Source organism: Pantoea sp. X-Soil-ISGK-421 (assembly GCF_059730785.1).
The window spans coordinates 1378615-1436285 of the sequence record NZ_AP035979.1 but is presented as its reverse complement, the minus strand read 5'-3'; the positions used below and the strand labels follow the sequence as shown (position 1 = coordinate 1436285).

Below are 57671 nucleotides of genomic sequence, written 5' to 3'. Positions count from 1 at the left end.
AAGCCATCATCCAGTAAAGGTTTCAACAGAGAGAGCATCAGGGTATCGCCTGCCGCATTGAGTATCAGCGCCACCGCTGACACATACAGGCCAGCCTTGTGGGGCGCAATCATCGGCCAGAGTCGACGAAATGTCTGCCACGTTGAGAGATCTTTATCTTGATGCATTATTTATTCACGCTGTTTGAAATAGCCGCTCATTCTACCTGGAATCGCGTTTGACGCCAAACCACTGATGGTACCATCGAGGCATTATTTGCTCTCTCAAGCCCTTAATTTGCCAATGACCTTGTCTGATACCCACATGGATCTGCCCAGATTGGGCCGTGTCGTACCACCTATAACCCAGCTGCTGATAGCGCTGTACCACGGCAGGTGCCGGCATACGCCAGGCGTTATAACGCGCCACCGAAGCAAATGCAGCCTTGCCAGCAACATTACGTAACAGTAATGGTCCTGACGAAGTCCGGCTACCATGGTGCGGAACCTGTAAAAGTGTCGCCTTTAGCGCATCTTTTTCCAGCGCGACAATTTTCCTCTCGGCTGCCAACTCAATATCACCCGTGAGTAACAGACTGAATTGCCCATCATCGACTCGCACCACACACGAATCGTTATTTTGCCCCTGAGTGTGATTCTGCGGTGGCCATAAAGCGGTGAACTGTAATTTTCCCCACTGCCATTGCTGGCCGCGGAAGCATGGCAGGTGCCCATCTTCTGCTAAGGCACTTCGGATTTCTACCGCTGGATTCGCAATGAGCAGTGAGTGTAGCCCACCACGGTGATCAAGGTGCTTATGGCTTACTATCAGAGAATGAAGGCTTTTTCCGTGATACTGCAGCCATGGAAGGATAACGCGCGAGCCGGCATCATCCTGCTTCCAGGCGGGTCCAACGTCATACAGCACTACTTCATTGCCCTGAGTGATGGCGATTGCCAGGCCGTGCCCCACATCAATCATGTCAATTTGCCAATCATCACGCTGTGAAGTAGTGCGCCAAGCCGCGATGGCGAGCATTAAGCTACAACAAGGCATTAAGCTGTGATAGATGAGTCCGCTTCGCCATAACAACAATCCTAACCAAAGTAATAGGATCGCAGGCAACGTTTCACTCCATGCCCACCAGCCTGCGGGTAACCACTGCAGCACGAGCATCACTTTGCTAATAGAAATATCCGCTAGATACCATAATCCCTCTGCAATGGGCGGTACCGGCAACAACATTGCCAACAATATCAGCGGCACCGTGACAAATGACACAACGGGTACTGCTATTAGATTTGCCAATAAAGCACTTAGGCTTATTCCCTGAAACAGGAAGATTTGTAGCGGAGCCATGAGAATCATCATGCCTAGCTGCAGATGCAGCAATTGCAGTGGTATCCACCGGCGCTGCGTACGAAAGCGGTTTGGCATCGGGAACCATTGATACCAGGCAACCAGCATCGCGACCGCAAGTGCCGATAACCAAAAGCTTTCTGATAAAACGGTCAGTGGATCGAGTGCCAGCAATGCACCAAGACATAACGTCCAGACTTGCCAGCCACTGAGTTGCCAACCGGCAGTACGAATTCCCAGCCATAGCATGAGCGCGATAATTGCGCGCTGGGCCGGTGCGTGACTGCCAGAAACCCATGTGTATGTGGCTGCGGTTATAACGCTAATCAGCAGCGGGAATAAATGACCAATCAGATGAGCAGGTAAAATCACCTGGATAGCACGCGCTAATAGCCATCCAACGCTTGCAGCTAGTGCGATATGCATACCTGAGATGGCCATCAGGTGGGCAGTGCCTGTTTCTCGCAGGAGTTGTCGCTGCGCTTCGCTCATGTTTACACGTATACCAAATGCCAGAGCCTGCATAATCGCAGGTTGCTGGAGCGAATCGAATGCCGGTAAGTGGTGATTGATTAAGCGTGTCCGCCAATTGCAGGTTAGCGATTCGGCCTGCTGGCTGATGATGCGCCCTTGTAGCGGCGTATGATTAGACAAGGCAAAGCGCTGCAGATCGAACTCGCCTTCGTTTAATCTTCCATGCACAGCACGCAGTCGCAGTTTCATCTGCCAGCGTTGACCGGCGCAAAACGGTTGGTTCGCAGAAGCGTTATTAAGCGTGACGAATAGAGGTGGAAATTGATAACGCTGACCGACACGCAGGATTTGCGCCGTTAGCTGCTGCTTGTCTTCCCGCACTTCGGCGATTTGTAATGTCGCCTCAACAGGCGTTACAACCAATTGCTCAATGGTATTGATCATCTGACGGGCTTCAGCCAATGCCCAAACCAGCATCAAAAGAGCAATCCCTGTTATCCGCAGCAACGTTATTGGCATCAGTCCAAGCACCACCGCGAATCCAAAAATGATGAGTATTACGCTGGCTGCGGGTATGTGCGGCAATATGCCTAACGGCAACGCGGAGGCAATCATCAATCTGGCCAGAACAATCCAGTAAATATGCATTAGTACTCTCCCTGATTGGTGGAAGAGTGTGCAGTGAAGAGGAGGGATTTGCTTTAGTGAAAAGTAAGAGTGTCGCGATGGGTTCAGAGACGTTTGCAGAGATTACATAGTTGAGACTTCATTTTGGAAACCGGATCGCAATATTGCCGGCTTCAAGCAAAAAAAAACGACACCCTAAAGTGTCGTTTTTATCGTTCGGTAACGGCTTAGCCGTAAATGTTCGCACGGTCACGCAATTCTTTGCCCGGCTTAAAGTGGGGAACGTATTTACCTTCCAGATCCACTTTATCACCCGTTTTCGGGTTACGACCCGTACGTGGTGCACGGTAATGCAAAGAAAAGCTGCCGAATCCCCGGATTTCAATGCGCTCGCCCTGGGCCAACGTCGTGGCCATGTGCTCAAGCATCTCTTTGACCGCATCCTCAACGACTTTCGCCGGAATATGAGTGTGCTGGCCAGCAAGTCTTTCAATCAGTTCTGACTTGGTCATGTAACCTCCGGTTAATCCTTATTTGGAAAGGTATGACAGCTTTTACCGAAACCGGACGATTTGCATCGTCCGGTGCCTTAGGTCGATTACTCGCCTTTAGCCGCTTTGAACGCTTCAGCCATCGCGCTAGAGAAGTTGCTGCCTTCATCCTGTTTGGTGTTAACAGTGTTGATAGCTTCTTTCTCATCAGCCTGGTCTTTAGCACGAACAGACAGGCTCACAACGCGGTTCTTACGGTCAACGCCGGTGAATTTAGCTTCAACGTCGTCGCCAACACTCAGAACCAGAGTTGCGTCTTCGATGCGGTCCAGAGAAGCTTCAGAAGCGCGCAGGTAACCCTCTACGCCGTCAGCTAATTCTACTGTAGCACCTTTCGCGTCAACTGCAGTGACTTTACCAGTCACGATAGCGCCTTTCTTATTCAGGGTGATGTAGTTGTTGAATGGATCTTCAGCCAACTGCTTCACGCCCAGAGAGATGCGCTCGCGCTCTGCATCAACCTGCAGTACAACGGCAGCGATTTCGTCGCCTTTTTTGTACTCACGAACGGCTTCTTCGCCAGTCGCATTCCAGGAGATGTCAGACAGGTGAACCAGACCGTCGATGCCACCGTCCAGGCCGATGAAGATACCGAAGTCAGTGATTGACTTGATTTTACCTTCAACGCGATCGCCTTTGTTGTGGGTCTCAGCGAACAGCTGCCATGGGTTAGATTTGCACTGCTTCAGACCCAGAGAGATACGACGACGCTCTTCATCGATGTCCAGAACCATTACTTCAACCACATCGCCTACGTTTACAACTTTAGACGGATGGATGTTTTTGTTGGTCCAGTCCATTTCAGAAACGTGTACCAGACCTTCAACGCCTTCTTCGATTTCTACGAAGCAGCCGTAATCAGTCAGGTTGGTTACACGACCAGTCAGGCGGGTGCCTTCTGGATAGCGCTTAGCGATAGCTACCCAAGGATCTTCGCCCAGCTGTTTCAGGCCCAGAGATACACGGGTACGCTCGCGGTCGAACTTCAGCACTTTAACAGTGATTTCGTCGCCCACGTTGACGATTTCGCTCGGATGCTTAACGCGTTTCCAAGCCATATCGGTAATGTGCAGCAGGCCGTCAACGCCGCCCAGATCCACGAATGCACCGTAGTCAGTGAGGTTCTTAACGATACCTTTAACTTCCATGCCTTCCTGCAGGTTTTCCAGCAGCTGATCGCGCTCAGCGCTGTTTTCAGATTCGATAACCGCACGACGTGAAACCACGACGTTGTTACGTTTCTGATCAAGCTTGATTACTTTGAATTCAAGCTCTTTGCCTTCCAGGTGCAGAGTGTCGCGAACCGGACGAACGTCTACCAGTGAACCTGGCAGGAACGCACGAATACCGTTCAGCTCAACTGTGAAGCCACCTTTAACTTTGCCGTTGATAACACCGGTAACAGTTTCAGCGTCTTCGTAAGCTTTTTCCAACGTGATCCAAGCTTCGTGACGTTTAGCTTTCTCACGGGACAGCAGGGTTTCACCGAAGCCGTCTTCTACTGCGTCCAGCGCAACGTCAACTTCGTCGCCTACCTGGATTTCCAGTTCGCCGGCTGCGTTCTTGAACTGCTCTGCAGGAATTGCAGATTCAGATTTCAGACCCGCATCAACCAGAACTACGTCTTTGTCGATAGAGACAACAACGCCACGAACGATGGAACCCGGACGGGTTTCGATTTCTTTCAGGGACTCTTCAAAGAGTTGAGCAAAAGATTCAGTCATATTGATAATCTTAGGATTCTTCAATTTAACGTCCACCTGACATCATTGTCGGATGGGGTTGTTTCACATGCCCAGCACCGGGTCCTTGGTACAGGGTTACAACAATTCGGTTGCCGAAAGATTAAATGCCTAGCTTTTGCCTGGCATAATCGAGCGCCTTTTCAATCACTTGCTCAATCGACATACTGGTTGAATCCAGTACCAGAGCATCTGTGGCAGGCACTAAAGGTGCGATGGCGCGATTACGATCGCGGTCGTCGCGTTCCTTTATCTCGGATAAAAGGCGATCAAAGTTAACATTAAAGCCCTTATCCTGCAACTGTAGCATACGGCGATGCGCACGCTCTTCCGAGCTGGCATCGAGGAAAATTTTCACTGGCGCGTCTGGGAAAACAACCGTACCCATATCACGTCCATCGGCGATTAAACCCGGTTCTTCACGGAAGGCGCGTTGGCGACGAAGCAGGGCCTCACGCACCCGCGGAAAAGCGGCAACGCGCGAAGCAGTATTGCTCACCTCTTGCGTGCGGATTTCACCGGTAACGTCTTCACCTTCCAGGATCACCTGCATTTCACCGTCAACCGATAAAAAACGCACATCAAGATGCGCAGCCATCGGTACTAATGCTTCTTCAGACTCAATATCCACCTGATGGTGAAGTGCAGCCAAAGCTAAAACGCGATAAATAGCGCCAGAATCAAGTAAGTGCCACTGCAACGACTCCGCCATCGCTTTACATAAGGTCCCTTTACCCGCGCCACTTGGCCCATCGATGGTAATAACCGGGGCGATTGCCGTCATTGTTCTCTCCTGTTGCTGCGTGCTTATTGTCAGCCCTTCCAGGCCGCCTGGAATACGCGGCATTATACGCTGCCTGCGACAGGTTAGTTATCCTTTAGCGTAGACAGCGCTAGAAATATAGACAGATTCAGAAGAATTTCCGCCTGATAAGGCCAGAAGAGAGCAAAGAAACCCAGTGCATCGCACCGGGTTTGGTGACTATCAAGCGTGGCTGATTTTCGCCAACTGCTGGAAATAGCTTGGGAAGGTTTTAGCGGTACAGCCCGGATCAAGAATTGTTACTGGCGTATCAGACAGTGCCACCAGCGCAAAACACATCGCCATGCGGTGATCGTTGTAGGTGCCGATGTCCGCATGTTGCAACTGAGCCGGAGGTGTAACGCGGATAAAGTCGTGCCCTTCTTCCACTTCAGCACCGACTTTGCGCAGTTCGATCGCCATGGCTGCCAGGCGATCGGTCTCTTTTACGCGCCAGTTATAAATGTTACGCATCAGCGTGGTGCCTTGTGCAAACAATGCAGTCGTTGCAATCGTCATTGCCGCATCGGGAATATGATTCATATCCATATCGATCGCCGTCAGCGAACCGCGCGTACAAGAGATATAGTCATCGCCCCACTCAATCACTGCGCCCATTTTTTCCAGCACATCAGCAAAACGGATGTCGCCCTGCACGCTGTTGCGGCCAATACCTGTTACGCGTACGGTGCCGCCTTTAATGGCTGCCGCAGCGAGGAAATAAGAGGCGGAGGACGCATCACCTTCCACCAGGTAATCACCTGGAGACTGGTACTGTTGCTGCCCTTTAACTACAAATCGCTGATAATTTTGATTATCAACTTCCACACCGAAACAACGCATCAGGTGTAAGGTGATATCAATGTAAGGCTTGGAAACCAGATCGCCTTTAATCGTGATGGTGGTATCTTGCTGCGCCATTGGCGCGGTCATCAACAAAGCCGTCAGGAACTGACTTGAAACACTGCCATCTACACTGACTTCACCACCGACAAACCCACCATTGAGGCGCACCGGCGGATAATCAGTCTGCTCAAGGTAATCAATGCTTGCTCCGCCCTGACGCAGTGCATCAACCAGATGACCAATCGGACGCTCTTTCATACGCGGCTCGCCAGTCAGGACGATAGACTGCTGGCCCAAACACAGCGCGGCAGCCAATGGGCGCATTGCGGTGCCTGCGTTACCGAGAAACAATTCAAGCGGCTTTTCAGCGCGTAATGGGCCCGCGTTGCCCACAACTTCACATACGGTGCGATCGTCTGAGAGCGTAAAGCTGACACCCAGCGCTTTAAGCGCATTTAGCATATGTTTAACGTCATCGCTATCAAGCAAATTAGTTAGGCGGGTGGTGCCATTTGCCAGCGCGGCCAGCAAGAGTGCGCGGTTCGAGACGCTTTTTGAACCCGGTAAGTTTACCGTGCCGTCAACGCGAGCAATCGGTTGTAGAGTCAGGGAGTCCTGCATGTGAAACCAAATCTCCAGAAAATACGAGACCCCATCTTATGACGGGGTCTGATACCAGACAGGCTGGCATGAAAAAACTTTTAGCCGTGGCGACGTTCGAAATCGACCATGAATTCAGTCAACGTTTTAACGCCTTCCAGCGGCATCGCATTGTAGATCGATGCACGCATACCGCCAACCACGCGATGACCTTTCAACGCGTGCAAACCTGCCTTGAGAGATTCTTCCAGGAACACTTTGTCCAACGCAGAATCGGCTAACTGGAATGGCACGTTCATACGTGAACGGTTTTCACTTGCCACATCGTTGCGATAAAACGCGCTGTTATCAATCACGCCATACAGTAGGTCTGCTTTTGCTTGATTCAGCTTGTCCATCTCGGCCACGCCGCCCTTCTCTTTCAGCCATTTGAATACCAGGCCAGAGAGATACCATGCAAAAGTTGGCGGAGTATTAAACATTGATTCATTTTCGGCCAGCACTTTGTAATCAAGGATAGAAGGCACATAACGCTGTGCTTTACCCAGCAGATCCTCACGCACAATCACCAATGTTAAGCCTGCTGGCCCGATATTTTTTTGTGCCCCTGCATAAATAACGCCATAGCGACTCACATCGATTGGACGAGACAGAATAGTAGAAGAGAGGTCAGCAACTACGATTTTATCGCCAAATTGCGGCTCTTCATCAATGGCAATGCCATCAATAGTTTCGTTCGGGCAGAAATGGACATAAGCCGCATCATCATTTAACTGCCATTCACGCATCGGTAATAAAGCACGCTTACCCTCACGCGTGGTTTTAATATCAATCGTATTAGGCGAACAGAATTTTTCGGCTTCTTTAATTGCGCTATGAGCCCAGTAACCGCCGTCAATATAATCCGCGGTTTTAGCGTCACCCAGCAAGTTGCCGGGGATTGCAGCGAACTGTGCACGGGCACCACCGTGGCAGAATAAAACTTTGTAGTTGGATGGGATCTTCAGCAGATCGCGAAAATCTTGTTCTGCTGCTTCCGCAACAGCAATAAACTCTTTACTACGGTGACTGATCTCCATCACCGAGGTGCCTAACCCGTGCCAGTTTGTCAGTTCTTGTTCTGCGCGACGGAGCACTTCTACCGGCAGCATAGCCGGGCCAGAGCTAAAATTATAAACCTGAGTCATTTCCCCTCACCACTGTCATATCGAACGGTTATGAATACCTCACCGGTTTTATCATTGCCTCCAGATGGCTGCAATCATTAATCCGGCGGCGATCACATTTCCAGAGCCAGCCCCACCGCAGCTTATGTCATAAATGCATTAAGCCGCGGAATTTTGTGAGGCGGTTTCAGAAAGAAAAATCTGGAAGCCAAAGGGTGTAAAAACCTTAGCCAGACTGAGATAAATTTGGCGGACTGAATAGCGAAGCAAGTATAAAACCCGTATTATTGCGCGCTTTACGCCCACCCCATTGACTTAAGAGAGCGCCACCATGACGCAAACGTTTATCCCCGGAAAAGACGCCGCACTGGAAGATTCCATTGCACGCTTCCAGCAGAAACTGCAAGACCTTGGTTTCAATATTGAAGAAGCTTCCTGGCTGAATCCGGTGCCACACGTCTGGTCAGTGCACATTCGCGATCGCGACTGCCCGCTGTGCTTTACAAATGGCAAAGGTGCCAGCAAAAAGGCCGCTCTGGCTTCTGCGCTGGGTGAATATTTTGAGCGTCTCTCGACCAACTACTTCTTCGCCGATTTCTGGTTAGGTAAATCAATCGCCAATGGTGATTTTGTTCACTATCCGAATGAAAAGTGGTTCCCGCTCACAGAGGATGACAGCCTGCCGGACGGCATTCTGGATGCGCGTCTGCGCGAATTTTACGATCCCGAAGAAAGCCTGGGGGCTTCTGAGCTGATTGATCTGCAATCGGGCAATGACGAGCGCGGTATTTGTGGTTTGCCCTTTACTCGTCAATCTGACCAGCAAACGGTTTATATCCCGATGAATATCATCGGTAACTTGTACGTTTCGAACGGCATGTCTGCCGGTAACACCGCGAACGAAGCGCGTGTGCAGGGCCTGTCTGAAGTTTTTGAGCGTCATATCAAGAATCGTATCATCGCGGAATCTATTAGCCTGCCAGAAATCCCTGAAGCAGTGATGCAGCGTTACCCTGACGTGATTGAGGCGATTGAACGTTTGGAAGCGGAAGGTTTCCCAATTTTCTCTTATGACGCTTCTCTGGGCGGCAAATATCCGGTGATTTGTGTAGTACTGTTTAATCCGGCAAACGGCACCTGTTTTGCTTCCTTCGGCGCACATCCCGACTTTGGCGTGGCGCTAGAGCGTACCGTAACCGAACTGCTGCAAGGCCGTGGTTTGAAAGATCTCGACGTGTTCACTCCACCGACATTTGACGATGAAGAGGTGGCAGAGCACGCTAATCTGGAAACGCACTTCATTGATTCAAGCGGTCTGATTTCCTGGGACCTGTTTAAAGACGATGCGGATTATCCCTTCGTTGACTGGAGCTTTGCAGGTACGACTCACGAAGAGTTCGACACCCTAATGGCGATCTTCCGCGCGGAAGACAAAGAAGTATACATCGCCGATTACGAACATCTTAGCGTGTACGCCTGCCGTATAATCGTGCCGGGCATGTCGGACATTTATCCGGCAGAAGATCTGCTGCTGGCGAATAACAGCATGGGCGCACCGCTGCGCGAAACGCTGCTGGCGTTGCCAGAAAGCCAATGGGAACCCGAAGCTTATCTCGATCTGATCGTGCAGCTGGATGAGGAAGGTCATGATGACTTTACCCGCGTGCGCGAACTGTTGGGTCTTGCATCTGGTAAAGACAATGGCTGGTATACGCTGCGTATTGGTGAGCTGAAAGCGATGCTGGCTTTGGCCGGAGGCGACCTGGATCAGGCGCTTATCTGGACTGAATGGACGATGGAATTCAATCAGTCAATCTTTAGTGAAGAGCGCGCTAATTATTATCGCTGCCTGCAAACTTTGCTGTTGCTGGCGATGGAAGAGGAGCGCGATCCTCTTCAATACCATCGCGCCTTTGTTCGTATGTATGGACAAGCAGCTGTTGATGCAGCTTCCGCCGCAATCAGTGGTGAAGCGCCATTCTATGGATTGCAAGCTGTCGATCTGGACCTGAAAGCTTTCCCTGCGCATCAGTCCCTGTTAGCTGCCTATGAAAAATTGCAGACCGCTAAACGTCGTTATTGGGCATAAAAATAAACTTCACTCATTAATGATTATTGATAAAAATTAGCGGAAGCGTAAATGGCACTGATAAAATCAGTGCCATTTTTTTATAAGGGTTATGCATAGAGAGTAAAATACATTATTAAATAACAGTTCAGCTTCAATCGTTAATGAAATTTAACAGAACCAAGCCTTCACCACCATCCCCTTCAACTTATTTTGCATTAATTAAAAATTATTTATTTCATTAAATTCAGTGGTTTAATATAAAAAAAGACTAATTATCGCTTCGCTTATCGTCAACCTTCCGGGCAAATATGATCCACATCAATTTCTGACCTATACTCCTTTGTTAGTATCTTTACAGGCAATTTTTGGAGAGCGTTAGTGTGAAAGCTGACAACCCTTTTAATTCATTATTACCGGCGGCAATGGCGAAAGTTGCAGAAGAAGCCGGCATATATAAAGCTACTAAACGTCCTTTAACTACATTCTTCCTTGCCATCACTGCTGGCGTATTTATCTCAATCGCGTTTGTCTTCTATATCACTGCTACCACCGGAAGTGGAGCAATGCCCTATGGCATAGCAAAACTGATCGGCGGCATTTGTTTCTCGCTAGGTTTAATGCTGGTGGTGGTTTGCGGTGCTGATTTGTTCACCTCAACCGTGCTCATCGTAGTGGCTAAAGCCAGCGGTCGAATTACCTGGCTGCAGTTGGGTCGACATTGGTTGACCGTTTATATTGGAAACCTGTTTGGCGCGCTGTTCTTTGTCGCGCTGATCTGGTTAGCCGGAGAACACATGGTGGCGAATGGTGCCTGGGGTTTGAACGTCCTGCAAACCGCTGACCATAAAATGCATCACACCTTTATTGAAGCTGTCAGTCTCGGCACCCTCGCCAATCTGATGGTTTGCCTGGCAGTATGGATGAGTTACTCCGGTCGCAGTTTGATGGATAAGATGTTTGCGATGATCTTACCGGTAGCGATGTTTGTCGCCTGCGGTTTTGAACACAGCATCGCCAACATGTTCCTGATCCCAATGGCCATCGTTATTCGCGATTTCGCCAGCCCTGAATTTTGGCAAATGGCCGGTGCCAGTGCCGCACAGTTTCCATCACTTAGCGTTAGCGATTTTATTCTTAATAACCTTATTCCCGTGACCATCGGCAACATTATTGGCGGCGGATTATTAGTCGGTTTGACCTACTGGGTAATCTATCTGCGTGGTGATGAGCCGGTGCATTAATGAATTAGTACGGGCGTGCTGAGTCAGTGCGCCATACGTCAAAGTCTCCCTAAATAAGGCAGGTATATCATGTCCGAACTGAATGAAAAAATGGCGTCAGCCTGGGAAGGATTTAGCGCCGGCGAATGGCAGAATAGCGTCAACGTCCGTGACTTTATCCAGAAAAACTATACACCGTATGAAGGCGACGAATCCTTCCTTGCAGGCGCGACTCCAGCAACCACTAAATTGTGGGACAGCGTGCTTGAAGGCATCAAAATCGAAAACCGCACTCACGCGCCGGTTGATTTTGACACCGATCTGGCATCAACCATTACCTCTCACGATGCGGGGTACATCAGCAAGTCCCTGGAAAAAATCGTTGGCCTGCAAACTGAAGCGCCTTTAAAACGTGCCATTATCCCGTTTGGTGGCATCAAGATGGTTGAGGGCTCATGCAAAGTTTATGGCCGTGAACTCGACCCAGCGCTGAAAAAAGTCTTTACCGATTATCGTAAAACCCACAACCAAGGCGTATTCGATGTTTATACCCCAGACATCATGCGCTGCCGTAAATCAGGCGTGCTAACTGGCCTGCCCGATGCTTATGGTCGTGGCCGTATCATTGGGGATTACCGTCGCGTTGCGCTGTACGGCATCGACTATCTGATGAAAGACAAAGTCGCGCAGTTCAACTCTCTTCAGAGCGATATGGAGAACGGTGTAGATCTGGAAGCCACCATTCGTCTGCGTGAAGAGATTTCTGAGCAGCACCGCGCGCTGGGTCAGATTAAAGAGATGGCCGCTAAATATGGTTCAGATATTTCGCTGCCAGCCACCAATGCACAAGAAGCAGTTCAGTGGACTTACTACGGCTATCTCGCTGCGGTTAAATCACAGAACGGTGCAGCGATGTCCTTTGGTCGCGTATCGACCTTCCTGGATGTGTACATCGATCGTGATATTCAGGCAGGTAAACTGACTGAAGAAGATGCTCAGGAACTGATTGACCATCTGGTGATGAAACTGCGCATGGTACGCTTCCTGCGTACGCCTGAATACGATGAGCTGTTCTCTGGTGACCCAATCTGGGCAACAGAATCACTGGCCGGTATGGGCGTCGATGGCCGTACGCTGGTGACCAAAAGCACCTTCCGTTTCCTGAATACGCTTTACACCATGGGTCCATCTCCGGAACCAAACATGACCATTCTGTGGTCAGAAAAATTGCCAGTTAACTTCAAGAAATACGCGGCAAAAGTTTCTATCGATACGTCATCATTACAGTATGAGAATGATGACCTGATGCGTCCTGACTTCGACAACGATGACTATGCTATCGCCTGCTGCGTTAGCCCAATGATTGTCGGTAAGCAGATGCAGTTCTTCGGCGCGCGTGCCAACCTGGCAAAAACACTGCTGTATGCAATCAACGGTGGCGTTGATGAGAAGCTGAAAATGCAGGTGGGTCCGAAAGAAGCTCCCATCACTGACGAGATTCTTGATTTCGACATCGTGATGGAGCGCCTGGATCACTTCATGGACTGGCTGGCTAAGCAGTACGTCACCTCCCTGAATATCATTCACTACATGCACGACAAGTACAGCTACGAGGCTTCACTGATGGCGCTGCACGATCGTGACGTTTATCGCACCATGGCATGTGGTATCGCAGGCCTATCTGTTGCGGCTGACTCACTCTCTGCCATCAAATACGCCAAAGTGAAAACCATCCGTGATGAAGATGGCTTAGCGGTAGATTTTGAGATTGAAGGTGAATATCCGCAGTTTGGTAACAACGACTCGCGTGTTGATGATATGGCCTGCGATCTGGTTGAACGTTTCATGAAGAAAATTCAGAAACTTCAGACTTACCGTAATGCGGTACCAACACAATCGGTACTGACCATCACTTCAAACGTGGTTTATGGTAAGAAAACCGGTAATACCCCAGATGGTCGTCGTGCTGGTGCGCCATTCGGGCCGGGTGCTAACCCAATGCACGGCCGTGATCAGAAAGGTGCGGTAGCTTCACTGACCTCAGTAGCGAAACTGCCATTTGCTTACGCGAAAGATGGCATCTCTTATACCTTCTCCATCGTGCCAAATGCACTGGGTAAAGATGACAACGTGCGTAAAACTAACCTTGCTGGCTTGATGGATGGGTATTTCCACCATGAAGCCAACATTGAAGGTGGTCAGCATCTGAACGTTAATGTGATGAACCGTGAGATGCTGTTGGATGCCATGGAACATCCTGAGAAGTATCCGCAGTTGACCATTCGCGTCTCTGGTTATGCTGTACGCTTCAACTCGCTCACTAAAGAGCAGCAGAAGGATGTAATTACACGTACATTCACTCAGTCGTTGTAATCACACTTTAATGAGATTAATAGGCTCCTGCGGGAGCCTTTTCTCCACAAGTCTATTTTGCCAGTTTGCTAATTCTGGCGGCCTGGCAAAATCGACTTTCACTTTTAGAGCACAACAGAGATTGTGCTGCCTGATGTTCAGGCTCACCTGGAGAACCCATCGCAATGTCAACCATCGGTCGTATCCACTCTTTTGAATCCTGCGGCACCGTTGATGGCCCAGGCATCCGCTTCATTACCTTTTTTCAGGGCTGTCTTATGCGCTGTCTGTATTGCCACAACCGCGATACATGGGATACGCATGGTGGAAAAGAAGTTACTGTCGAGGAGCTGATGAAAGATGCGCTCTCTTATCGCCACTTCATGAATGCATCGGGCGGTGGCGTTACGGCATCGGGTGGTGAAGCGATCTTGCAAGCGGAGTTCGTGCGGGACTGGTTCCGCGCTTGCCAGGCAGAGGGTATTCATACCTGCCTCGATACCAATGGCTTTGTGCGCCGCTATGATCCGGTAATCGATGAGTTGCTGGATGCTACTGATTTAGTGATGCTCGACTTAAAACAGATCAATGATGATGTGCATCAGATTTTGGTGGGCGTCTCAAATCACCGCACATTGGATTTCGCACGCTACTTACAAAAGAAAGGCAAACGAACCTGGATCCGCTTCGTCGTGGTGCCGGGCTACTCAGATGATGATGATTCTGTTCACCGCTTAGGTGAATTCACTAAAGATATGGATAACATCGAGAAGATTGAGTTGTTGCCGTATCACGAGCTGGGTAAACACAAATGGATTGCGATGGGCGAAGAGTACAAGCTGGATGGAGTTAAGCCGCCGAGTAAGGAAATTATGGAGCGAGTGAAGAATATCCTCGCCAGCTACGGCCATGAAGTAATGTATTAACGCAAAAAAAGGGAGCCACTGGCTCCCTTTTTTACATTCCAAATGAATGCGTTAAGCATGCGCAACCGGCGTTGCCTGATGATCGGCTTTACGCAGTAACATCACCAGATAAACCAGTGCAACGGCAGCAATCATCACGAATAACAGACGATCAGAGTAATTTTGCATCAGCATCGCCGTCATTCCCGGCCCCACCAAACTGCCAACGGTATAGCTAAACAGCAAGGCCTGGTTCATCGCCACTAACTCATGATGCGCCACGGTTTCACACGCCCACGACATCGCTACCGGATAGAGTGTAAAACCAGCCAGACCTAACACGAACAGCGCCGGCGCCATCGCAGCATCACCTAGCATGGCGATCGCACCCAGAATAACCACGAATACTTGCACACGCAGCACCATCAGGCGACCAAAGCGATCGGCTAAACGCCCTACTGGCCATTGACCCACAATGCCTGAACTGACTAACAATGCCATCCAGTAACCTACTGTTGCATCGCTCATTCCCTGATGAGAGAGATACAGCGGCATCAAGCCATACAGCGAGCCAAGGACGATACCGGAAATAATGCAGCCATTGATACCCAGACGGGAACTGCGACGACGTAACATGACCCAAATATGCCCAGTGGATGTTTCTTCCGTCGCTGCGTTAGCATTAACGTGTACAAACACGACAGGTAAGACAGCGCAAATAATGAGTGCCGTGACCCACGGAATCACGTGCAGCAGTTCTGTGGACACTCGACTAACCAGCAACTGGCCCGCAACCGTGCCGAGATAGTAGATAATCATGTAGGCAGCAAGTAATTGCCCACGATTACGTACGGTACCGCTGCACAACAAGGCGCTCTCAACCACTACCCAAATCAGTGCGCAGCCTATGCCTGCGGTGAAGCGCAGCATCGTCCAACTGTAAAAACCCTCTAGCATCACCATGCCCATGGTCGCCACTGCAAAAAGCACGCTGGCCAGGTAGAAACAGCGATTAAAACCATAACGATTGATCAACCAGCCAGCCAGCAAGGTGCCCAGCAAGTTGCCGGTATAATACGATGAACTGGCCATACCCACTTGCCAGGTTGGCAATTGATCATGAGTGAGCCACAGCGGTACTAGCGTATTAAGCACAGCGATAGACACCGTCATGAGCATTAAGCCGCAAAGCAGCAAAACGACGGGGCGCGACCAGGTTGACATAGGGAATAAAACCAAAAGAGATGACAATAATTGCGCGCAGTTTGCCATTCACTATTTTAAAGTCAATGTGCAAAAAATCGTCGCCGCACGATTTGCTGTGGAACAATTTATTTTTTTTATCTTCAGCAGGTTAGAAGCGTATGGAACAAACCACGATGAATAGCTATCTAATTGAATTAACGATTTTTAATGCTTTACGGCCATTTGCCATCGATAACGTTTATTTCTGATTAATTCCGACTAAAAAATAATTGTTTTTTAGCTTAAGAAATAAAAAACCCGGCATTGCCGGGTTTATTTAATTGAGCGTTAATTAGCCAACGAATTCCAGGCCGCCCATGTAAGGACGCAACACTTCAGGTACTTCAATACGACCATCGGCCTGCTGATAGTTTTCAAGTACCGCAACTAAAGTACGACCCACCGCCAGACCTGAACCGTTCAGTGTGTGCACCAAACGCGGTTTCTTGTCGGTTTTGCTGCGGCAGCGCGCCTGCATACGACGCGCCTGAAAATCGCCCATGTTGGAACAAGAGGAGATTTCTCGGTAGGTGTCCTGGGCAGGCAACCAAACTTCCAGGTCATATGTTTTAGCAGAGCCAAAGCCCATGTCCCCTGTGCAAAGCAGCATTTTACGGTATGGCAGATTGAGCAACTGCAGCACTTTTTCTGCGTGACCGACTAACTCTTCCAGCGCATCCATGGACTGTTCGGGCGCGACAATCTGCACCATCTCCACTTTGTCGAACTGATGCATACGGATTAAGCCGCGCGTATCGCGCCCGTATGAACCGGCTTCGGAACGGAAGCACGGCGTGTGTGCAGTCAATTTGAGCGGCAAAGATTCCTCTTCGACGATTTCATCACGCACCAGATTGGTCAGCGGTACTTCAGCGGTAGGGATCAGCGCATAGTTGCTGCTACCCGCCTCTTCGCCCAGGGGTTTGGTATGGAACAGGTCTTCACCAAACTTCGGCAGTTGTCCGGTCCCATATAGCGTTTCCTGATTCACCAGATACGGAACATAGGTTTCAAGATAACCGTGCTGCTGCGTATGAAGGTCAAGCATAAACTGGCTCAGAGCGCGATGCAGACGTGCGATCTGGCCCTGCATCACAATGAAACGTGAACCGGTCAATTTCACCGCTGCTGCAAAATCCAGACCTTTAGCGGCTTCGCCTAGCTCAACATGATCTTTGACCGGGAAATCAAACTGGCGCGGCTGGCCCCAACGACTGATTTCCTGATTCTCGCTGTCATCTTTGCCCAACGGGACTTCGTCGACCGGGAGGTTTGGCAAAGCGAGGGCAAAATCACGAATTTCGTTCTGCAGGGCATCCAGTTCTGCTTTAGCCGCATCCAGGCGTTCGCCCAGCGCGTTCACTTCCTGACGCAGCGGCTCGATATCTTCCCCACGTGCTTTGGCCTGACCGATGGATTTGGATCGGGAGTTACGCTCAGCTTGCAGATTTTCAGTTTCCACCTGCAAGACTTTACGACGCTCTTCGAGCGAACGTAAGGTTTCCACATCCAGTTTGAATCCTCGGCGTGCCAGTTTTTCTGCGACTGCGTCTGGCTCGTTACGCAGCAGGTTGGGATCGAGCATGCTAATCCTGTGTAATAAAAGGTTGATTGAACGAATGGCGGGACTTGCATCCCTATGGAATGCAATGAAATCCTTGCTCACCTTACCGTAAGGTGTTTATCAGCGGTAGCGTTTTATCGGGCTATTTTGATCCTGCTCAGCCAGCCAGGCGAGTTTTTCGCCGATTTTTCCTTCAAGCCCGCGATGAGTCGGTTGGTAGTAGCGTGTCTGCGCCATTTCAGGCGGGAAATAGACTTCACCCGCCGCATAGGCGTTGTTCTCGTCATGTGCATAACGATACTCTTTGCCCAGCCCCATCTCCTTCATCAATTTAGTCGGCGCATTGCGTAAATGTTCCGGCACATCGTAATCAGGAAATTCGCGCGCATCGCGCATCGCGGCTTTGAAAGCAGTATAAACCGCATTACTTTTGGGAGCGCTGGCAAGGTAAACAATTGCCTGCGCAATCGCACGCTCGCCTTCGGCCGGACCAACGCGGGTAAAACAATCCCAGGCGGCAAGTGCAACCTGCATACCGCGCGGATCGGCGTTACCGACATCTTCCGAAGCGATAGCCAGTAAACGGCGTGCGACATACAGCGGATCGCCGCCCGCTGTGATGATTCTTGCATACCAGTAAAGCGCCGCATCGGGCGCTGAACCGCGCACCGATTTGTGCAAAGCAGAAATTAAATCGTAGAAACGATCGCCTTTGTTATCAAAGCGCGCAGCCCTTTCACCGGAGACTTCGTTGAGCAATTGTGGTGTTAATTCACGCTGGCCTTCCGCGTTGCTTTCCGCCATATCCGCCATCATTTCCAGCGTATTCAATGCCCGACGTGCATCGCCGTTTACCAGCTCTGCAATCATGCGACGCGTATTCTCCGGCAGCACAATATCGCTTTTGCCATAGCCGCGTTCTTCATCCTGCATTGCCTGCAGTAGCACCTGTTCAATATCGGCCGTAGTAAGGGATTTGAGTAAATATACGCGGGCGCGCGATAGCAACGCCGAGTTGAGTTCAAACGAGGGGTTTTCAGTGGTGGCACCGATAAAAGTTATAGTGCCATCTTCAATATGCGGCAGGAAAGCATCCTGCTGGCTTTTATTGAAGCGATGGACCTCATCGACAAACAGAATAGTGCGACGACCAACCTGGCGATTTTGACGCGCTCGCTCGATCGCTTCACGAATCTCTTTGACGCCGGAAGTCACCGCAGAGATGCGTTCAACGTCCGCTTTACCATAGTGAGCAATGATCTCGGCTAAGGTCGTTTTTCCTGTCCCCGGCGGCCCCCACAAAATCATCGAATGCAGATGCCCCGCTTCAATAGCGCGCGGCAGCGGTTTACCAGGCGCCAGCAAATGCTGCTGCCCAATGTAGTGTTGCAGTGTCGCTGGCCGCATACGCGCGGCCAGCGGCTGAAACTCATTCGATGGAGCAAAATCCAGAGACAGGTTACTCACCGTGACCTCACTGACGTTGATCGTCCACCGTTACCCCTTTTGGCGGCGTAAAGGTGAATTTGTCTGGGCTAATTGCGCCGTTGTTCTGACTTTTCAGCTGATAATCGCTGTGCTGACCATCTTGCTCAATCGCGCTGAACTTATTGATGGTGCCAGAAGATGTCACGTTAATGGTGAATTGCTTGAGATTGCCATCACTGCTCTTCGGCGTGAGCTCGAAGTTATCACCCTGCTGTTTGATGTTGTACTGTTTCCAGTCGCTCGGCTGGTTACGCGCAATCAGCATAAACGGCGTGTTACTGGCGGCATTTTGCAGCAGGCTAACGCTTGCTTGCTCAACGAAGGGATTATAGAACCACAGATTTTTGCCATCAGAAATAATTACGCTTTCGTCCGGCGCAGTCATATGCCAGTTAAACAAACTTGGACGCTTGACCCACAACTCGCCTTCACCATCCTGCACGTTGGCACCACTGCCATCAGTGACTTTCTGACTGAAGCTGGCGTGGAAGCTGTTCACCTTATTAAGACGCTGTTGCAAATCGCTGGAAGCATCCGCCAATACTGATGCGGAAACAAAACTGGCCAACAGGCCGCAGGCAATAACGCGTAATTTCATCTGATTCGATTCCTTATTCATTGTTTCCCGACACTTACAACATTAAACGTAGTTACCGCCCTGTCACTTCGACAGGAGAAAAAGCCGAAAGCTCCCTAAAAGATGGGGATCGACCAACAGATAAACAATGGGCCAGTGTTAACTGGCCCATAAGTGAACAATTGCACGCGAAAAATTACATTTCGTGTGGCGGCGGTGACAGGACTTCGCGGTTGCCATTATGGCCCGGTTCAGAAACGATGCCCTGCGCTTCCATCTGTTCGATGATACGTGCGGCACGGTTATAACCGATACGGAACTGGCGCTGAACCCCAGAGATTGAGGCACGGCGTTTTTCCACCACGAAAGAGACCGCTTGATCAAACAGCGGATCCAACTCTTCATCACCCATCATACCGCCAGCCGCGCTATCACTCTCTTCTCCAGCTGTGATGCTTTCGATGTATTGTGGGCGACCGCGTGCTTTCCAGTCCTGAACTACCGCGTGGACTTCCTGATCGCGGACAAATGCACCGTGCACACGCACCGGCATTGAGGAGTTTGGCGGCATATACAACATGTCACCCATCCCCAACAGTGATTCCGCGCCGCCCTGATCGAGGATGGTGCGTGAGTCAATCTTACTGGAAACAGTAAAGGCGATACGCGTTGGGATGTTGGCTTTAATCAGACCCGTGATGACATCAACCGACGGACGCTGAGTCGCCAGCACTAAGTGAATACCCGCCGCACGCGCTTTCTGTGCCAGACGTGCAATCAACTCTTCGACTTTCTTACCTACCGCCATCATCAGATCGGCAAATTCGTCGACCAGCACCACGATATAAGGCAGTTTTTCCAGCACTGGCGGAGTGGTGTCCATGCTGTCGCCCGGCTTCCAGAACGGATCGGGAATGGGTCGGCCCATCGCAGCAGCCTGCTCAATCTTTTCGTTGTAACCGGCAAGGTTACGCACACCCAGCGCGGACATTAGCTTATAACGCCGCTCCATTTCACCCACACTCCAGCGCAGCGCATTCGCAGCATCTTTCATGTCGGTAACCACTTCGGTCAGCAAGTGCGGAATACCTTCGTAGACTGACAACTCAAGCATTTTCGGGTCGATCATGATAAAGCGGACTTCTTCCGGCGTAGCCTTATACAGCATGCTAATAATCATGGTGTTAACGCCAACCGACTTACCGGAACCGGTGGTACCGGCAACCAGCAAATGAGGCATCTTCGCCAAATCAGCGACAACCGGCTGTCCTGCGATGTCTTTACCCAATACCACGGCAAGCGGAGAAGGATTTTCACGGAATTTAGGGCAATCCAGAACTTCGCGTAAATAAACGGTTTGACGGTGTTTATTGGGCAGCTCAAGGCCTACGTACGGTTTGCCAGGAATGACTTCCACCACACGCACCGCAACAGCTGACAAAGAACGCGCCAGGTCACGCGACAGGTTGGAGATACGTGAAGCTTTCACGCCAGGAGCCAGATCAAGTTCGAAGCGGGTGATAACCGGGCCAGGCGAAATACCAACAACTTCCGCCTTCACACGGTAATCAGCCAGTCGAGCCTCAACCAGTCGCGCTGTTTGCTCAAGCGCAAACATATCCACCGGCTCTTCTTCTGCCGGTGGTGACGTGAGTAAGTCCAGCGTTGGCAGCGGTGTAGTTGGTTTTTCCAGCGGCTGTTCATGGCGAACCAGGAACGGATGGAACAAGCTGTCCTGCACGGGCGCAGCGGGTTTCACTGGTGCAGGCGGCGCCGAATAAGCTTCCTGCTCCGGTGATGACCATGGGCTGGATTCAGCACTTAACGAAGGCAGTGATGCTGGCTGCGGCGCAGCTGGCTGCTGCCATTGCGGCGGCGCTTCAGTTTCCGGCTCTGGCTCTGGCGTTGCCGATAGGGTAAAGAGCGGCTCACTTGGCGTATCGTCAACCAAATCTTTCATGGGTGAGAAATCAAAAGCAGAAGAGGTGTCCAGATTAAAGACTGGCGCCTCTTTCACTTCAGGCTCGTTATAGCGTTGCTGCTGCTGATCGGCGAACTGACGTGCGAGTTGAGCTTGCTGTAGCGCCTCTTCATCTTCGGGCTCACGCGCATCCTGCCAGCTTTCACCGTAGCGATTCTGCTGCTGTGATGCGAAGGCTTCGCGCAGTTGTGCTTCCTGTAATTCAACATCATCCTCTTGTGAAGGAGCGCTGTAGGAAGCGGTTACTTCGGGTTGTTGCTGTTCAGCATCTTTGGCCTGCTCTTCCGCCATTCGTTGAGAAGGCAGTTTGATGCCGTAAGATGCCAATTCACGTCTTGTTGGCAACTTAACTTTGTTGGGACGCGGCAGCTCTGGGCCAATGCCCTGCTTCACCTGCGGGTTGTAATCACGCTCAGGCACGATATCAAAGGCAGGCGAATACGCTGTTGATGCACTCGCCGCTTTTACCGCGCCGGCGGCAAGTGATGCGGCAGCGACGGTATTAATTGTTGCTGAAGACGACGCAGCATCCTGCCAGTTGCCCATGCTCGGCCCCTCATCGTCATCAGCAGGCGAGAACGGAGAAGATGCTGGTTCATTTGGCACTTCAAAGCGATAAAGTGGCGTAGAAGATTGCGCGATCGGCTCAGGCGCGACAGCAATAGGCTGAGAATTCGGGATCGACTGAACCGTTGTCTCGGCAAAACCTGGCGTAACGGTAGGTTCCACTACTGCGCTTGCCGCAGGCTGCGCTACGGCAGGAGTCTGCTGGGCGGCTTGCGTGGTAACAGCAATCGCAGCGGCAGTGGCAGCACTGGCTTTCGCCAGCAGTGGATCGTCACCTAACGCGTGTGTAACGGGGTCACTAACCTTACGCGGTTTTGCTAACAGCACATCATCGTCTTCATTAGCCGACTGTGCAGCATGCATTGGAGGCGCGACCTTTTCAGCATGATCTTCGTCGTCGTACTCTTCTTCCTGCCAGGGTTCGTCATGCCGTGAACGGTTGCTGGCGAAGGTCAGAACACCCATCACCACGCCGCCGATCTTCTCGGCAATCGTCAGCCATGACCAACCGGTATAGAGCGTGATGCCTGCAGCCCATACGCAAAGCAGCGTCAAGGTGCCACCAGCCGAACTGAACCACGGCGCCATGGCATTGCTCACCAGGCTGCCAATCACGCCGCCTGAGGTAAAATACCAGATGTCATCAACGTTGAGTGCTGCAAGGCCACAAGTGGTCACCACCAAGGCCAGCACGCCAATCAGGCGCAAACCTACGGCAAAGTAGTCGATGTAATCCTGACGATCGCGTTGACGGAAGGTGATCCAACAGAGGCCAATAATGACGGGAGGAATGGCATAGGCCATCACGCCAAAAATGAACAACAGGGTATCTGCCAGCCATGCGCCAACGCTACCACCCAAATTATGGATAGGCTCATGCCATGCGGTTTGTGACCAGCTTGGATCTGAAGGGTTGAAACTCACCAATGACACCATCAAGTAGATGGCGAACAAGGCCACAAGAATGAGCAATGCTTCCAGCAGCCTACGTCCACTGCTCAGCGGTTGTAACGAAACGTCTTTATCTTCTGTATATTCCTGGCTCAAGAGAACTCTCCAGGTGCCTGTAAAATAAGAAGGCAACAACGTCGGGCATGCCCGACGTTGGTCCTGTATGAATTCACAGGAGTGTACCTAAATCCTGCAAGCTTTGCACCTGCCCTGCACTAACGGGTTTTGATCACCAGACGATTGCTCTGTTTGACCTCTTCCATCACCACATAAGTGCGGGTGTCATTAACGCCCGGCAGACGTAGCAAGGTTTCCCCCAGCAGTTTACGATAGGCGGACATATCCGGTACACGGGTTTTCAGCAGGTAGTCAAAGTCACCGGAAACGAGGTGACATTCTTGAGTTTCCTCAAGTTTTTGCACTGCGGCGTTAAATTGCTCAAACACATCCGGCGCACCACGATTCAGAGTAATCTCAACAAATACCAGCAGTGAAGCATCCAGATAGTGGGGATTGAGTTGCGCGGTGTAACCCAGAATGAAGCCTTGACGCTCAAGGCGACGCACGCGCTCAAGACAAGGTGTTGGCGATAATCCAACACGCTTTGAAAGCTCGACATTGGAAATACGACCGTCTTTCTGCAATTCATTCAGAATGTTTCTGTCGATACGATCTAAATCTTTTCCGGGGCGTTTCTTATTGTCTACCATTATTATTGTCTCTCTTAATTCCTTCCCTTTACCTGCCACACCCTGAAAACGCTCATTGTTCAGGGCCTTACTGAAGTGAAGACCATAAGCCTGTGCAGTAACGCTACCATCCGTATGACGCATGTTGTCTGTCCACATCATGCGTCATTACCAATGTCAGGCTGAGTTTATTCGGCTAAAAAGCCCAAAACAGAAATGAAATTCTGTTTTGAATCGCTAAATATTCTCTGCTTCTCCCAATGTTTTCGCAAAAGCGCAGGCGATTGTCAAAGTAAAACATCCAAATTCAGTACAAGATGCCAGATAGAGTTCTGGGTTGCTGTTTTTAAATGAGAATTTTAGTGCTGCTGCACCACTATTTGCCGAGCTTTGCCCCCTTTTGGCGCACACCGCGTGCAAAATCTGCACTCATCGTCTACGCCGCTTGCAGCGATTGTTAACAAAATTGCTGAAGCCTTTTTTTGCGGCGTTAATTTCCCTACAATCAAAAACTATGTTGTCAGAAAAAAATTGAGGAACGCATGAGTACGGCCAAACACAGTAAGCTGCTCATTCTGGGCTCCGGCCCTGCCGGTTACACTGCTGCAGTTTATGCAGCGCGCGCCAACCTGAATCCGGTGCTGATTACCGGACTGGAGAAAGGCGGTCAACTTACCACAACCACAGAAGTGGAGAACTGGCCAGGCGATGCCAATGATTTAACCGGTCCCGCGTTAATGGAACGCATGCAGGAGCATGCTGAGAAATTCAACACCGAGATCATTTTTGACCACATTCATACTGTCGATTTGCAGAACCGTCCGTTCCGTTTAATCGGCGACAGCAGTGAATACACTGCCGATGCTTTGATTATTGCAACAGGCGCTTCAGCGCGTTACCTCGGTCTGCCATCAGAAGACGCTTTCAAAGGCAAAGGTGTGTCCGCTTGCGCTACCTGCGACGGTTTCTTCTACCGCAACCAGAAAGTTGCCGTCATTGGTGGCGGTAACACCGCTGTTGAGGAAGCGCTTTATCTGGCGAACATTGCCGCTGAAGTGCATTTGATTCACCGCCGCGACAGCTTCCGCGCTGAAAAAATTCTCATCGACCGTTTGATGGAAAAAGTGCGCAATGGCAACATCGTGCTCCACACCGATCGCACGCTGGACGAAGTGGTGGGCGATCAGATGGGCGTAACGGGTTTAAAACTGCTGTCTACCAAAGGTGAAGCAGCTGAATCACTTGACGTCGCTGGCCTGTTTGTCGCCATCGGTCACAGCCCAAATACCGCCATTTTTGATGGCCAGCTGGATTTAGAAAATGGCTACATCAAAGTGCAGTCCGGTTTGCATGGTAACGCTACGCAAACCAGCATCCCAGGCGTGTTCGCTGCCGGTGATGTAATGGACCACATCTATCGTCAGGCGATTACCTCTGCAGGAACCGGTTGTATGGCTGCATTGGATGCTGAGCGTTTCCTTGATGGACTGGTTAAAAACGATAAGTAAGTTGTTAATAACCTGATCATAATCGTCTAAAGGCGGCCAGTTTTGGTCGCCTTTTTTGTTACCTGCATGCTACAGTTCAGGCGCCCGACATTGCTGGGTTTTCATCCGGGATTGACATCTCTTTTGAGTTACCAAACGGCATCGCATGAACAAATCACGGCAACAAGAACTTCTCCGCTGGCTCCGTCAGCAACGTCATCACGGTGCGCGTAACTTACGTGCTGCCTCACTGTTCGGTTTTGCTGGCGCTCTGGTCATTATTGCTCAAGCCTGGTTAATGGCTTCGCTGCTGCAAAATTTGATTGTGGCGCAGCAACCGCGCGCAACACTTCTCACCGATTTTCTGCTACTGCTCCTGTGCTTTGTTCTGCGCGCCGGCTTGCATTATGCTCGCGAAATGGCCGGGCATCGCGCTGGCGTCGCCATTCGAAGAGCGTTACGCCAACAGGTGCTGAACCGACTCAATGAATTAGGTCCGGCATGGATTCAGGGCAAACCCGCAGGCAGTTGGGCTACGTTGCTGCTCGAACAAATCGAAGAGATGCAGGAATACTACGCGCGTTATCTGCCTCAGATGTCGCTAGCGGTATTTATTCCGTTAGCTATTTTGATCGCCATTTTCCCGATTAACTGGGCTGCGGGATTGATTCTGCTGGTAACCGCACCATTGATTCCGCTGTTTATGGCCATGGTAGGCATGGGCGCTGCAGATGCCAACCGCCGCAACTTTGTTGCTCTCGCCCGCCTTAGCGGTGATTTTTATGATCGTCTACGCGGCCGTGAAACGCTGCGCCTGTTCAATCGCGGCGCGGCAGAGCAACAGGCAATTGCCGCTAGTACCACGGATTTCCGCCAACGCACCATGGACGTTTTGCGCCTGGCGTTTCTCTCTTCCGCCGTGCTGGAGTTTTTTGCTTCACTGGCGATCGCTGTCGTCGCAGTCTATTTCGGTTTCTCTTACCTCGGCGAACTGAATTTCGGTCATTACAGCACCGGCGTAACACTGTTTGCCGGTTTTCTGGCACTAATTTTGGCCCCGGAATTTTTCCAGCCATTACGCGATTTGGGCACCTTCTATCACGCCAAAGCGCAGGCGATTGGTGGAGCTGATGCGCTGGACCAGTTTCTATGTGAAAGTCCCGATCCTGCCGTAGAGCAAGCTTCACCTGCGTTTACTCTCACTGGACCGCTTAACATCCAGGCACAGAATTTAGTGGTGATGACCGCGAGCGGTGAAGCGCTGTCGCAGCCACTCAGTTTCACTCTCGACGCTGGCAAGCGTGTAGCATTAGTCGGGCAAAGCGGCGCGGGGAAAACCGTGCTAATGAATGTGATGCTTGGCTTCCTGCCTTATCAAGGTTCGCTGCAGGTGAATGGACAGGAACTGCGAGATATCAGTCGTGATAGCTGGCAAAAACATCTCGCCTGGGTAGGCCAAAATCCTCATTTACCCGCTCAAACGCTGCGTGAAAATCTGCTGTTCAATCATGACATTGATGATGCCACGCTCACTGCGGTACTGCAGCGTGCGGGAGTTAGCGAATTTCTGGCCCGTTTGCCGCAAGGATTAGATACCTTTTTAGGCGATGGCGGCGTTGGTCTTTCCGTCGGCCAGGCACAGCGTATTGCCGTGGCGCGTGCACTGCTTAAACCTGCGCAATTACTGCTGCTTGATGAGCCTGGTTCTGGGCTGGATAGCCAGAGCGAGCAACATGTTATCAGCGCTTTGCAACAGGCTGCCACCCAGCAAACCACGCTGATGATAACGCACCAACTGAACGAGCTCGTAAGCTGGGATGAAGTTTGGGTAATGCAGGCGGGGCAACTGGTTCAACAAGGTCATTGGCAGCAGCTGATTGAACAAGATGGACCGCTGCGCGAAATGGTGCAACATCGTCGAAAGGAGATCGCATGATGAATCATTTACTGCCTTTCCTGCGTCTGTTTAACCGTCATCCATGGCGTTTAGGGCTAGGCATAATTCTTGCGATCGTCACCCTACTTGCCAGCATTGGGCTGTTAACGTTATCCGGGTGGTTCCTCGCCGCCTCTTCGCTAGCGGGTATGACGGGACTTTACACGTTCAACTACATGTTGCCCGCTGCTGGAGTGCGTGGTGCGGCGATCACGCGCACAGCAGCGCGTTATTTCGAACGCCTGGTGAGCCACGATGCTACCTTCCGTGTGCTGCAACATTTGCGCGTTTTCACCTTCAGTAAACTCATCGCCCTCGCACCTGAACAGTTGGGACGTTTTCGTCAAGGTGAGTTGCTCAACCGTTTCGTCAGCGACGTGGATACGCTCGACCATCTTTACTTGCGTGTGATTTCGCCGTTAATCGGCGCTGTAATTGTGATTGTGGTGGTCACCTGCGGTTTAGCGCTATTGGATGTGCCGTTAGCTTTGCTGCTCGGCGGCATTATGTTATTGACGCTGTTGCTCATGCCGCCGCTGTTTTGGCGGCTTGGCACTTCAGTCGGACAACAGTTAGTCCAGCATCAGGCCAGTTGGCGCCTGCAGTTAACGCATTGGATTACCGGCCTGTCTGAGCTGAAAATCTATGGCGCTGCGCAACTGTGGCGTGACCAGCTTGATACGGAAGAACTTAAGTGGCAACAGGCGCAACGTAGACAACATCGCCTACAGGCGTTGGCACAAAGTCTGCTGCTGGTCATCAGCGGTGTGACGGTTACGCTGCTGTTGTGGATTTCCGCTACTAGCGTAGGTGGAAATAGTGCGCCGGGCGCGTTAATCGCGCTGTTTGTGTTCTGCGGACTGGCGGCGTTTGAAGCATTGGCGCCGGTTGCCGGTGCATTTTTGCCGCTGTCGCAAGTGACCAGCGCAGCGAAGCGGGTACAGGAAATCATTGATCAACCTGCAGCAATACGTTTTCCCGACACTAAAATTGCTAGCGCATCAGGTATCAGCCTGAAGCTGGAAAATATCTGTTTTAGCTATCCACAGCGCCCTGAACCGGTGCTGCAGCATTTCTCACTATCGTTAGGGGCTGGTGAACATCTGGCGCTGCTCGGCCCCACCGGCTGCGGGAAGTCCAGCCTGCTGACACTCATTACCCGCGGCTGGGAAGCGCAACAAGGTTCGATTAGCCTGAACGATATCGACCTCGCCGCCTGGGACGAAGCTTCGCTACGCAGCCGCATCAGTGTGGTGACACAGCGTGTACATCTATTTAGCCAAACGCTGCGCGACAATCTGCTACTGGCAAAACCGGATGCTAGCGATGAACAGTTGATTAATGCCTTACATCAGGTTGGTCTAACGCATCTCGCCGAGCACAATGAAGGATTAAATGCGTGGATGGGCGATGGCGGTCGACCGTTATCTGGCGGTGAATTGCGTCGTCTGGCAATTGCACGTGCCCTGTTGCACGATGGCGATTTATGGTTGCTTGATGAACCCACTGAAGGTTTGGATGCCAGCACCGAGCAACAGATCCTGACACTATTGCAGCACGTCACCCACGCTAAAACACTAATCATGGTGACGCATCGCTTAAGTGGTTTGGAGTCCATGGACCGCATTTGTGTTATGGATCAGGGAAAGATTATTGAATCCGGCACGCACGCCGAATTAATCTCAAAAGCAGGCCGCTACTGGCGTTTCCATCAGCGCTTTACGCTATAGTCTTAGCCAACAGCCCTGAGTGTGATTGACGCAATGAGACTGATACAGCTTTCACGGGATTCATTAAATTTCCCACCCCCTGAAATGGCGCTGCGCGAGCCCAACGGATTATTGGCGATGGGCGGCGATCTCTCCCCTGCCCGCCTGATGAATGCTTATCAGCGGGGAATTTTCCCGTGGTTTTCTCCAGGCGATCCGATTCTTTGGTGGTCGCCGGATCCCCGCGCGGTCATGCTGCCAGAATCTTTCCATCTGAGTCGCAGTATGGCGCGCTTCCATAAGCGTTCGCCCTATCGCGTTACCATGAATCACGCGTTTCCACAGGTGCTGGAAGGCTGTGCCAGCGGCCGACAAGAGGGAACGTGGATCACCTTTGAAGTGAAACGTGCGTGGTTACGTTTATACGAATTAGGCCATGCGCATTCGATTGAAGTCTGGTGCGGTCAGCAACTGGTGGGCGGCATGTATGGATTGGCACTGGGGCAAATTTTTTGCGGTGAATCGATGTTTAGCCGTCAGGAAAATGCCTCGAAAACTGCGCTGTGGGTGTTCTCACAACACTTTGTGGCGCATCAGGGTCGACTGATTGATTGCCAGGTGCTGAACCCGCATACCGCCTCATTGGGTGCAGTTGAAATCCCGCGCGTCGATTATTTACAGTATGTGCAAACCCTGGCGTGGCAACCGGTTTCTGACAGCTGCTGGCAAACACAAACCCTTTTTTGACATGGCTCACCGATGTTTTGCACACAATTCCCGACAAAAGTGATACAATAAGCGAGTTTGGTATGTCGTCCGCGCTTCGCTGTGGCGAGCCGGAATTGCCAGGTTGGGGATCTCACACATTTCCCGAAGCTGTTTTGATTGTGCAACTGATGCCGATTGCTACAGATTCTTAGCCCGCTAATCCCCCGCAGACGTCAAAAAACACCCTAATTTATCCGTACTGCACGCGCAACGGCGCGACGCACGGCGAAGCGTTGGCAAAATCATCAACGGTTCTTTACATAAATCATGGAATTCGGCATTATCTTGCCGGTTCAACAGTTTGGTAGTACACCCAGAGGATTCGATGGCCAAAGAAGACAATATTGAAATGCAAGGTACCGTACTGGATACGTTACCGAACACCATGTTCCGCGTAGAGCTTGAAAACGGGCACGTGGTTACCGCTCATATCTCCGGTAAAATGCGCAAAAACTATATCCGCATCCTGACGGGCGACAAAGTGACTGTCGAGTTGACCCCGTACGACCTGAGCAAAGGCCGCATTGTCTTCCGTAGTCGCTAAGTAGAGATTCATATCTCGCGCTGATCGCACGAACTTAGCGCAAAAAAAAGGCCGGATTTGCATCCGGCCTTTTTCATATCTGCATCACGCTTAGTGAACTGTACCTTCGGTTTTACGTTTTTCCGCACTCAGGAAGTGGTAAGTAAGCTGGTTTTTATCTTTATCCAGCGCTACTGATACCGATCCACCATCAACCAGCGAACCAAACAGCAGTTCATTCGCCAACGGTTTCTTCAGGTTTTCCTGCACGGCACGTGCCATCGGACGCGCACCCATCGCTTTGTCGTAACCCTTATCAGCCAGCCAATCGCGCGCATCATCGCTCACTTCCAACGATACGCCCTTCGCATCCAGCTGCGCTTGCAACTCAACGATAAATTTATCTACTACCTGATGAATCACTTCCTGAGACAGGTGACGGAACCAGATGATGTTATCGAGACGGTTACGGAACTCTGGCGTAAAGATTTTTTTGATCTCTTCCATCGCGTCAGTACTGTTGTCCTGATGAATCAGGCCAATCGACTTACGTTCAGTTTCGCGTACGCCGGCGTTGGTGGTCATTACCAGCACCACGTTACGGAAGTCTGCTTTACGTCCATTGTTATCGGTCAGCATACCGTTATCCATCACCTGCAGCAGCAGATTGAAGACATCCGGGTGTGCTTTCTCGATTTCATCCAGCAGTACAACAGCGTGCGGATGCTTGATGACCGCATCCGTCAACAAACCGCCCTGATCGAAGCCGACATAACCGGGAGGCGCACCGATCAAACGGCTAACGGTGTGGCGCTCCATATACTCGGACATGTCGAAACGCAGCAGTTCGATACCCAGCGCTTTAGCCAACTGGACGGTAACTTCTGTTTTACCAACGCCAGTTGGGCCCGCAAACAGGAAGGATCCGACCGGTTTACGATCCTGGCCCAAACCAGCGCGGCTCATCTTGATTGCTTCAGTCAGTGCTTCAATCGCATTATCCTGACCAAACACCAGCATTTTCAAACGGTCACCGAGGTTTTTCAACGTATCGCGATCGGTTTGTGACACGCTCTGCTCTGGAATACGTGCAATACGCGCCACCACGGTTTCGATATCCGAAACATTAACCGTTTTCTTACGCTTGCTGACCGGCACCAGACGCGCACGCGCCCCGGCTTCGTCAATTACGTCAATCGCCTTATCCGGCAAATGACGATCGTTGATATACTTGACCGCCAGCTCTACCGCCGCACGTACCGCTTTCGCGGTATAACGCACGTCATGATGCGCTTCGTACTTCGGCTTCAGGCCGTTGAGAATCTGCACGGTTTCTTCCACAGAAGGCTCAGTAATATCAATCTTCTGGAAACGGCGCGCCAGCGCACGATCCTTCTCAAAGATATTGCTGAATTCCTGATAAGTGGTTGAACCCATCACGCGAATTTTGCCGCTTGAAAGCAGCGGCTTAATCAGGTTTGCCGCATCCACCTGGCCACCTGATGCCGCACCCGCACCAATAATGGTATGGATTTCGTCAATAAACAGGATGCTATTACTGTCCTGCTCCAGCTGTTTCAACAAGGCTTTAAAGCGTTTTTCAAAATCACCGCGGTATTTGGTTCCGGCCAGCAGCGAACCGATGTCGAGTGAATAGATGGTGCACTCTTTCATCACTTCCGGCACGTCGCCCTGCACAATGCGCCAGGCAAGCCCCTCAGCAATCGCTGTTTTACCCACGCCCGATTCACCCACCAGCAGCGGGTTATTCTTGCGACGACGGCACAATACCTGAACAGTACGCTCCAGCTCTTTATCGCGGCCGATCAGCGGATCGATTCCGCCGACGCGAGCAAGCTGATTAAGATTGGTGGTGAAGTTTTCCATACGATCCTCCCCGCCTGCTTGCTCTTCGTTAACCGGATTTTCCGCATTGTTCTGCGGCTGGCCGGGTTCGTCTTTACGCGTACCATGGGAGATGAAGTTCACCACATCGAGACGGCTCACTTCATGTTTGCGCAGCAGATAGGCCGCTTGCGACTCCTGCTCGCTGAAAATAGCGACCAGCACGTTGGCACCAGCGACTTCGCTGCGACCGGAGGACTGGACATGGAATACCGCACGTTGCAGCACGCGCTGGAAGCTGAGCGTAGGTTGGGTATCGCGCTCCTCTTCGCTGGCAGGCAACACCGGCGTGGTTTGTTCGATGAAGGCTTCGAGTTCCTGACGCAGAGCCACGATATCCACCGAACAGGCTTCCAGTGCCTCTCTGGCCGACGGGTTACTGAGCAATGCCAGCAACAGATGCTCGACGGTCATAAACTCGTGACGGTGCTCACGCGCTCTGGCGAAAGCCATGTTTAAACTGAGTTCCAGTTCTTGATTGAGCATTTGGCACCTCCCCCAATTATCGCTCTGACAACCTATCTCCTATATGGAGATGGCTTCAGGCTTTTTCTAGCGTACACAGCAACGGATGTTCATTATCTCGTGCGTAATTGTTCACCTGGGCTACTTTGGTCTCCGCCACTTCTGCAGTGAATACACCACAGATTGCTTTTCCATGGTAGTGAACTTTCAACATCAGCTGCGTTGCACGTTCAATATCATAAGAAAAGAACTTTTGCAGAACGTCAATAACAAATTCCATAGGTGTATAATCGTCATTGTTCAGAATGACTTTATACATTGAAGGCGGCTTTAACCCTTCGCGTACTTTATCTTCGGCTAGATGTTCAAAATTAAGCCAGTCGTTTGTGTTTGCCATAATGTTCCGTCGAAATTCTGCGTTACGATTGTGCGCATTTCTGCGCCCATTCCTAAAGTTTAACATGCCTGTCAAGCCGGCTTTGACTTGCTAAAAAGTGGCCCTAAAAGCACATGCGCGACCTGTATCACAAAATTTGCAATAGCGTTAACTGCCTCAAATTTTGATGAATTTATCCCCATCCGCCAGGACCGTTTGCTTGACGATAAGGTCCGTTTCTCTACATTCTACTAACACAAGCTGATTGAGTTTTAAACAAGCTCGACTCACAGCTTCAATGACCTCACCTACTTATCAAAATGTCTTGCGAGGGAAGTAAAAGCATGGAGACGGGTACTGTAAAATGGTTCAACAACGCCAAAGGCTTCGGGTTTATCTGTCCGATTAGCGGCGGCGACGATATCTTCGCACACTACTCCACGATCCAGATGGAGGGATACAGAACGCTGAAAGCTGGCCAACAGGTTCAGTTTGATGTCCATGAAGGACCAAAGGGCAATCACGCCAGCCTAATTGTGCCCTGTGAAGCCACGCAAGCTGCGGTCGCTTAACGCGCAGGCTGTTTCACGTATTCTGACCACTCCCGAAAAAAAATGCCAGCCGCAGACGCTGGCATTTTTATTTGCCGAATCGACCCTAACTTCAATCCGCCCGGCCGCGCGCCAACCACATCACGTGAGCGAACAGCTGATCCAGCAGCGACGGAATGGCCTCTGGCCCGCGTTCCGCCGCCGCCATCGCAACAGCAATTGCCAGCTCAGGTTTCGAACTGTGATGAATGGCTTGACTAATAATACGCCGCATATTCATAGGCGCGTTTAACGGCAGGTGCGCCATCTGATGATAAACATCGCTAAAGCCTTGCTTGTAGAGAAAATGCTCGATGTCAGGTGCCGGGAATTGGGTGAGATGATCGCTTTCCCGTGCATGCGACGGTAGCTGGCTGCGCGCGGTGGCGGCATATTTGCTACCCGCCTGGTCGCCGTCGGTCAGTACATGCCAGGCGATGCCCATGCGTTGGGCGAATTTTAGCAATGGCTTCAGGCCAGATTGCGCAAACTCAATTACTTTCACCCCTTCCGCCGCGAAGTGATAGCCGCGCTGTCGTGCCAGTTCATTAATAATCCACACTTCGGTTTCGCCTTCCACCAATAGCCAGCAGCGGGCAAACAGCGCCGATGGGCGGTTCACTCGGATGTGAAAACCAATGCGGCGGCTCTCTTCAGCACTCAACCCTTCCGGCCCAATGCGCCAGGCTGCCACGCGCGCGGGTTCACGCACCAGACGGCAAATATTCTCCAGCGGCACCTGCGACAGTAATTCGCCCGAGTTGGTCGTGGCAATTTTTTGCAGCGGCATCAGTTCCAGTAAATTCCACGCCACCGATAGCATGATGGGATGCAAGCGCGTCTCCGGATCTTCCACCAGCAGCAGCGGATGCGCACCCGCGGGCAATGGTTCGTTGCCGTGCGCCTGAATCAACAGCGAGAACATGCGCAGCAGAATCACCTGACGACTGCGTGATTCAGTGCCGGCAATCAGATGATTAAGTTTATCCAGCGAGCGCCAGCCTTCGCTGCCATCACGGACTTCCGGGGCAACGCGCATCGCGCTACTGCCTGACTGCTGCACCAGAAAATAGTGTTCCAGCAGTTGCTGCATAGTATGCATTCCCTGACGCAGCAGATCGTCGCTTAACGTTTGTGGCCGCACCACCAAATCGCGCGTCAGCTTTTCCACTTCCTGCGCCAACGCCGTTAAGGTGGTTGCGCGCCGCTGCTCATCGTTGTCCGTAAGCCGGGTTCTGCGGCCAAAACGCGCATCGCGTAAGCGCAATACCGGATAATACGCGCGCAGATGCGCCAGCGCGGCGTCAGTGCCCGCCATTGGCAACACATCGTTGTTCTCATCGATAAAACGCCAGGTGGTTTTTACACCCTGCTCCTGACGTTTGGCGCGGGTGCTGAAACGGATATAGCGACCGTTTTCATCGTGCAGCCAGAAGGGCTGAAACAGTGCGCCATCATCAGCGCCCTGCGCGCGAAAGCGAAATACCAGCTGCAGGTGGCGCATGCGCGCATCGATATCACCGGGTGGAAAGTGAAAGTCGTGTTCAGTGAATTGATAAGGTTCTGCAGCAGGTGCCAGTAATAGCGTTAATGCGTCCAGCAGGCTCGATTTACCCCAGGCATTTTCTCCAATCTGCAGATTGGTGTCAGTCAACGGCAATGACAGCCGATTAATGCCGCGAAAACCGTGAATATCGATATGTTCCAGAATCATCATACAATCCATCCGTTACCTTGTCTGAGCATGGTCCGCCAAGCTGCGCTGGTCAAGTCAGCGCAAGGGGAAAAGGTTTACACTTCAACTGTTTTTCGCTAGCGTGACAGCCCTCAAATCATGGATAGAAACCCACTATGTACGGATTGATTATTATCCTGTTGCCGCTAATTTTCGGCTATCTGCTGCCACTGCGGCAAACATCACTTTTACAGGTTGTAAGCCGCACGCTGAGTGCGCTGGTGTATATCATTCTGTTCTTTATGGGCACCAGCCTGGCGTTTCTCGATAACCTGAGCAGTAATTTACTCGCCATTTTCCACATCGCCTTGGTCAGCATGCTGAGCATTCTTGCCTGCTCGCTGCTGGCGCTGTGGCTGCTGGAGCGACGCTGGCCGTGGCACCACCAGCACAAGCCGCAAACACTGCCGTCGCGTCTGCATATGGCGCTGGAGTCGCTCAAGCTATGCGGCTCGGTGCTGGCCGGCTTTCTGCTCGGTTTAAGCCAATGGGCACCGCTGCGCCATGCATCAACCATTAGCGAATACGCCTTGATGCTGATGCTATTGCTGGTGGGTATTCAACTGCGCAGCAGCGGCATGACATTGCGTCAGATCACCATTAATCGCCGTGGCATGGTGGTGGCGCTGGTCTCTATGTGCAGTGCGCTGCTCGGAGGCACCATCGCTGCGCTGCTACTGAATCTGCCGATCAAAACCGGTCTGGCGCTGGCGAGCGGTTTCGGCTGGTATTCGCTTTCCGGTATTTTGATGAGTGAATCCTTTGGCCCGGTGATAGGTAGCGCAGCCTTCTTCAACGATCTGCTGCGCGAACTGATCACCATCATGCTGATCCCGCTGTTAATTACCCGTCAGCGCAGCATGACGCTGGGATTAAGCGGCGCAACATCGATGGATTTCACGCTGCCGATCCTGCAACGCACCGGCGGCATGGAAATTGTCCCCGCCGCGATTGTGCACGGTTTTATCATGAGTTTACTGGCCCCGATCCTCATCGCCCTGTTCTCGGCATAATTGGCCCAGCGCATTTTTTCACGGCTGCGCGCCAGCTTCATCGTCTACGCTTTCTGACTGACACGTTTTCGCCATCGGCATGGATGGCTCAACACCAGAAAGGAGCAAACGATGAAGCAAACTGTGGCGGCACTGCTGGCAAAAACCCTTGAAAACGCCGGGGTGAAACGCATTTGGGGCGTCACCGGCGACTCGCTGAACGGCCTGAGCGACAGCTTGAATCGTATGGGCACCATTGAATGGATGCCGACGCGCCATGAAGAAGTCGCGGCATTCGCGGCCGGCGCCGAAGCACAAATCAGCGGTGAACTGGCGGTATGTGCCGGTTCATGTGGGCCTGGCAACCTGCACTTAATCAACGGCTTGTTTGATTGCCACCGCAACCACGTTCCAGTATTGGCAATCGCCGCTCACATTCCTTCCAGCGAAATCGGCAGCGGCTATTTTCAGGAAACCCATCCGCAAGAATTGTTCCGTGAGTGCAGCCATTATTGTGAACTGGTTTCAAATCCAGAGCAGTTGCCGCAGGTGCTGGGTATTGCGATGCGTAAAGCCATTCTCAATCGTGGCGTATCGGTCGTGGTCATCCCCGGCGATGTGGCGCTGCAGCCTGCACCGGAAAGCGCGCGCAGCGAATGGTATCCACCGCAACTGCCGCATGTGGTGCCTAACGCCAGTGAAGTGGCCGCGTTGGCTGCAACACTGAACGACGCGAAAAATATTACCCTGTTGTGCGGCAGCGGCTGCGCTGGGGCGCATGCCGAAGTGGTTAAGCTGGCTGAGACGTTGAAAGCGCCAATCGTACATGCGATGCGCGGTAAAGAGCACATCGAATACGACAACCCTTACGACGTCGGCATGACCGGACTGATTGGCTTCTCCTCCGGTTTCCACGCCATGATGAACGCCGACACCCTGGTGTTGCTCGGTACACAATTCCCCTATCGCGCCTTCTATCCTGCCGATGCCAAAATCATTCAGATCGATATTAATCCCGGCAGCCTCGGCTCGCACAGCCATGTCGATATGGCGCTGGTCGGTGATATCAAAACCACCTTGCATGCGCTGCAGCCGCAGCTCAGCAGCAAAACCGATCGCCAGCATCTGGACAAGGCGCTGGAACACTACGTCGATGCGCGTAAAGGATTGGACGAGCTGGCCACCGCCAATGACAAGCTGCCGATTCACCCACAATATCTGGCCCAGCAAATCAGCGAATACGCCGATGACGACGCCATCTTCACCTGCGACGTGGGTACGCCAACCGTGTGGGCGGCGCGCTATCTGAAGATGAACGGCAAGCGTCGCCTGATCGGTTCGTTTAATCACGGTTCGATGGCCAATGCCATGCCACAAGCCTTGGGCGCACAGTCGCTGGACAAACAGCGTCAGGTGGTCGCGCTGTGTGGCGACGGCGGTTTTAGCATGCTGATGGGCGATTTCATCTCGGTGGCACAACTGAAATTGCCGGTGAAACTGGTGATCTTCAATAACAGCGTGCTGGGCTTTGTGGCGATGGAGATGAAGGCCGGCGGTTATCTCACCGATGGCACCGATCTTGAGAATCCAGATTTCGCTGCCATCGCCGCCGCCTGCGGCATCAAAGGTATGCGCGTGGAGAAAGCCTCGGAGCTGAACGGCGTGTTGCAGGAAGCCTTTGCGCATGATGGTCCGGTACTGATTGACGCGATTACCGCCAAGGAAGAGTTGTCGATGCCACCGCAGATCAAAGCCGAACAGGCCAAAGGTTTCAGCCTGTACATGATGCGCGCCATTCTGAATGGACGCGGTGATGAAATCGTGGAGCTGGCGAAAACCAACTGGCTGAGGTAAAACAATTCAGGCCAAACATGATGACAATGCGGGCGCTTCGCCCGCTTTTTTATTTCAGGAGAGCGACGTGATCGATTTACGTAGTGATACCGTAACCCGCCCCAGTGCTGCCATGCTCGATGCCATGATGGCAGCCGAAACCGGCGATGATGTCTACCGCGATGACCCCACCGTCCACGCACTGGAAGTTGAAGCCGCACGCTTGAGCGGTAAAGCCGCTGCCCTGTTCTTCCCCACCGGCACGCAAGCTAATCTGGTGGCGCTGCTGTGTCACTGCCAGCGCGGCGATGAATATATCGTTGGCCAGCAAGCGCATAACTACAAATATGAAGCCGGTGGTGCCGCGGTGCTCGGCAGCATTCAGCCGCAACCGATTCTGCACGCCGAAGATGGTTCCCTGCCGCTCGCCGATGTTGCTGCCGCCATTAAACCCGATGATTTTCACTTCGCCCGCACGCGCTTGTTAAGCCTGGAAAACACGCATCACGGTAAAGTGCTGCCGCTGAGCTATCTCGAACAAGCATGGACATTCACTCGCGAGCGCAAGCTGGCGCTGCACATCGACGGCGCACGTATTTTTAATGCCGTGGTGGCGCAAAATGTTGAACTGGAAGCCATTGCGCGCTACTGCGACACGTTAACTATCTGCCTGTCAAAAGGACTCGGCACGCCGATTGGTTCGCTGCTGTGTGGCGATGAAGCCTATATCGAAGAGGCGCGCCGCTGGCGCAAAATGACCGGCGGCGGCATGCGTCAGTCAGGCATTCTGGCCGCGGCCGGGCTCTATGCGTTAAAGCACAACGTGGCACGCCTTAAGGACGATCATGACAACGCGGCGTGGTTGGGCGAGCAGCTGAGCGCCATCGGCGTTGAGGTGCTTAATCAACACACCAATATGCTGTTTGTGAAGGTGTCACCGGAGCAGGTTGAAGCACTAAAAAGCTGGATGCAGGCGGGCGAGGTGCTCATTAGCGTGGGTCCAGTGACGCGCATTGTGACGCATCTGGATGTCAGCCGTCAGGATCTGCAACGTTTGGTGGCGCACTGGCAGGCATTTCTGCAGCAATAAACGCCGGTGCGCGATGTTCCGTAGGGTCGCCATTCATGGCGACCAATATGGAGCATCACTGCGCCGCACCGTACTTCGCTAATAACGCGCGGGCAATCGCCAGGGTTTCCGCATCGGCGATGCCGCGATAATCATGCGGGCGGAAATGCATCTGAAACGCCGCAATCAGCTTGCGCTGCATCTGTGGCGTAGTGGCCGCTGATACGTCGTAACCATAACGCTGTAGCGTATCCAGCAGCTCAGCCTGATCCACCGCTTCATCAGCGGGGCATCCGTTGAGATAGCGCTGTACCGTCGCCTGCTCGGGCCACGCACCTAAACCTTGTTCTGCCAATCGCTGCCACGGAAACAGCGGACCGGGATCCTGCTTACGCTGCGGCGCGATATCGCTGTGCCCCACCACATTTTCCGGCGAGATGCCGTAGCGCTGTGTAATGTCTTCAACCAGCGCCGCCAGCGCGCTGATCTGCTGCGGCGTAAAGGGCTGCCACTGTAAACCTGTCAAAGTACGGCGGTAGCCACTGTTAACGATTTCAATACCAATCGACGTGTCATTGATGCGTGTAGCACCGCGCCAGAAACTGGGGCCTGCGTGCCACGCGAGTTGGCTTTCTGGTACCAGTTGCCACACCACGCCCTTGCCGTTTTTCTGCGGCGGATGCTGTGGAATCAGATAGTGCGCGCTAACTTCCCGATCGGTGAGTGTTGCCAGCGAACTGGAAAAATCTTCGGCGGTGTAATGAATCACCACCACTTTGATGCGCGGTCGTGCGCCCTGCGCCGGATGAGCGGTATCCACCCAATAACCGTGGCGCGCTTCAATCGATGACTGACAGGCGCTCAGCAAAAAGGCCATCGCCAACAGGACAACCACGCGCATTAGCGAATAATCACGGCGGTGCCGGTGACGCTGACCATCAACATGCTGCCCTCTTTACCCACGGTTTCGTAGTCGATATCAATGCCCACTACCGCGTTGGCGCCGAGCGCTTTCGCCTGCTCCTCCAGCTCTTTGAAAGCGATCTGGCGCGCTTTACGCAACTCTTTTTCGTAGGCGCCAGAGCGACCACCGACGATATCGCGGATGCCGGCAAAAAAATCGCGGAAAATATTGGCGCCAAGAATCGCTTCACCAGCGACCACGCCGCAATATTCACTGATGCTGTGTCCTTCCAACGTGGGCGTTGTAGAAAATTTCATGGTGTTCTCCTTTTCTGAATCAGCTGGTTATAGCTCGTACGGCGTAAAAGCAAGGCTATACTCTATGCTAAAAATGGCGCTTTGCCAGTGAACAATAAGGAAATCGAGATGAGAAACAATGCCTTTGCGCTGCTTATTCCCGCGGCGTTGCTGCTAAGTGCCTGTACCACCGTTGAGCCGGTCATTAAGGATAATGGCCCGCGCACCGCGGCCTGCGTTGAGGGTGGTCCAGACAGCGTGGCGCAACAGTTCTACGATTTACGCGTTAGCCAGCCAACGCAAGGTTTGCCAGACAGCAACACGCTGGCGAAATATCGCCCTTACCTGAGCGATCACCTGTATCAGAAGCTGCTGAGTGCCAGCAGCCAGAACCCGAAACCCGCGGCGTGGACCCGCGGCGACCTGTTCTCCAGCCTGGCGCAAGGCCCAACTTCGGCTGACGTCGCCAGCGCATCCACCATTCCCAATCGCGACGCGCGCAATATCCCGCTGCGCGTTGAGCTAAGCCGCGACAATAAAACCTGGCAAGATGAAGTGCTGATGATCCACGAAGGCACCTGCTGGGTAGTTGATGATGTGCGTTATGTCGGCCAGGTGCCACACGTTGGCGGCGGTTCACTGACGCAACTGCTGGAAGCGAAAAAGTAACCGTTCACTTTTCCTACAGTTAACACCATTGATTAGCGCGCCGCATCCTTGCGGCGCTTTTTGTTGATATTTTGTGAACTAAATAGGGCTCGCCAGCCCTCTGCCACCTTGAGTTGCGCGATATTGTGCTACGCTTTGGTTGTTTCACTGCTCTTTAATAAATATTAACCCACCACAATTGCATAACTATTCTGGTGACGTTAAAATCCGCGACACTAATTACTATTCATTTTTTGCGCATGAGTATTCAACTAAACGCCATAAACTGTTTTTACGGTGCCCATCAGGCGCTGTTCGATATCAACCTGGCTTGTCCGCAGGGTGAAACGCTGGTGTTGCTCGGCCCGAGTGGCGCGGGTAAAAGTTCGCTCCTGCGCGTCCTCAATTTGCTGGAGCAACCGCGTTCCGGCAGCCTGCAGATTGCCGGCAACCAGTTTGATTTCACCAAAGCGCCTTCTGACAGCGCGATTCGCGAGTTGCGTCAGAACGTGGGCATGGTATTCCAGCAATACAATCTGTGGCCGCACCTGAGCGTGCTGCAGAACCTGATTGAAGCGCCGTGCCGCGTGCTCGGTCTCAGCAAAGACGCCGCGCGAGCGCGTGCCGAAAAGCTGCTGGAACGTCTGCGGCTGACGCCGTATGCCGATCGTTTCCCGCTGCATCTTTCCGGTGGTCAGCAGCAGCGCGTGGCAATTGCCCGTGCGCTGATGATGGAGCCGCAGGTGCTGCTGTTTGATGAACCGACTGCTGCACTCGATCCCGAAATCACCGCCCAGATTGTCAGCATTATTCGTGAGCTGGCCCAGACCAACATCACGCAAGTGATCGTGACGCACGAAGTGGAAGTGGCGCGTAAAACCGCCAGCCGCGTGGTGTACATGGAAAACGGTCACATCGTTGAGCAAGGCGATGCCAGCCACTTTACACAGCCGCAAACCGACGCGTTTGCTAATTATCTTTCGCATTAAGTCAGGAAGCTTCTAATGAAAAAAGTTGTAATTGCTGCCCTCCTTGCCGGCCTGAGCCTGAGCGCGTCTGCTGCACAGACATTGCGTTTCGCTACCGAGGCTTCATATCCTCCCTTTGAATTTGTTGACTCTGACAACAAAATTCAGGGCTTTGATGTCGATCTGGCTAACGCGCTGTGTAAAGAGATGGATGCGACCTGCACCTTTACTAATCAGGCGTTTGATAGCTTGATCCCAAGCCTGAAATTCCGTCGTTTTGATGCGGTAATGGCGGGCATGGACATCACGCCCGATCGTGAGAAGCAAGTGCTGTTCTCTAAACCGTACTACGACAACTCGGCCATCTTCATCGCGCAAAAAGGCAAAATGGCTGACGTAGCCGCGCTGAAAGGCAAACGTGTTGGCGTGCAAAACGGTACCACGCACCAGAAATACCTGTCTGACAAACACAGCGACATCACCGTGGTGCCTTACGACAGCTATCAGAACGCGGTGCTGGATCTGAAAAATGGCCGCATCGACGCCGTATTCGGTGACACCGCGGTGGTAAACGAATGGCTGAAACAGAACGCCAACCTGGCGCCGCTGGGTGAGAAAGTGACGGACAAAGATTACTTCGGTACCGGTTTAGGTATTGCGGTGCGTCAGGGCAACAGCGAGTTGCAGGGCAAATTCAATGCCGCGCTGGAGAAGATCAAGGCCGACGGTACTTACAAAACCATCTACAGCAAATGGTTCCAGCAGTAATTTCTAATGAATGAAATGATTCCACTCGCAAGCGCCGCCGGCATGACCGTCGGCCTTGCCGTTTGTGCACTGATCGCCGGCCTGGTGCTGGCGATGATTTTTGCTGGTTGGGAATCAGTGCGCTGGAAACCGCTGGCGTGGCTCGGTACTGTGCTGGTGACCTTGATTCGCGGCCTGCCGGAAATTCTGGTGGTGCTGTTTATCTATTTTGGCGCCTCTCAACTGCTGCTGACGCTCTCTGATGGCTTCCATATCAATCTTGGCCTGTTCAACATTCCGGTGCAGGTACAGATTGAAAACTTCGACGTCAGTCCCTTCCTGTGTGGTGTGATTGCGCTGGCGATGCTCTATTCCGCCTATGCGTCGCAAACCCTGCGCGGCGCGCTGAAAGCGGTGCCGGTCGGTCAATGGGAATCGGGTCAGGCGCTTGGCATGAAGAAGTCGGCGATTTTCTTGCGCCTGATTATGCCGCAGATGTGGCGACACGCGCTGCCAGGTTTGGGTAACCAATGGCTGGTGCTGCTGAAGGATACCGCGCTGGTATCACTGATCAGCGTGAATGACCTGATGCTACAAACCAAAAGTATTGCCACCCGCACTCAAGAGCCGTTTACCTGGTATCTGGTGGCGGCGGCGATCTATCTGATTATCACGCTGTTCAGTCAGGCTGTATTGCGCCGTATTGAATTGCGCACCACGCGTTTCGAGCGAGGGGCCTAACGCATGCTGGATTACTTACCCGAGCTGCTAAAAGGGCTTCATACCAGCCTCACGCTGACCGTGGCATCGTTGATTGCCGCGCTGGTGCTGTCGGTGCTGTGTACCATCGTGCTGGCGCTTAAACTGCCGGTGCTAAACTGGCTGGTGAAAGGCTATATCACCCTGTTTACCGGTACGCCGCTGCTGGTGCAGATCTTCCTGATCTACTACGGACCCGGCCAGTTCCCCAGCATCCAGAACATTCCGTGGCTGTGGCATCTGCTGTCGCAACCCTGGCTGTGCGCACTGCTGGCGCTGTCGCTCAACAGCGCCGCCTATACCACGCAGCTGTTTTACGGTGCGGTGCGTGCGATTCCGTCTGGTCAATGGCAATCCTGTGCTGCGCTCGGCATGAATCGTAAAGATACGCTACGCATTTTGCTGCCGTACGCCTTTAAGCGCGCCCTATCCTCCTACTCCAACGAAGTGGTGCTGGTATTCAAAAGCACCTCGCTGGCTTACACCATCACGCTGATGGAAGTCATGGGTCACGGACAGTTGCTGTATGGCCGCACTTACGATATCTCGGTGTACGCTGCCGCTGGCCTGATCTATCTGGTGGTTAACGGCTTGCTGACGTTAATGATGCGTCTGGTTGAGAAGCGTGCGCTGGCATTTGAGCGCCGTAACTGATGTAACCACAGCGGGCGCCCGAAAAGGCGCCCGTTTTCATTTAAATCATTAAGCAAAAATATTGCATATAAATTCATTAACTGGCATCGTGTAACCCGTTCCGTCTCTGGCATGGTTTACAGGAGTTACATAATGAAAAAATGGATCGTTGCTGCTGCGCTGGCAACTCTGGCAATGAATGCTTATGCGGCTGAAAAAATCCGCTTCGCCTCTTCCGCAACTTATCCCCCGTTCGAATCCCTCGATCACGACAACCAAATCGTTGGCTTCGATATCGATCTGGCAAAAGCACTGTGTCAGCAAATGAAAGCGGATTGCACCTTCACCAATAATGCCTTCGATAGCCTGATTCCTTCACTGAAATTCCGTCGCTATGATGCCGTGATTTCAGGTATGGATATCACCGCCGATCGCAGCAAGCAGGTGGATTTCACCCAGCCTTACTACGCTAACTCGGCGATTGTGATTGCGCACAAAGGCCAGTTCACTGACTTCAGCCAGCTGAAAGGCAAACGTGTTGGCGTGGAGAACGGCACCACGCATCAGAAATACCTGCTGGAGAAACATCCAGAGGTGATTGCGGTGGCGTATGACAGCTACCAAAACGCGATTCTCGATCTGAAGAACGGCCGTCTGAACGGCGTATTTGGCGATACGGCAGTGGTAAATCAGTGGCTGAAGGCCAATGAGGATCTCAGCGCGGTAGGCGAGCACATCACTGACACCGATTTCTTCGGCACCGGTTTAGGGATTGCGGTGCGTAAAGGCAATGAGCCGCTGCTAAATGAGCTGAACAGCGCGTTAGTGGCGTTGAAAGCCAACGGCACCTGGCAGCAGATCAATCAGAAGTGGTTCCCGGAATAAATATTATGGAATAGCGTGGCGTGCGTCTGGCAGGTTCTGCACGTCCTCCGTTCAGGTAAACGCTATGCTGTTCCGCCCTTCTTGATCAGCAAACACAGCACTTCAAAATGCGCGGTATGCGGGAACATGTCGAACAGCTGCACGCGGCTCACGCTATATTCCGCCAGACGCACAATGTCCTGCGCCATGCTGGTGGGATTGCAGCTGGAATAAAGAATATAGTCGGGCGCCACCTCACTGAGATAGGCACACAACTCCGCGCCGATACCGCGACGTGGCGGATTGACCAGCACCAGCTGCGGCACCTGCTCACGTGAAGTGGCGAATTGCGTGGAATCCAGCGCGGCAAAGCTCACTTTCTCTAATCCAAGCTGTTGGGCCGACTGCTGCGCACAGGCGATGGCCTCGGCATTGATCTCGATGCCGGTCAGCTGCATCTCAGGCGTGGCGCAGTGCAAGCCAAATCCCCCCACACCACAAAACAGATCCCACATGCTGCTCACCGACAACTGCGCGACCCAATCGCGTGCGGTGGCGTAAAGATCGGCCGCCACTTTTGGGTTGGTCTGGAAGAAGCTCTGCGGACGGATATAGAGCGGTACCTGATTGAAGCTTTCCGCCAGCGCCTGATCGGACGTCAGCGCAATCTCTTCATCACCTTCAAGAATCGCCATATGCACTGGCTGAATATTGGCGGAGATCACCTTCAACTGCGGCAGCTGTTGTTGCAGCCACGGCAGGGCATCGCGCAGCTGTTGTAACTTACTGGTGGAACGCAGCACAAAGCGCAGCATCATGCCACCCTGCGTGCTTTCAGTTAACAGCAGAAATTTCAGCTCACCGCGTTTGCGCGCCACGTTGTAGGGGGTTAAACCGGCGCGGGCGATAAAGGGTTTAAGCACCTCAAATACCGCGCCAAAGCTATGCGGATACAGCGGACAGGCGCATAAATCCACCGGCTCACCGTCGCGTGCCACCATACCGAGAATCGGCCGCTCAACGCTGCCGCTAACCACCATTTTGGCCTTATTACGAAACCCTTGCTGCCCGGATGCCACCGGCGGCAGCCATTCGCCTACCGGCCTCTCAGCCAGCAGTTGTTCCAGCAGCGACTGCTTGTCGTTGAGCTGTTGCGGATAGGGTTTTTCCAGCCACTGGCACGAGCGACAGCGACCGGCATCATAAAGCGCGCAATGCATGCAAATGCCTGTATTCAGAATCGGGAGAAAAAATGGGGGGCGATTGTATCACCGGTACCGGAAAAAAGCGCGGCTGCTGGCGGGCACAAACAGCAGTCCTAGCACCACTAAATCCGGCAGCTTTTGCAGCAGCGTGTGGTGAATAATCTGCGCGTTACTTTCGCCGGGAATGCTGAAAATCTCCGGGTAAATCCAGCCCACCGAGGCCATCAACATATAGATCAGTACAATGATTTGTGTCGCAACATAGCCCCAGCGCCCACGATTATTGCCGCGCATCAGGGTAAAGGCACAACGCAGTTCAAACAGGAAAATCAGCTGGCTGGCGATAAAGATCAGGGTGGAATCCCAGGCTTGTGCGCTGCGATGCACAAAGTTGGCGAGTTCGTCATAACCCAGTTCGTTAGCCAGCATCAACACGCTGAGGCAGCGCGTAATAATGATGGCGTTGCCCGCCACCAGCACAGGCACCGGCGTAACGTTAATCATTGCACCGTTTTTCAGGGTTTCCGACATGGTTTGGCTCCGTCACCATAATAAAACGGGCCGATATAATCAGCCCGTTCTTATGGTGGCAAATGTTACGACGTTCAGCCACGTTTTGCTTTCTGAATATCGCGTAAACGCTGCTTTTCTTCGTGCGCCATAAAACGCCAGGCGATAAAACCGACTAAACCGACGACAAACAGAATCAGCGAGGCTAACGCATTGATCTCCGGATTCACGCCACGACGCACGGTGGCGAAAATCGCCATCGGCAAGGTGGTCGCGCCAGGGCCGGTCACAAAGCTGGCTATCACTAAATCATCGAGCGATAACGTAAACGCCAGCAGCCAGCCAGTCACGATAGCAGGTGCAATCATCGGCACCGTGATGACGAAAAACACTTTCACCGGCGTTGCGCCGAGATCCATCGCCGCCTCTTCAATCGAGCGATCCAGCTCGCGCAAACGCGAGTTAATCACCACCGCCACGTAAGCGGTACAGAAGGTGACGTGCGCCAGCCAGATGGTCAGCATGCCGCGATCGCTTGGCCAGCCAAAGGTATTGCCCATCGCCACAAACAGCAGCAGCAGCGATAAACCGGTGATCACATCGGGCATTACCAGCGGCGCGGTCAGCATAAAGGCGAAGCCGTTATGCCCACGGAAGCGACCAAAGCGCACAATCACCACCGCCGCCATGGTACCGAGCACCACCGCCATGGTGGCTGAAAGCGCGGCGATAGTCAGGCTGAGGCCCACCGCATCGAGCATTGCCTGATCCTGAAACAACACTTTGTACCAGTGGAATGAAAAATTCTCCCATACCGTGACCAGCGGCGAACTGTTAAAGGAGTACACCACCAGCAGCAGCATTGGCGCGTACAGGAACATAAAGCACAGCACCAGAATCACGGTGCGCCACGGAGATCGAATGGTCGGTAACTGGCTCATTCCTTCTCTCCCACTTCACGGTTTTGATGCTTATGGAACCAGATAATCGGCAGAATCAGGATCAACAAAATGATCACCGCCAGCGCGGATGCGACCGGCCAGTCGCGGTTGTTGAAGAACTCCTGCCACAAAATACGCCCAATCATGATGCTGTCCGGACCGCCCAGCAGTTCAGGGATCACGTACTCGCCCACCGCCGGAATAAATATCAGCATTGAACCGGCAATAATCCCGCCTTTGGTCAGCGGTACAATCACACTGAAGAAGGTCTTCAGCGGGCGTGCGCCAAGATCCAGCGACGCTTCCACCAGTGAATAATCGATACGCGTCAGCGCGGTATAAATCGGCAGTACCATAAACGGCAAATAACAGTAAACGATGCCGATATACACCGCGGTATTGGTATAGAGAATCACCAGCGGATGATCGATAACGCCGAGCCACATCAGGAAGCGGTTGAGAATACCGTTGTTATTGAGCAGCCCCATCCACGCGTAAACGCGCACCAGGAAGGATGTCCACGACGGTAGGATCACCAGCAACAGTAGAATGGTGCGCATCGACGGCTTGCTGTGCGCCACCGCCCACGCCAGCGGATAACCGATCATCAGGCAGATAATGGTGGAGATGCCCGCCACTTTCAGCGACGTCAAATACGCATCGGCATACAGCGGATCGTCGGTCAGCGTGAAGTAGTTGCCGAGATTGAGCACCAGATTGAGCTGGCCATCCGCCCAGGTAACCAAATCGGTATACGGCGGAATCGCGCGCGCAATATCGGCGAAGCTGATCTTCAGCACGATCAGGAACGGCAGCAGGAACAGCAGGATCAGCCACAGGTAAGGCAAAGCAATGACCAGCTTGCGACCGTGCTGCATTTTGATACGCGTGGCCCAGCGCTGCAGCGGCGTGCCCACCACTTCAGGCGCGCTGCGTTGAGAAATCTGGCTCATATCGCCCCCTTAAACCGTCAGAACCACACAGCTGTCGGCGTCCCAGCAGAGACGCACTTCATCGCCCCATGTTGGCGCGCCTTTGCGGTAGCGATGGGCGTTTTGCAACTGTGCGCTGATCATCTGGCCGCTGCGCAGACGCACGTGATAAATCGACAGGTCGCCGAGATAAGCAATGTGTACCACTTCACCGACAGCAAAGTTGCAGCCATCGGCTGGCACCTCTTCGCACAGCATCACTTTTTCCGGACGCAGCGCAACGTGCACCGGCACGTTATCGACGATTGAGACATCGGTCTGCACTTTTAGCGGATGCACCAGGCCGGGCGCATCAATGATCAGCGCGTCTTCACCACGTTCGCGCAGCAACCCTTCGAACACATTGACTGAACCGATGAACTCGGCGCTGTAGCGGCTGGTGGGATGCTCGTAGATCTCTTCCGGCTCGCCGATCTGCACGAATTTACCGCGGTTCATGATGGCGATGCGGCCCGCCATGGTCATCGCTTCTTCCTGATCGTGCGTCACCATCACGCAGGTGGCACCCACACGTTCGAGAATATCGACCACTTCGTGCTGCATACGATCACGCAGTTTTTTATCCAACGCGCCCATCGGTTCATCAAGCAGCAGTAATTTTGGACGCTTCGCCAGGCTACGCGCCAGCGCCACACGCTGACGTTGACCGCCAGAAAGCTGATGCGGCTTACGCCTGGCGAACTCCTGCATATGCACCAGTGACAGCATCTCTTCGACGCGGCTGCTGATTTCGCCTTTCGGCAGTTTGTCCTGCTTCAATCCAAAAGCGATGTTCTGCTCCACCGTCATGTGCGGGAACAGCGCGTAAGACTGAAACATCATGTTGATCGGGCGCTTATACGGCGGAACATGCGAGAGATCCTGACCATCCAGCACAATCTGGCCGCTGGTGGGTGGCTCGAATCCCGCCAGCATACGCAATAAGGTCGATTTGCCGCAGCCGGAAGCACCCAGCAGCGCAAAAATCTCACCTTTGTAAATGGTCAGACTGACATCATCCACGGCATGCTGACCGTCAAAAGATTTGGTCAGGTTGCGAATTTCCAGCAGCGGCGTTAACGCCTTAGCGGTTTTATTTGGGGGGCGGGGAATCGCATCGTTCACTAACATTTCTCCGGCGCTAAAATCGCGCGGCACAGCCAGCCGCTAAAAATGGCACAACAGAGGCCAATACCGCACCTCTGTTGTCGTCTTCAGGCAATAATCGTTCAGAACGAGTTACTTACCACTTTTTACTTTAGTCCATGCACGGGTACGCACACGATCCAGTTTCGGATCCTGGACCTTGAGCACAAACAGTTTGGCCATGGCATCCGGCGTTGGGAAAATGCCCGGATTGTTACGCACGTCCGCATTAATCAGCGGCAGCGACGCTTTGTTACCGTTGGCGTAGTTGATGTTGTTGGAAACATCAGCAATGACTTTTGGATCCATCATGTAATTCAGGAACTTGTATGCGCCTTCCACATTTTTCGCGTCTTTTGGAATCGCGAACATGTCGAAGAACGCCAGTGCGCCCTGCTTCGGCACGATATAGCCGAGATGCACACCATTGTTGGCTTTGTCCGCACGATCTTTGGCCTGCAGGATATCGCCCGACCAACCAATTGCGACACAGATATTGCCGTTCGCCAGATCATTGATGTACTGCGACGAGTGGAAGTAACGGATGTTCGGACGCAGCTTCAGCAGCAAATCGGTAGCCGCGCCAGAGTAATCTTTCGCGTCAGAGCTGTTCGGATCTTTGCCGAGATAGTTGAGCACGGTGGCAAAAATCTCTTCTGGCGCATCGAGGAAGGACACCCCGCAACCTTTCAGTTTTTCCAGATTCTCTGGTTTCAGCACCAGATCCCAGCTATCCAGCGGCGCATCTTTGCCCAGTGCGGCTTTCACTTTATCGATGTTATAGCCGATGCCGGTGGTGCCCCACAGGTAAGGAATCGCGTATTTGTTACCCGGATCGTGCTGGGCCACTTTCGCCATCAGATCGGGATCGAGGTTTTTGTAGTTCGGCAGTTTGCTCTTATCCAGCTCCTGGAATACGCCCGATTGCAACTGACGTGCAAGGAAACTGGACGATGGCACCACCACGTCATAGCCGGTGCTGCCGGCCATCAGTTTGCCTTCCAGTACCTCGTTAGAATCGAAAACGTCGTAGACCACCTTGTCGCCGGTCAGCTTTTCAAAATTCGGTACCGTATCCGCCGCGATATAATCGGACCAGTTATAGACATGCAGCGTTTTATCTTCTGCCTGAGCACCGGCGGCCGCAGCCATCAGCACACCAGCAACCACACCTGGCAACCATTTTTGACGTTGGTTGAACATGTTTTCCTTCCTCCTGAGCGGGTCATTACAACGCTGTATACACGCGATCCGAACGTTGCGATTACTGTAAAAATTACAGGCACACAATGAATCAATATTCAGCGGGAGTTTAATAGCAAAAACCTATACCTGCGCTGAGGTTGCACGTCTCAAGCAGCCCCGCAAGAATAGCCCCCCCGCACCACCTTCACCAGATCCCAGCTTAAAAAACGCCTTTTTGCGATAAGTTATGCATGTTTCTGCTATGGGGTTTGGCACTAGTGGCATAAAGCACAACTAATATCTGGCAATAAAGGGCAAAATGCAGAATAAAAAGTGGTAGGGCTAAAATGAAAACTGCCGCAAAAAGCGGCAGTTAGCGAGGCGGGGAACTCAGTGCAGCATCGCGTGGCTGCTGGCGCTGGGTTGTCGCTCCTCATCTTCTTCCACTATCAGCAAGTGGTTGGCAAAGGCTTCCATAATTACCATGGAAACGCCCTCTTCACTCTGCTTCATAAAGTGGGAGAATTGACCGAAGGTTAATCCGGCGCTGGTACTGATCGACTGGCAAACAATCAGCTTCGGCAGATTGTCGTCCTGAATATCAACAAAGGCTTTAATGGTCAGCGAGCTGGCGTTGATCTGCGATAAATCGCCTACCAGCGGAATCAGCGCCGTGGGTTTTACTTCTGCCAGCGCGGAGAAGAGGATGACGTTATCCACCAGGTCAATTTTTGCATCAAACACCCCGTCAAAATTCTGCATGTGCGGCAGGTGCAGTGCCTGACAGGCATCGCATTCGAACCAGGTGATATTTTGTTGATCCAGCCAGCGACGCAGTACGTCAATGTCCGGAACGACCAGTGAATCCATCGTAATATCCTGTGGGGTGAAGAAATGAGCGCCTTAGCTTACGGAAAAACCGATCTGGATGCCACGAAAACCGCTGAAAAGCGCGGCTTAGCCGCCGGTTTTAGGACGATAGCCGGGGCAAGCATGCTGCTCAATCCACTTGATCATCATGGTGGCGATATCTAAACCGGTAATGCCTTCAATCCCTTCCAGTCCCGGTGAGGCATTCACCTCCATCACCAGCGGCCCACGATGGGCGCGAAGAATATCCACACCGGCCACGGCAAGCCCAAGCGTGCTGGCGGCTTTTACCGCGATATCCCGCTCCTGATCGGTGATCTGCACGGCGCGCGCTGTGCCGCCGCGATGCAGATTGGAACGAAAATCACCCTCTTTCGCCTCGCGCTCAATCGCCGCTACCACCTCGTCGCCAATCACCAGACAGCGAATGTCGCGGCCTTGCGCTTCCTTGATGAATTCCTGCACCAGAATATGGGCATTGAGGCCACGAAAGGCATCGATCACACTCTCCGCCGCTTGACGCGTTTCCGCCAGTACCACGCCAATGCCCTGCGTGCCTTCCACCAGCTTCACCACTAGCGGTGCCCCGCCGACCATGGCGATCAAATCCTCGGTATCATCCGGCGAGGAGGCAAAACCGGTGATCGGCATATCGATACCTTCACGCGCCAGCAACTGCAGCGAACGCAGTTTGTCGCGCGCGCGGGTAATCGCCACCGACTCATTGAGCGGATAGCTGCCGCGCACCTCAAACTGGCGCAGCACTGCAGTACCGTAAAAAGTGGTGGCGGTGCCGATGCGCGGAATCACCGCATCAAAATGCCCCAGCGCCTCGCCGCGGTAATGCACCGCCGGCGAATCGGAGTTGATATTCATGTAGCAGGAGAGCGGATCAATGATCTGCACCTGATGGCCACGCGCCTCCGCGGCGTCGTGCAGACGTTTACACGAATAAATCGATCCATCGCGGGTGAGAATGGCCATCTTCATTGCAGAGTTCCTTGTGATTAGCGTGTCGCCCACCCCTGCTGATGCAGGTAATCCAGAATAAAGGGACGCGTTTCTTTGATGATCAGACGCTGAATCAGCTGACTCCAGGTTTCAGAACGCTGGTTGCTGTCGCGCTGCTGATAATAGGCGGTAATTTGCTCATCGTACTGTGCCAGCACGCTTTTATCGACGGGTTGATAGCTATTTTCATGCACCAGCATCGCTTGTGGCATGCGCGGTTTAACGTCCGGTACATCAGCCGGATGGCCCATGCAGAAGCCGAACAGCGGCAGTACAAACTTCGGCAGCTCAAGCAGTTCGGTCACTTCAGCGATGCTATTGCGAATGCCGCCAATAAATACGCCGCCAAGGCCGAGCGATTCGGCCGCCACCATGGCATTTTGCGCCATTAGCGCGGTATCAACGCAGCCGAGCAGCAGCTGTTCAGCACGTCCCAGTTGCGCATCCGGGCAAATCTGCTGATGGCGATTGAAATCCGCGCAGAACACCCAAAACTCCGCCGCCGCGCTCACCCACGGCTGGCCGCCAGTCAGCTGCACCAGTTGCTCGCGTTTTGCCGCATCGGTGATACGAATAATGGAGGAGCACTGCAAAAAGCTGGAGGTGGAAGCCGCTTGTGCCGCTGCAATAATGGCGCTGCGTTGCGCCTCATTAATGCCCTGTTCGGTAAAGGCGCGAATGGAACGGTGGCTGCACAGTAAATCGATAGTCGGCGTCATAAACCTCTCCGGTGGTTACTTCTTTTTGTTGGATTGATTGAACAATTGCGGGGCCATCGCCTTCGCCGTGCGCCACATCATCATCCATGCGGCAGGCAGCATCAGCGCGATGCCAAGAAAAAACAGTAGCGTCGCCAGTGGCTTTTTCGCGATGAAGCTGGGAGCGCTCACCCAGTCGTTGGTCAGCAGCAGTGCGCCAACCACAGCAAGCACGCCGAGCACTTCAAGCAGCAACACGGGTTTGGGTAATGTGGCGAGATTACGCATGCGATGGATCCTTTAACGTACAATCAGTTTTAGCGTCTGCATAGGCAGCAGATATCAGAATAACAGGTAACTTCTTCTTCCTTTAAGCAGGATGGGCGGGCATGATGTGACGCATTATTCACGCTGTGATGTGATTCTAGTCACAAAACAGCAGCGGAAGGAGAGAAGCAATGATTGCAGTGATTTTTGGCCGTTCAAGCTGCCCTTACTGCGTACGTGCGAAAGAGTTGGCTGCCAGGCTGACCAGTGAGCGCGACGACTTTAACTATCAGTATGTTGATATTCAGGCCACCGGCATTACTAAAGCCGATCTGGAAGCGCGTGCTGGCAAGCCGGTCACCACTGTGCCGCAGATTTTCCTCGACGATCAGCACGTAGGCGGTTACACCGAATTCGCTGCCTGGACGAAAGAAAATCTGGGTATCGAAGCGTAAGAGAACGGGCCTGCGGGCCCGTTTTTGATCGTGCTATTGGGCACGCATCGCCAGCATTATACGCAGCAAGCGTACCAGCAGCGCACCACAGCCCGCCCAGAACAGCGCACTTAAACTCCAGGCCACAATCAGCAAGACGCTATGCGTCATCGGTATGAACAGCATCAGCCACATCATTCCCAGCAGCGTGCCGCCTAGCGCCACCCACAAGGTGCTGACCAGCGGACTCTCTGGCTGCAATAGCGCCATTAACATCCCCGGTAATAAAAACAGCAGTAATTCTGGTTGTCCGCGCACGGCTTGTTCACTGGCGGCGGCCCAGAAATGATGTGCATAAATAAACACCAGCGTATAAAGCATCACGCCCAGAACCGATGCTGGCCAGCGATTATTGCGCTGCAACATAATTAGCCTCAACTTTTACGTTAACAATTATGAAACTTTTTTGCCCTGATGCGCACGACTGGAAATAAAAAGAAACAGCTTAAGGCGGAAGGAATGAAAACTGCCGATAGCTGAGGGTGTTAATTATGATTAGAATGACGCCGCTTTAGATTTGGTCTGCGCTATCCCTGCGGCCAAACCTTGGCGTCGGCACAAGATAGCGAAAAAAGACCCTCTCATCAACTGGTTACAAGTTAAGAAGAAGTTAAACCGTGAACATTAACGTCGCAGAATTGTTAAGCGGAAATGACGTTCTGTTATTATTTGTCGTTTTAGCACTCGGACTCTGCTTAGGCAAATTACGCCTTGGCTCAGTCCAACTCGGTAATTCCATTGGAGTACTGGTTGTTTCGTTGATTCTAGGTCAACAGCATTTCGCCATTAATACTGATGCATTAAGTCTTGGCTTTATGCTGTTTATTTTTTGTGTGGGCGTTGAAGCCGGGCCTAACTTTTTCTCAATATTCTTCCGCGACGGTAAAAACTATTTCTTTTTGGCGATTGTCATGGTCGTTAGTGCGCTGTTAATCGCCCTGACGCTTGGCAAACTGTTCGGCTGGGATATTGGTTTAACCGCGGGCATGTTAGCCGGTTCGATGACGTCGACACCGGTGCTGGTTGGTGCCGGAGATACCTTGCGGCAAAGCATCAGCGACAGCCATCAACTCACATTGATGCAGGATAATCTCAGCCTCGGGTATGCCCTGACCTATCTGGTGGGTTTAGTCAGCCTGATTTTTGGCGCGCGCTATCTGCCGCGCCTGCAACATCAGGATCTACCGACCTGCGCGCAGCAAATTGCGCGCGAGCGCGGCCTCGACGCCGACAGCCAGCGCAAAGTGTTTCTGCCGGTGATCCGCGCATATCGCGTGGGTCCTGAATTGGTGGAATGGAGTGGCGGTAAAAACCTGCGTGAGTTGGGCATCCATCGCCAGACCGGTTGCTACATTGAGCGTCTGCGCCGCAACGGTATTCTCGCCAGCCCCGACGGCGATGCGATGTTACAACTGGGCGATGATATCTCGCTGGTGGGCTATCCCGATGCGCACGCGCGTCTGGATCCTAGCTTCCGTAACGGCAAAGAAGTATTCGATCGCGACCTGCTGGATATGCGCATCGTCACGGAAGAGATCGTGGTGAAAAATCATAACGCAGTTAACAAGCGTCTGAGCCACCTCAAGCTGACCGATCACGGCTGCTTCCTCAATCGTGTGATCCGTAGCCAGATTGAAATGCCGATTGATGACAGCATTATGCTGAACAAAGGCGATGTGTTGCAGGTGAGCGGCGAGGCGCGCCGTGTGAAAAGCCTGGCCGATCGCATTGGCTTTATCGCTATTCACAGTCAAATCACCGATCTGCTCGCCTTCTGCGCGTTCTTTATTGTCGGTTTGATGGTCGGGATGATCACCTTTCAGTTCAGCAATTTCAGCTTCGGCATCGGTAACGCCGCGGGGTTGTTGTTCGCCGGCATCATGCTCGGCTTTATGCGCGCTAACCATCCCACCTTTGGCTATATCCCGCAGGGTGCGCTGACGATGGTAAAAGAGTTTGGCCTGATGGTATTTATGGCGGGCGTTGGTTTGAGCGCGGGCAGCGGTTTGCAGCACGGCTTTGGCAGCGCTGGCGCGTTGATGCTGCTCAGCGGCTTATTGGTGAGTTTGCTGCCGGTGGTGATTTGCTATCTGTTCGGTGCTTACGTGCTGCGCATGAACCGCGCCCTGCTGTTTGGTGCCATTATGGGCGCCCGCACCTGTGCGCCGGCGATGGAGATCATCAGCGATACCGCGCGCAGCAGCATTCCAGCCTTGGGCTATGCAGGTACCTATGCGATTGCCAACGTATTACTGACTCTGGCAGGCACCTTGATCGTCATCGTCTGGCCACTATTGCCGTTCTAAAAATATATTTGACGCTATTTCGAACTTTCTTTTGGGGTCGCAGTCTGAATAAGTGCCACTGCTTTTCTTTGAAATCCCCAAATTGTGGAGCCCGCCGGTCACTGACTTGCGGGTTTTTTTATGGCTGCAATTCTGCCGCTTAAGGTTTTCCTCAGATTAAATTGCCACTCTGCCATCCTGATGTCGTATTTTTAAATCTTCATGCAACTTTCATCAAAGTTAAACACTCCAACAACCCGCGATAAGATTAAGAGCACGACTATTTAATCCTGGTTCGGACGCTTCTAGGCTATCAGCTTTATTTTGCTGGCAATTTTTATGCTGGTGTTTTTTGGGTAAACAAGACGAGGACAAGGAATCGTGATGGAAGCACTGAACCACACGCTCTTTTTATGGATCAACGCCACAGAGGATTCACCGCAGTGGTTGATTAGTCTGGCGACTTTTATCGCCAAAGATGTGATTGCCATCGTGCCGCTGCTGATTGTGGCGCTGTGGCTGTGGGGACCGCGCGCTCAAGTGCAGTCTCAACGCGAGCTGGTGCTAAAAACCGGCATGGCGCTGCTTTACGCGCTGAGCATTTCGTGGTGCGTCGGACAGCTGCTGCCGCATCCGCGTCCGTTCGCTATTGGTTTTGGCCATCAGTTCCTGTCGCACCGGCCTGACGATTCCTATCCGAGCGATCACGGCACGACCATTTTCACCTTTGCACTGGCGTTTATCTTCTGGCATCGCCTGTGGTCAGGTGTGCTTTTACTGGTGGTCGGCAGCGCCATCGCCTGGTCCCGCGTCTACCTTGGCGTGCACTGGCCGATGGATATGCTGGGCGGATTTTTGGTTGGCTTGCTGGGTTGTCTGGCGTCGCACATGGCGTGGCAGCTTTATGGTGAGCGGATGCTGGCATTTACACATCAGGTATATCGTGCGCTGTTTGCCATGCCGATTAAGAAGGGTTGGATTCGCGAGTGAGCGATAAGGACGCCAGGAATGGCGCCCCTACAACTGCCAGAAGTACGCCTTTAAGTGTTCTTAACTCACTAATGAGTTCGTAGGGTCGCCATTCATGGCGACCAGGTGCGCATTGATGCGCATTGATGCGCACCG

52 protein-coding genes (1 of these 52 running past the window's edge) are annotated in these 57671 nt (G+C 52.5%); 23 read left to right on the top strand and 29 right to left on the bottom strand.

Annotation, left to right across the window (positions count from 1 at the left end; genetic code table 11):
- The 7 genes from msbA to serC all read right to left on the bottom strand — a co-directional run.
- Positions 1-167, bottom strand: the start of a protein-coding gene (gene msbA / locus AC6I8K_RS06605; protein ID WP_064740748.1) for a lipid A ABC transporter ATP-binding protein/permease MsbA. 1582 nt of this gene lie to the left of the window's left edge; 167 of the gene's 1749 nt are visible here — the first part of the coding sequence; its start codon is at positions 165-167; its stop codon lies off the left edge, out of view.
- Positions 168-201: 34 nt separating this feature from the next.
- On the bottom strand, positions 202-2460 hold the full coding sequence (locus tag AC6I8K_RS06600; protein WP_497826416.1) for a DNA internalization-related competence protein ComEC/Rec2: 2259 nt from the start codon (positions 2458-2460) through the stop codon (positions 202-204).
- A 206-nt stretch (positions 2461-2666) separates the two neighbouring features.
- Positions 2667-2951, bottom strand: coding sequence for an integration host factor subunit beta (gene ihfB, locus AC6I8K_RS06595; protein WP_003849360.1), 285 nt, complete (start codon positions 2949-2951; stop codon positions 2667-2669).
- Between the two features lie 86 nt (positions 2952-3037).
- Positions 3038-4714, bottom strand: coding sequence for a 30S ribosomal protein S1 (gene rpsA / locus AC6I8K_RS06590; RefSeq protein ID WP_052025984.1), 1677 nt, complete (start codon positions 4712-4714; stop codon positions 3038-3040).
- A gap of 121 nt (positions 4715-4835) precedes the next feature.
- Positions 4836-5516: a (d)CMP kinase gene (cmk, locus tag AC6I8K_RS06585; RefSeq protein ID WP_064740746.1), complete on the bottom strand. Its 681-nt coding sequence runs from the start codon at positions 5514-5516 to the stop codon at positions 4836-4838.
- Positions 5517-5717: 201 nt separating this feature from the next.
- Positions 5718-7001, bottom strand: a complete 1284-nt coding sequence (aroA, locus tag AC6I8K_RS06580; protein ID WP_483817111.1) for a 3-phosphoshikimate 1-carboxyvinyltransferase — start codon at positions 6999-7001, stop codon at positions 5718-5720.
- Positions 7002-7081: 80 nt separating this feature from the next.
- On the bottom strand, positions 7082-8167 hold the full coding sequence (gene serC / locus AC6I8K_RS06575; protein ID WP_483817110.1) for a 3-phosphoserine/phosphohydroxythreonine transaminase: 1086 nt from the start codon (positions 8165-8167) through the stop codon (positions 7082-7084).
- A 310-nt stretch (positions 8168-8477) separates the two neighbouring features.
- Here serC and ycaO point away from each other — a divergent pair, with 310 nt between their 5' ends.
- From ycaO to pflA, 4 genes are all read left to right on the top strand, one after another.
- Positions 8478-10235: a 30S ribosomal protein S12 methylthiotransferase accessory factor YcaO gene (ycaO, locus tag AC6I8K_RS06570; RefSeq protein ID WP_497826415.1), complete on the top strand. Its 1758-nt coding sequence runs from the start codon at positions 8478-8480 to the stop codon at positions 10233-10235.
- Between the two features lie 362 nt (positions 10236-10597).
- Positions 10598-11458, top strand: a complete 861-nt coding sequence (gene focA / locus AC6I8K_RS06565; protein WP_064740742.1) for a formate transporter FocA — start codon at positions 10598-10600, stop codon at positions 11456-11458.
- Positions 11459-11527: 69 nt separating this feature from the next.
- Positions 11528-13810: a formate C-acetyltransferase gene (pflB, locus tag AC6I8K_RS06560; RefSeq protein ID WP_258144858.1), complete on the top strand. Its 2283-nt coding sequence runs from the start codon at positions 11528-11530 to the stop codon at positions 13808-13810.
- Positions 13811-13974: 164 nt separating this feature from the next.
- A complete protein-coding gene (gene pflA / locus AC6I8K_RS06555) occupies positions 13975-14715 on the top strand; it encodes a pyruvate formate lyase 1-activating protein (RefSeq protein WP_064740740.1) in 741 nt (246 codons plus the stop codon).
- Positions 14716-14766: 51 nt separating this feature from the next.
- Here the strand turns inward: pflA and AC6I8K_RS06550 are convergent, their stop codons facing one another.
- Positions 14767-15918: an MFS transporter gene (locus tag AC6I8K_RS06550; RefSeq protein ID WP_497826414.1), complete on the bottom strand. Its 1152-nt coding sequence runs from the start codon at positions 15916-15918 to the stop codon at positions 14767-14769.
- Here AC6I8K_RS06550 and AC6I8K_RS06545 point away from each other — a divergent pair.
- On the top strand, positions 15866-16081 hold the full coding sequence (locus tag AC6I8K_RS06545) for a hypothetical protein (protein WP_497827265.1): 216 nt from the start codon (positions 15866-15868) through the stop codon (positions 16079-16081). The genes AC6I8K_RS06550 and AC6I8K_RS06545 overlap by 53 nt on opposite strands.
- A gap of 150 nt (positions 16082-16231) precedes the next feature.
- Here AC6I8K_RS06545 and serS read toward each other — a convergent pair whose 3' ends face one another.
- The 5 genes from serS to lrp all read right to left on the bottom strand — a co-directional run bounded on the left by serS (position 16232) and on the right by lrp (position 23777).
- Positions 16232-17524, bottom strand: coding sequence for a serine--tRNA ligase (gene serS / locus AC6I8K_RS06540; RefSeq protein WP_064740738.1), 1293 nt, complete (start codon positions 17522-17524; stop codon positions 16232-16234).
- Positions 17525-17623: 99 nt separating this feature from the next.
- Entirely contained in the window at positions 17624-18970 is a 1347-nt protein-coding gene (locus AC6I8K_RS06535) for a replication-associated recombination protein A (protein WP_483817107.1), read from the bottom strand.
- Positions 18971-18977: 7 nt separating this feature from the next.
- A complete protein-coding gene (gene lolA / locus AC6I8K_RS06530) occupies positions 18978-19589 on the bottom strand; it encodes an outer membrane lipoprotein periplasmic chaperone LolA (protein ID WP_008102417.1) in 612 nt (203 codons plus the stop codon).
- A gap of 175 nt (positions 19590-19764) precedes the next feature.
- Positions 19765-23163 (bottom strand): DNA translocase FtsK 4TM domain-containing protein, encoded by a 3399-nt coding sequence (locus AC6I8K_RS06525; RefSeq protein ID WP_497826413.1) that lies wholly within the window; start codon positions 23161-23163, stop codon positions 19765-19767.
- Positions 23164-23282: 119 nt separating this feature from the next.
- Positions 23283-23777 carry a leucine-responsive transcriptional regulator Lrp gene (lrp, locus tag AC6I8K_RS06520; protein ID WP_006118610.1) on the bottom strand — a complete coding sequence of 165 codons (495 nt, stop codon included), beginning with the start codon at positions 23775-23777 and terminating at the stop codon, positions 23283-23285.
- 521 nt (positions 23778-24298) lie between these two features.
- On the opposite strand from lrp, the gene trxB reads away from it, so the two are divergent.
- The 5 genes from trxB to infA all read left to right on the top strand — a co-directional run bounded on the left by trxB (position 24299) and on the right by infA (position 30200).
- Positions 24299-25264: a thioredoxin-disulfide reductase gene (gene trxB, locus AC6I8K_RS06515; protein WP_497826412.1), complete on the top strand. Its 966-nt coding sequence runs from the start codon at positions 24299-24301 to the stop codon at positions 25262-25264.
- A gap of 145 nt (positions 25265-25409) precedes the next feature.
- Entirely contained in the window at positions 25410-27179 is a 1770-nt protein-coding gene (gene cydD / locus AC6I8K_RS06510; RefSeq protein ID WP_497826411.1) for a heme ABC transporter permease/ATP-binding protein CydD, read from the top strand.
- A complete protein-coding gene (cydC, locus tag AC6I8K_RS06505; RefSeq protein ID WP_497827226.1) occupies positions 27179-28909 on the top strand; it encodes a heme ABC transporter ATP-binding protein/permease CydC in 1731 nt (576 codons plus the stop codon). Before cydD ends, cydC begins: the two co-directional genes overlap by 1 nt.
- A 33-nt stretch (positions 28910-28942) precedes the next feature.
- On the top strand, positions 28943-29635 hold the full coding sequence (aat, locus tag AC6I8K_RS06500; protein WP_064740733.1) for a leucyl/phenylalanyl-tRNA--protein transferase: 693 nt from the start codon (positions 28943-28945) through the stop codon (positions 29633-29635).
- A gap of 346 nt (positions 29636-29981) precedes the next feature.
- Positions 29982-30200, top strand: a complete 219-nt coding sequence (infA, locus tag AC6I8K_RS06495) for a translation initiation factor IF-1 (protein WP_002211347.1) — start codon at positions 29982-29984, stop codon at positions 30198-30200.
- Positions 30201-30290: 90 nt separating this feature from the next.
- Here infA and clpA read toward each other — a convergent pair whose 3' ends face one another.
- Both clpA and clpS read right to left on the bottom strand, forming a co-directional pair.
- A complete protein-coding gene (clpA, locus tag AC6I8K_RS06490; protein ID WP_064740732.1) occupies positions 30291-32570 on the bottom strand; it encodes an ATP-dependent Clp protease ATP-binding subunit ClpA in 2280 nt (759 codons plus the stop codon).
- A gap of 55 nt (positions 32571-32625) precedes the next feature.
- Positions 32626-32946, bottom strand: coding sequence for an ATP-dependent Clp protease adapter ClpS (gene clpS, locus AC6I8K_RS06485; protein WP_007887621.1), 321 nt, complete (start codon positions 32944-32946; stop codon positions 32626-32628).
- Positions 32947-33269: 323 nt separating this feature from the next.
- Here clpS and cspD point away from each other — a divergent pair, with 323 nt between their 5' ends.
- Positions 33270-33497: a cold shock-like protein CspD gene (gene cspD / locus AC6I8K_RS06480; RefSeq protein ID WP_007887624.1), complete on the top strand. Its 228-nt coding sequence runs from the start codon at positions 33270-33272 to the stop codon at positions 33495-33497.
- 91 nt (positions 33498-33588) lie between these two features.
- On the opposite strand, the gene AC6I8K_RS06475 is transcribed toward cspD, so the two are convergent.
- Positions 33589-35229, bottom strand: coding sequence for a DUF2813 domain-containing protein (locus AC6I8K_RS06475; RefSeq protein ID WP_497827225.1), 1641 nt, complete (start codon positions 35227-35229; stop codon positions 33589-33591).
- Positions 35230-35366: 137 nt separating this feature from the next.
- On the opposite strand from AC6I8K_RS06475, the gene AC6I8K_RS06470 reads away from it, so the two are divergent.
- The 3 genes from AC6I8K_RS06470 (at position 35367) to ltaE (ending at position 39165) form a co-directional block, all read left to right on the top strand.
- Entirely contained in the window at positions 35367-36263 is an 897-nt protein-coding gene (locus tag AC6I8K_RS06470) for a LysO family transporter (RefSeq protein ID WP_497826410.1), read from the top strand.
- Positions 36264-36374: 111 nt separating this feature from the next.
- Complete coding sequence (gene poxB, locus AC6I8K_RS06465; RefSeq protein ID WP_064740730.1) at positions 36375-38096, top strand: ubiquinone-dependent pyruvate dehydrogenase; 1722 nt, start codon at positions 36375-36377, stop codon at positions 38094-38096.
- 67 nt (positions 38097-38163) lie between these two features.
- The gene (ltaE, locus tag AC6I8K_RS06460) at positions 38164-39165 is read left to right on the top strand and encodes a low-specificity L-threonine aldolase (RefSeq protein WP_497826409.1); all 1002 of its coding nucleotides are present in this window, start codon (positions 38164-38166) and stop codon (positions 39163-39165) included.
- A 55-nt stretch (positions 39166-39220) separates the two neighbouring features.
- Here ltaE and AC6I8K_RS06455 read toward each other — a convergent pair whose 3' ends face one another.
- Both AC6I8K_RS06455 and AC6I8K_RS06450 read right to left on the bottom strand, forming a co-directional pair.
- Entirely contained in the window at positions 39221-40045 is an 825-nt protein-coding gene (locus AC6I8K_RS06455) for an N-acetylmuramoyl-L-alanine amidase (RefSeq protein WP_497826408.1), read from the bottom strand.
- Positions 40045-40365, bottom strand: coding sequence for a heavy metal-binding domain-containing protein (locus AC6I8K_RS06450; protein WP_007887640.1), 321 nt, complete (start codon positions 40363-40365; stop codon positions 40045-40047). The genes AC6I8K_RS06455 and AC6I8K_RS06450 overlap by 1 nt, the downstream gene beginning before the upstream one ends.
- A gap of 108 nt (positions 40366-40473) precedes the next feature.
- Here AC6I8K_RS06450 and AC6I8K_RS06445 point away from each other — a divergent pair, with 108 nt between their 5' ends.
- The 6 genes from AC6I8K_RS06445 (at position 40474) to artJ (AC6I8K_RS06420) (ending at position 44984) form a co-directional block, all read left to right on the top strand.
- Positions 40474-41013, top strand: a complete 540-nt coding sequence (locus tag AC6I8K_RS06445) for a lipoprotein (RefSeq protein WP_483817101.1) — start codon at positions 40474-40476, stop codon at positions 41011-41013.
- Between the two features lie 239 nt (positions 41014-41252).
- Positions 41253-41981: an arginine ABC transporter ATP-binding protein ArtP gene (gene artP / locus AC6I8K_RS06440; protein WP_497826407.1), complete on the top strand. Its 729-nt coding sequence runs from the start codon at positions 41253-41255 to the stop codon at positions 41979-41981.
- 15 nt (positions 41982-41996) lie between these two features.
- Positions 41997-42728: an arginine ABC transporter substrate-binding protein gene (gene artJ / locus AC6I8K_RS06435; protein ID WP_008102446.1), complete on the top strand. Its 732-nt coding sequence runs from the start codon at positions 41997-41999 to the stop codon at positions 42726-42728.
- Between the two features lie 6 nt (positions 42729-42734).
- Positions 42735-43448 carry an arginine ABC transporter permease ArtQ gene (gene artQ / locus AC6I8K_RS06430; RefSeq protein ID WP_064740725.1) on the top strand — a complete coding sequence of 238 codons (714 nt, stop codon included), beginning with the start codon at positions 42735-42737 and terminating at the stop codon, positions 43446-43448.
- Positions 43449-43451: 3 nt separating this feature from the next.
- Positions 43452-44120 carry an arginine ABC transporter permease ArtM gene (gene artM / locus AC6I8K_RS06425; RefSeq protein ID WP_483817100.1) on the top strand — a complete coding sequence of 223 codons (669 nt, stop codon included), beginning with the start codon at positions 43452-43454 and terminating at the stop codon, positions 44118-44120.
- Between the two features lie 132 nt (positions 44121-44252).
- The gene (gene artJ, locus AC6I8K_RS06420; RefSeq protein ID WP_176970897.1) at positions 44253-44984 is read left to right on the top strand and encodes an arginine ABC transporter substrate-binding protein; all 732 of its coding nucleotides are present in this window, start codon (positions 44253-44255) and stop codon (positions 44982-44984) included.
- A 62-nt stretch (positions 44985-45046) separates the two neighbouring features.
- Here artJ (AC6I8K_RS06420) and rlmC read toward each other — a convergent pair whose 3' ends face one another.
- From rlmC to AC6I8K_RS06370, 10 genes are all read right to left on the bottom strand, one after another.
- A complete protein-coding gene (rlmC, locus tag AC6I8K_RS06415) occupies positions 45047-46183 on the bottom strand; it encodes a 23S rRNA (uracil(747)-C(5))-methyltransferase RlmC (protein WP_497826406.1) in 1137 nt (378 codons plus the stop codon).
- A 48-nt stretch (positions 46184-46231) separates the two neighbouring features.
- Positions 46232-46699: a YbjO family protein gene (locus AC6I8K_RS06410; protein ID WP_064740721.1), complete on the bottom strand. Its 468-nt coding sequence runs from the start codon at positions 46697-46699 to the stop codon at positions 46232-46234.
- A 74-nt stretch (positions 46700-46773) separates the two neighbouring features.
- Positions 46774-47619 carry a putrescine ABC transporter permease PotI gene (gene potI / locus AC6I8K_RS06405; RefSeq protein WP_008102460.1) on the bottom strand — a complete coding sequence of 282 codons (846 nt, stop codon included), beginning with the start codon at positions 47617-47619 and terminating at the stop codon, positions 46774-46776.
- On the bottom strand, positions 47616-48572 hold the full coding sequence (gene potH / locus AC6I8K_RS06400; protein WP_497826405.1) for a putrescine ABC transporter permease PotH: 957 nt from the start codon (positions 48570-48572) through the stop codon (positions 47616-47618). The genes potI and potH overlap by 4 nt, the downstream gene beginning before the upstream one ends.
- A 9-nt stretch (positions 48573-48581) precedes the next feature.
- Positions 48582-49715, bottom strand: coding sequence for a putrescine ABC transporter ATP-binding subunit PotG (potG, locus tag AC6I8K_RS06395; protein WP_064741203.1), 1134 nt, complete (start codon positions 49713-49715; stop codon positions 48582-48584).
- A 114-nt stretch (positions 49716-49829) separates the two neighbouring features.
- Positions 49830-50939 carry a spermidine/putrescine ABC transporter substrate-binding protein PotF gene (gene potF / locus AC6I8K_RS06390; RefSeq protein WP_064740718.1) on the bottom strand — a complete coding sequence of 370 codons (1110 nt, stop codon included), beginning with the start codon at positions 50937-50939 and terminating at the stop codon, positions 49830-49832.
- Between the two features lie 372 nt (positions 50940-51311).
- A complete protein-coding gene (locus AC6I8K_RS06385; RefSeq protein ID WP_064740717.1) occupies positions 51312-51791 on the bottom strand; it encodes a YbjN domain-containing protein in 480 nt (159 codons plus the stop codon).
- 87 nt (positions 51792-51878) lie between these two features.
- Positions 51879-52781, bottom strand: a complete 903-nt coding sequence (gene rimK, locus AC6I8K_RS06380) for a 30S ribosomal protein S6--L-glutamate ligase (RefSeq protein WP_064740716.1) — start codon at positions 52779-52781, stop codon at positions 51879-51881.
- Positions 52782-52798: 17 nt separating this feature from the next.
- Positions 52799-53521 carry an oxygen-insensitive NADPH nitroreductase gene (gene nfsA / locus AC6I8K_RS06375; protein WP_064740715.1) on the bottom strand — a complete coding sequence of 241 codons (723 nt, stop codon included), beginning with the start codon at positions 53519-53521 and terminating at the stop codon, positions 52799-52801.
- Positions 53522-53536: 15 nt separating this feature from the next.
- Positions 53537-53788: a DUF1418 family protein gene (locus AC6I8K_RS06370; protein WP_064740714.1), complete on the bottom strand. Its 252-nt coding sequence runs from the start codon at positions 53786-53788 to the stop codon at positions 53537-53539.
- 170 nt (positions 53789-53958) lie between these two features.
- On the opposite strand from AC6I8K_RS06370, the gene AC6I8K_RS06365 reads away from it, so the two are divergent.
- Complete coding sequence (locus AC6I8K_RS06365; RefSeq protein WP_064740713.1) at positions 53959-54222, top strand: GrxA family glutaredoxin; 264 nt, start codon at positions 53959-53961, stop codon at positions 54220-54222.
- 33 nt (positions 54223-54255) lie between these two features.
- Here AC6I8K_RS06365 and ybjM read toward each other — a convergent pair whose 3' ends face one another.
- Positions 54256-54627 (bottom strand): inner membrane protein YbjM, encoded by a 372-nt coding sequence (gene ybjM / locus AC6I8K_RS06360; protein ID WP_483817094.1) that lies wholly within the window; start codon positions 54625-54627, stop codon positions 54256-54258.
- A 251-nt stretch (positions 54628-54878) separates the two neighbouring features.
- Between ybjM and AC6I8K_RS06355 the strand changes: the two genes are divergently transcribed.
- A complete protein-coding gene (locus tag AC6I8K_RS06355) occupies positions 54879-56567 on the top strand; it encodes an aspartate:alanine antiporter (RefSeq protein WP_064740711.1) in 1689 nt (562 codons plus the stop codon).
- A gap of 363 nt (positions 56568-56930) precedes the next feature.
- Positions 56931-57536 carry an undecaprenyl-diphosphate phosphatase gene (gene ybjG, locus AC6I8K_RS06350; RefSeq protein WP_483817093.1) on the top strand — a complete coding sequence of 202 codons (606 nt, stop codon included), beginning with the start codon at positions 56931-56933 and terminating at the stop codon, positions 57534-57536.
- Positions 57537-57671 lie beyond the last annotated feature (135 nt).

Bases quoted from the DNA above. Each gene is read 5' to 3' on its own strand.
- cydD (WP_497826411.1), top strand. From the start codon at position 25,410: ATGAACAAATCACGGCAACAAGAACTTCTCCGCTGGCTCCGTCAGCAA.
- AC6I8K_RS06600 (WP_497826416.1), bottom strand. From the start codon at position 2,460: ATGCATATTTACTGGATTGTTCTGGCCAGATTGATGATTGCCTCCGCG.
- potF (WP_064740718.1), bottom strand. From the start codon at position 50,939: ATGTTCAACCAACGTCAAAAATGGTTGCCAGGTGTGGTTGCTGGTGTG.
- aroA (WP_483817111.1), bottom strand. From the start codon at position 7,001: ATGCAGGACTCCCTGACTCTACAACCGATTGCTCGCGTTGACGGCACG.
- ybjG (WP_483817093.1), top strand. From the start codon at position 56,931: ATGGAAGCACTGAACCACACGCTCTTTTTATGGATCAACGCCACAGAG.
- AC6I8K_RS06470 (WP_497826410.1), top strand. From the start codon at position 35,367: ATGTACGGATTGATTATTATCCTGTTGCCGCTAATTTTCGGCTATCTG.
- artJ (WP_176970897.1), top strand. From the start codon at position 44,253: ATGAAAAAATGGATCGTTGCTGCTGCGCTGGCAACTCTGGCAATGAAT.
- artM (WP_483817100.1), top strand. From the start codon at position 43,452: ATGCTGGATTACTTACCCGAGCTGCTAAAAGGGCTTCATACCAGCCTC.
- artP (WP_497826407.1), top strand. From the start codon at position 41,253: ATGAGTATTCAACTAAACGCCATAAACTGTTTTTACGGTGCCCATCAG.
- AC6I8K_RS06410 (WP_064740721.1), bottom strand. From the start codon at position 46,699: ATGTCGGAAACCCTGAAAAACGGTGCAATGATTAACGTTACGCCGGTG.
- poxB (WP_064740730.1), top strand. From the start codon at position 36,375: ATGAAGCAAACTGTGGCGGCACTGCTGGCAAAAACCCTTGAAAACGCC.
- AC6I8K_RS06550 (WP_497826414.1), bottom strand. From the start codon at position 15,918: ATGTCAACCTGGTCGCGCCCCGTCGTTTTGCTGCTTTGCGGCTTAATG.
- pflB (WP_258144858.1), top strand. From the start codon at position 11,528: ATGTCCGAACTGAATGAAAAAATGGCGTCAGCCTGGGAAGGATTTAGC.
- cspD (WP_007887624.1), top strand. From the start codon at position 33,270: ATGGAGACGGGTACTGTAAAATGGTTCAACAACGCCAAAGGCTTCGGG.
- potI (WP_008102460.1), bottom strand. From the start codon at position 47,619: ATGAGCCAGTTACCGACCATTCGATCTCCGTGGCGCACCGTGATTCTG.
- ycaO (WP_497826415.1), top strand. From the start codon at position 8,478: ATGACGCAAACGTTTATCCCCGGAAAAGACGCCGCACTGGAAGATTCC.
- ybjM (WP_483817094.1), bottom strand. From the start codon at position 54,627: ATGTTGCAGCGCAATAATCGCTGGCCAGCATCGGTTCTGGGCGTGATG.
- ihfB (WP_003849360.1), bottom strand. From the start codon at position 2,951: ATGACCAAGTCAGAACTGATTGAAAGACTTGCTGGCCAGCACACTCAT.
- rlmC (WP_497826406.1), bottom strand. From the start codon at position 46,183: ATGCATTGCGCGCTTTATGATGCCGGTCGCTGTCGCTCGTGCCAGTGG.
- pflA (WP_064740740.1), top strand. From the start codon at position 13,975: ATGTCAACCATCGGTCGTATCCACTCTTTTGAATCCTGCGGCACCGTT.
- artQ (WP_064740725.1), top strand. From the start codon at position 42,735: ATGAATGAAATGATTCCACTCGCAAGCGCCGCCGGCATGACCGTCGGC.
- AC6I8K_RS06445 (WP_483817101.1), top strand. From the start codon at position 40,474: ATGAGAAACAATGCCTTTGCGCTGCTTATTCCCGCGGCGTTGCTGCTA.
- AC6I8K_RS06545 (WP_497827265.1), top strand. From the start codon at position 15,866: ATGAGCATTAAGCCGCAAAGCAGCAAAACGACGGGGCGCGACCAGGTT.
- clpA (WP_064740732.1), bottom strand. From the start codon at position 32,570: ATGCTCAATCAAGAACTGGAACTCAGTTTAAACATGGCTTTCGCCAGA.
- artJ (WP_008102446.1), top strand. From the start codon at position 41,997: ATGAAAAAAGTTGTAATTGCTGCCCTCCTTGCCGGCCTGAGCCTGAGC.
- serC (WP_483817110.1), bottom strand. From the start codon at position 8,167: ATGACTCAGGTTTATAATTTTAGCTCTGGCCCGGCTATGCTGCCGGTA.
- AC6I8K_RS06450 (WP_007887640.1), bottom strand. From the start codon at position 40,365: ATGAAATTTTCTACAACGCCCACGTTGGAAGGACACAGCATCAGTGAA.
- rimK (WP_064740716.1), bottom strand. From the start codon at position 52,781: ATGAAGATGGCCATTCTCACCCGCGATGGATCGATTTATTCGTGTAAA.
- clpS (WP_007887621.1), bottom strand. From the start codon at position 32,946: ATGGCAAACACAAACGACTGGCTTAATTTTGAACATCTAGCCGAAGAT.
- aat (WP_064740733.1), top strand. From the start codon at position 28,943: ATGAGACTGATACAGCTTTCACGGGATTCATTAAATTTCCCACCCCCT.
- AC6I8K_RS06365 (WP_064740713.1), top strand. From the start codon at position 53,959: ATGATTGCAGTGATTTTTGGCCGTTCAAGCTGCCCTTACTGCGTACGT.
- AC6I8K_RS06455 (WP_497826408.1), bottom strand. From the start codon at position 40,045: ATGCGCGTGGTTGTCCTGTTGGCGATGGCCTTTTTGCTGAGCGCCTGT.
- infA (WP_002211347.1), top strand. From the start codon at position 29,982: ATGGCCAAAGAAGACAATATTGAAATGCAAGGTACCGTACTGGATACG.
- potH (WP_497826405.1), bottom strand. From the start codon at position 48,572: ATGAGCCAGATTTCTCAACGCAGCGCGCCTGAAGTGGTGGGCACGCCG.
- lrp (WP_006118610.1), bottom strand. From the start codon at position 23,777: ATGGTAGACAATAAGAAACGCCCCGGAAAAGATTTAGATCGTATCGAC.
- trxB (WP_497826412.1), top strand. From the start codon at position 24,299: ATGAGTACGGCCAAACACAGTAAGCTGCTCATTCTGGGCTCCGGCCCT.
- AC6I8K_RS06370 (WP_064740714.1), bottom strand. From the start codon at position 53,788: ATGCGTAATCTCGCCACATTACCCAAACCCGTGTTGCTGCTTGAAGTG.
- AC6I8K_RS06385 (WP_064740717.1), bottom strand. From the start codon at position 51,791: ATGGATTCACTGGTCGTTCCGGACATTGACGTACTGCGTCGCTGGCTG.
- nfsA (WP_064740715.1), bottom strand. From the start codon at position 53,521: ATGACGCCGACTATCGATTTACTGTGCAGCCACCGTTCCATTCGCGCC.
- cmk (WP_064740746.1), bottom strand. From the start codon at position 5,516: ATGACGGCAATCGCCCCGGTTATTACCATCGATGGGCCAAGTGGCGCG.
- rpsA (WP_052025984.1), bottom strand. From the start codon at position 4,714: ATGACTGAATCTTTTGCTCAACTCTTTGAAGAGTCCCTGAAAGAAATC.
- lolA (WP_008102417.1), bottom strand. From the start codon at position 19,589: ATGAAATTACGCGTTATTGCCTGCGGCCTGTTGGCCAGTTTTGTTTCC.
- cydC (WP_497827226.1), top strand. From the start codon at position 27,179: ATGAATCATTTACTGCCTTTCCTGCGTCTGTTTAACCGTCATCCATGG.
- serS (WP_064740738.1), bottom strand. From the start codon at position 17,524: ATGCTCGATCCCAACCTGCTGCGTAACGAGCCAGACGCAGTCGCAGAA.
- AC6I8K_RS06475 (WP_497827225.1), bottom strand. From the start codon at position 35,229: ATGATTCTGGAACATATCGATATTCACGGTTTTCGCGGCATTAATCGG.